This window comes from Okibacterium sp. HSC-33S16 (genome assembly GCF_024171565.1).
In the GTDB taxonomy this organism is placed as follows: domain Bacteria; phylum Actinomycetota; class Actinomycetes; order Actinomycetales; family Microbacteriaceae; genus Mycetocola_A.
The window spans coordinates 1-57,362 of sequence record NZ_JALJZZ010000002.1; the positions used below are offsets into that span (position 1 = coordinate 1).

A 57,362-nucleotide genomic window follows, 5' to 3' on the forward strand; every position below is an offset into this window, starting at 1 on the left:
TCACGTGAAACTAGCCGCGGCAGCACGTTGCCTCCGGTGTCTTCTGTGGCTTCCGCGAGCACCGCGTGCGGTACCGCCGCGATGTTTCACGTGAAACTAGCCGCGGCAGCACGTTGCCTCCGGTGTCTTCTGTGGCTTCCGCGAGCACCGCGTGCGGTACCGCCGCGATGTTTCACGTGAATCGAAAAGTGATCCGGCGCGCTTTCTTGACCGCATGGCCCTATCGAGCACGCGGATCGCGCGACAGGCGCGCATGCGTACAGGAATGGCTGACGGCGTCGGGTACGGTTGAAGAACGACAGGACGCGTCACGTTTCACGTGAAACATCCCCACAGAGAAGGAGAGTCGGTGACTCATTCGCCCGCCGCAGACGACTCATCGCCGCTCATGCGCGAGATTCTGGACCTCACCCACCGACGTAAGAATCTAGCCGATATATCGGTTCCTTTGCCCGAAAAGACGCGGATTTTCACGGTTTCCAACCAAAAAGGCGGGGTCGGCAAGACGACTACCACTGTGAACATCGCGGCATCGCTCGCGAAGCTAGGAGCCCGGGTTCTTGTTATTGACCTGGATCCGCAGGGTAACGCGTCAACAGCGCTCGGCGTCGATCACCATGCCGAGATTCCGAGCATTTACGACGTGCTGATTGATGACTTTCCTCTCGAAGACGTCGTGCAGCAGAGCCCCGAGTTCGACACCCTCTTCTGCGCGCCCTCGACCATTCATCTGGCCGGTGCGGAGATCGAGCTCGTCTCGCAGGTCGCGCGTGAGCACCGTCTTCGTACCGCTCTCGAGCAATTCGTCGCTGAAGCGGAGGATCCCTATCACTACGTTTTCATCGACTGCCCTCCCTCTCTCGGATTGCTGACCATCAACGCGTTTGTAGCAGCACGCGAGGTTCTGATCCCGATTCAGGCGGAGTATTACGCACTCGAAGGTTTGAGCCAGTTACTCAACAGCATCCGAATGATCCAAAAGCACCTCAACCCACCACTGCGCGTGAGCACGATCCTTCTGACGATGTTCGATGGACGGACCAACCTCGCGCATCAGGTGGCGGACGACGTGCGGGCACACTTCCCCGCCGAGGTGCTGAAGGCCGTCATTCCTCGAGCCGTGCGGATCTCGGAAGCGCCCAGCTTCGGCCAAAGCGTTATCAGTCATGATCCCAGCGGCGTGGGGGCTATCTCCTACCTCGAGGCGGCCACGGAGATTGCGATGAGACAGGCGGAGCGCGACGAAGCGGCCGCTGACGACTCGGCACAGAGAACACCTGAATTGGTTACTGAAGGAGCTACACACTAATGGCTGTGAAACGCACGGGCCTCGGCCGCGGTATTGGATCTCTGATCCCTACGGCGACGCAAGAAATGACGGAGAACGGCCGGCCGGTAGACGTATTCTTCCCCCAGACCAACCCGGAGCGAACCCTCGACAACGACGCCCTCGTCGCGGTGCCGGGCGCCCGGCTGGTGGAACTCGACCCGGCGGACATCATCCCGAACGCGGTGCAGCCTCGCACTAACTTCGACGCTGCAGACCTTGCTGAGTTGGTGCACAGCATCCGCGAGGTCGGCGTGCTCCAGCCCATCGTTGTTCGGCCCCACCCCAAGAAGCGCGGCAAGTACGAACTCATCATGGGTGAGCGCCGGCTGCGGGCGACCAAAGAGGTAGGCCTCGCGACGATCCCCGCGGTCGTGAAGGATACGGCCAACGAGGACATGCTTCGGGACGCTCTCCTGGAGAACCTTCACCGGGCGGACCTCAACCCACTCGAAGAGGCATCAGCCTACCAGCAGTTGCTCGCCGATTTTGGAATCACCCAGGACGAGCTGGCGGTGAAAATTGGCCGGTCACGTCCACAAATCACGAATACGATCCGTCTCCTGAAGCTCCCGCAGGCGATTCAGGCTCGCGTGGCGGCAGGGGTGCTGACGGCAGGGCACGCTCGCGCCATCCTCTCCCTCACCGAGCCCGAGCTGATGCAGAAGCTCGCGGACAAGATCGTGAACGAAGACCTGTCGGTGCGCGCGGCGGAGGCCGCGGCAGCCCACATGCAGGGCCAAGCCCCCAAGAAAACCAAGCCGGTGTCTGGCACGCGCCATGCGCATCTCGAGGAAGTCGCCGATCGGCTCGGCGACCGCCTCAACACCCGGGTGAAGGTGGCCCTCGGAGCCAGAAAAGGCCAGGTCACGATAGAATTCGCGACTCTGGGCGACCTCAACCGGATCCTCGCCGAGATCGGCGAGCCCGCCTACGGCTCGTAAAAACCGCTGCTGCGGCTGGGTTACTCCCCGGCCGCAGCCAGGGCGAGAGCACTGTATGCGGACGCCAGTGTGAGCCCGGCGGCCTCGATAGCCTGCGGCACGAGGGACGTCTCGGTAAGACCGGGCAGCATGTTCGCTTCCAGAAACCACACAACGCCATCAGCATCCACGATCAGGTCAATGCGCGAGATGTGTCGCATCCCCAAAATCTTGTGCACCTCAACCGCGGTCGCCGCTGCACGCTCGGCGATGTCCTCCGAGACGCGTGCCGGGGCGTAAAACGTCGTCTCCCCCGCGTTGTATCGCGCTTCGAAGCTGTACACGCCCGACAGTGGTTCAATCTCAACAGCGGGCAACGCAACCGGTCCGTGACCAGAGTCCATCACTGCGATCGCGAGCTCGGTACCCTCGATCTTCTTCTCGATCAACGCGACATCTGAGTAGGTGTACGCGTCGACCATCGCGCGTGGCAGGTCAGCGACATCCGTCACAATCGTCACACCTTGCGCAGAGCCGCCCTGTGCGGGCTTCACGACCGCGGCAGGACCGATGCCGTGCACGACCTCCGCGAGCACGCCATTGGCGCCCAGCTCGCGAAAGGTGCCGTTGGGCAATGACAGCCACGCGGGTGTTGCGATGCCTGCCCGGGCCACCAGCGCCTTGGCGGTCGGCTTGGACCAGGCGAGCCCTGCGCTCTCTGAATGAGAACCCACATAACGGATGCCTCTGGCACGCAGCAGCGCCTGCAGCGCTCCGTCTTCGCCGCTGGCTCCGTGAAGGGCGGGCCAGACAACGTCTGGCGCCTTCTCGGCCAGCATCGGCAGCAGCCGAGCGTCAGGATCACGAAGAGTGACGGTGTGCCCTGCGGCCTGAAGTTCTTCGGCGACGCGACGCCCTGACCGCAGCGACACGTCACGCTCGTGCGAGATCCCCCCGGAGAGCACCACGATGTCGAGCTTCTTAAATTCGGTCATGATCAGGCCTTTTCTGTGGGTCTGCGTGGGCGGTCAGCGAGTTCAGGACATGTTGGGTGGCGGGCCCGCGAAGTTGCCGCGGCCCTTCGCCCCCGTGAGGCGTCCGGTCCCCGCGAACGTGTCGAGCAGATCGAGTTCGCCGTTGATCACTGTAGCCAGCCGCCGAATGCCCACCCGAATATTTTCAGGCGTCGGGTAGCAGAATGAGAGCCGGATGTTGCGGCGCCCGTCTCCGTCGGCGTAGAACGCCGTTCCGGGCGTATAAGCGACGAGCTCCTTCACCGCCCGTGGCAACATGGCCTTCGAATCGAGCTGCTCGGGCAGGGTGAGCCACACGTAGAAGCCACCGTTGGGATTCGTCCAGCTGAGTTCGGGCAAGTACTCCCCGAGCGCCGTCAGCATGGTCTCTTTTCGCTCCCGATAGACCCCGCGGAAAGTGTTGATCTGGCCTTTCCAATCCGCCTGGTCCAGATACTGCGAGATGACGAGCTGGCTAAACGAGGACGGGCAGAGGATGGCCGCCTCGTTGGCGAGGATGAGCTTCTCGCGGATGGCGTGCGGAGCGAGTGCCCACCCTACCCGGAAGCCCGGTGCGAGTGTCTTGGAGAACGTGCCCAGGTAGACGACGCCGTCCGACTCAAGCGAACGCAGCGCCTCGGGCGGCTTTTGCTCGAAATACAGGAGGCCGTACGGGTTGTCCTCGAGCACCAGGATGTCGTTCTCACGCGCGATCTCAAGGATCTCGCTGCGACGCGCCTCCGACAGGGTGACACCAGCCGGATTGTGGAACGTCGGGATTGTGTAGAGGAACTTGATGGTTTTGCCGGCCGCCTTGAGGCGTGCAATGTGCTCACGAAGTGCTTCAGGAATGAGCCCGTTCTCGTCCATCGGAACGTGGTCGACCTCGGCCTGATAGCTCTTGAAGATCACCATGGCCGTGACGTAGCTCGGGCCCTCGGCCAGCACCACGTCGCCCGGGTCAATGAAGAGTTTGCTGAACAGTTCGAGCGCGTGCTGGCTGCCCGTGGTAATCACCACGTCAGAGGCACTCCCCTGGATTCCCTCGAGCGCCATCACCTCGAGCGTTTGTTCGCGCAGCTTCTCCACGCCCTGCCCGGAACCGTACTGAAGCGCAACCGCACCCTGTTCGCGCATGACGCGGCCCATGGCGTCCGTGACCAGATCTTCGGGGAGAGCGGAGACAAAGGGCATTCCACCGGCCAGCGAGACAACCTCGGGGCGGCTCGCCACGGCGAACAGGGCTCGGACCTCGCTGGCGGCCAACCCGGCCGTGCGGGCGGCGTAAGCGCCGTACCACGGGTCGAGGTTGTTTCCGGATGAGTGGCGAGAGCCGAGTTCTGACACTGTTCTTTCCGTTCCTGGTCTTGAATCGATGTTAGCCGCACGGCGGGGATGCCAATGAACGGCGAGTGGACTGCTGCCTGCGCGACCATTAACGACAACGACCCGCCCGGCGGGTGCCGGACGGGTCGAAAAGATCGTCTGGCTACTTGATGAAGGCGGCCAGGTCGTTCTCGAGTGCTGCTTTGGGCTTCGCGCCGATGATGGTCTGTGCCACCTCGCCACCCTTGAACACCTTGAGGGCAGGGATCGACGTGATCTGGTAGTCCATCGCGAGCTGCGGGTTCTCGTCGACGTTCACCTTGACGATGTCAAGCTTGTCGGCGTGCTCGGTGGCGATCTGGTCGAGGATCGGCGAAACCATGCGGCAGGGGCCACACCATTCAGCCCAGAAGTCAACGAGAACGGGCTTCTCGCTCTTCAGAACCTCGGCGTCGAAAGTGCTCTCGGATACTGCACGTGCTGACATGTTTACTCCTTGTGGATAGATGAAAATTTAAACGGATGCCGCGACTGCGGACGCAATTTCAGGGTTGTGGTCCGCTTCCTGCTCGAGGCTCGCCAGGTAGTGCTCAGCGTCCAGGGCAGCGACGGTTCCGGATGCGGCGGCGGTGACCGCCTGGCGGTAGCTCGGGTCGATGACGTCACCGGCAGCGAAGACACCGGGGAGGTTCGTGCGGGATGAACGGCCGTCGACCGCAATGGTTCCGTCGGCGGTGAGTTCGAGCTGCCCGTGGAACAGGTGGGTGCGCGGATCGTTTCCGATGGCCACGAACAGTCCGCCGAGCTCGAGCGAGCTCTCGGAGCCGTCGACCGTGTTGCGCAGAGTCACTCCGTTGACGGCGTTCTCACCGGAGATGCCGACGACCTCGGAGTTCCAGATGAACTCGATCTTCTCGTTGGCGAAGGCTCGCTCCTGCATGATCTTCGACGCCCGCAGGGTGTCCTTGCGGTGAATGACGTACACCTTCGATGCGAAGCGCGTGAGGAAGGTAGCCTCTTCCATCGCGGAGTCGCCGCCGCCGACGACCGCGATCGTCTTCTCCTTGAAGAAGAAGCCGTCGCAGGTGGCGCACCACGAGATGCCGCGGCCGGAGAGGCGCTCCTCGTCCGCGAGGCCGAGTTTGCGGTACGCGCTTCCGGTCGCCACGATGACGGTCGACGCCTCAAAGTCACCGGAGTAACCGGTCTTGACGGTTTTCACCTCGCCATCAAGCGAAACCTCGGTGACGTCATCAAGGATGATCTCGGTGCCGAAGCGCTCAGCCTGCTCCTGAAACTTGGTCATGAGCTCAGGGCCCTGGATTCCTTCGGGGAAGCCCGGGTAGTTCTCCACCTCGGTGGTGTTCATCAGTTCGCCACCGGCCTCAACGCTCGAGGCGAGGAGCAACGGATTCAGGTTGGCACGAGCCGCGTAGATCGCCGCGGTGTAACCGGCCGGCCCAGACCCGATGATGATGACATTGCGCACGGTAGTTGCTCCTCAAAACTTGACTCGACCAGTCCAACACATCTTAGTGAGCACCTATTCCGGCGGCCGAGCTGCGCTGGGAGGAGGCTGTGAGCGCCCGCGGAAGCGGGGTAGGCGCCTAGCGACGACGCAGCCGCCGTGTGATCGGTGCCAGTGCGGAGCGCAGCTCTTCTGACCGCATCAGCGCGAGCACACCGAGGTACAGCACGAGCATGACGACACCGATGAGTGCCATGGTCAGGATGGCTGTGACCGGTGAGGCCAGTGCCCAGCCGTCGGTGTATCCGCCGAGCCAGAAGATCAGCAGCACGCCGGCGATCACCGCGGGGATCGCGGCCACCGTGAAGACGGTGAGGCTCCGGATGATGCGGGCCATGTCGAGGCCGTTGATGCGACCTCGAAGAAGGATGCCCGCGGTCACCATCTGAACCACGATTGAGATCGACATCGCAACCGCAAGCCCGATTCCGATGAACTGCTTGGGCAGCTGGGAGCAGGCGAGGGCCAAGGCGACGTAAACGACCGTCTGCACGAGAGTGAAAAGGAAGGGCGTGCGGGTGTCGCCCAAGGCGTAGAACGTGCGCTGGAAGACGAACAGCACGGCGAACGGAACGAGGCTGATGAGGTAGCCCATCAGGACGAAGCCCATGGCGGCGGTGTCGGGGAATTGGCCGGTGAACAGGCTCGCGAAAGGAAAGGCCACGACCAGGAGAACGGCGGTGGCAATGACGATCAGGAGGGTGATTTGACGAACCGCAGCCGAAACATCCGTTTTCAGATCGTCAAGACGGTTCTCGCGGACGTGCTCCGACAACCGGGTGAAGTAGGCGGTGGCGACCGAGAGGGTGATGACGGAGTGCGGCAGCATGTAGATGAGCCAGGCGTTCTGGAGCGTCGCCGTCGAAGGGCCGTGACCGGAGGCGATGAGGGCAACGTTCGTCTGGATGAGTCCGCCGGCGGTAGTCAGTCCGAGCATCGCGAACGACCAGCCGGCGAGCTTTCCTGTCGCGCGCAGGCCCACACCGCGCCAGGCGAAGTCGGGACGGTAGCTGAGGCCGATTCGGCGCCAGAAGAAGAAGAGGATGACGGCTTGTGCGGCCACGCCGAGCGTCGCGGTGCCGCCAAGCAGGGTGACCATGCCTGGCGTCCACTCGGTGACGAGTCTGGCGCCGTTGGGGTCAGCACCAAAGAGCACGATGAAGACAACGAGGCCGAGCATTGAGACGACGTTATTGATGACCGGTGACCAGGTGAACGGCCCAAACAGCTTGTGGGCGTTGAGGATCTCACCGAGCACCGAATACAGCCCATAGAAGAAGATCTGAGGCAGGCACCAGTAGGCGAAGGCGATGGCAAGTGCGCGTGAGTCGGAGTCGAGGCTCACCGAGTACAGGTGAACCAGGATGGGCGCGAGGAAGACGGCCAGGATGGTGGCTGCGATGAGCACCACGAAGGTGATGGTGAGGAGCTTGTTGATGTACGCCTTGCCGCCGTCGGCGTGGACGATGCTCCTCACGATCGACGGCACGAGAACGGCGCTCAGCACACCGCCCGCGATGATGACGTAGAGGGTGTTGGGCAGCTGGTTGGCCACACCGAACGCGTCGGCGCTGCGCGAACCGACGAGACCGATGGTGGTCGCGAGCAGCATCGCCTTCACGAAGCCGAGGAGGCGGGACACCATGGTGCCCGAGGCCAGGAAGAAACTGGCGCGGCCGATGCCAGCGCCGTCTGTTGTCTTAGTCATTCACGCTCTCGGCGGGTGACGGGTCGGCTTTCGGCCGGCGCTTGCGGATAGTACGGATGAGGCCACCGAGGAACAGGCCACCGATGAGCACACCGATGAGCGTTGCTCCGATGCCCTCCCAGTCGGCTCGGACGCTGACGGGGACGTGCACGCTGCCGCCGACCAGGGCGTTTTGTGGCGAGTAGAGCTGCACCCGAACGGATACGTCGCCGTTGCCGAGGCGCGCCTGCACGGGAACCCTCACGGTCTCACGGGAGTTCGCGGGGATGGTCTGGGTGACCGCCGAGTCGACGCTGAGCTTGAGGCTCGACGTCGACGCCTGGAGCACGACGGTGACCGGCAGGTTGAAGTCGTTGCGCACGGAGAACGGGAGCGAGGTCTGATTGCTCACCATGTTGATCTGCGTCGTCGCTGTGATCGATACCGATGCGAGGGTCGCCGTGGTTTGCTCATCGTGCGCGGTGACAGCGTCCGTCCACTCGGTGAGGTTGTCCCGCCATGAGATCGAAAGGAGGGCGAGGACCTCCGCGCGTTCCCGGCCGGTCAGCAGGGTGGGGTCATCGAGCACTGTCGCGAAGCTCGCGATTTCTGCCTCACGCGCACTCAGCCGGGTGGCGGCAGAAGTCCGTGCGGCGTCCTGTGCCATGTCGGTTACCGTGACGGCGCTGGGAGCTGACGTTGAGGCCAAGTTAAGCGATGTCGTCACGACGCCCGGCAGGGTCGCGAGCGCGGAGAGTGCTTCGCTGAGTCTCGCTGAGGTCGGCGGCCAGCCCCGGTCGAGCGTGAGGACAAGATTGCGCTGTGGTGCGCCGCGCTCTGAGCCGACCACCATGAGTTGCGCGGCCAGATCGGCGAGAGCGTCCTGCTGCGCGTCCGTGCTGATGGCGGTGGCGGCGTTTCGCAGGGCTAGGGATGCTGCGGAGTCGGACACGATGACGGCTGCATCGCCGATGGTCGCGGCTGCACCCGGTGTGTACGACTCCGACGAGACGACGTTGCTGGACGAGACGATTGTTGAGGTCGCGCCGGAGGCTGCGAATACCGGAAGGTCCGTTGCCATCACCGTATTGTCTGCGGGCCAGACCACACCACTGGTGGTGTAATTCCACTCGGTCAGTTCGGCAAGGCTGGGGAGTGGTCGTTCGTCGGGCGTCGGTGTAGGCGATGGGGTTTCGGTGCCCTCGGGTGGGGCATCGCCGTCGGTGGTTCCGTCATCTTCGGGCACGTCGCCCGCGAAGTTCTCGGAATTCAGGCCGTAGAGCAACGAGGTGGGACTCAGCAGCGCTGGGATGCCGGCTTGCGACTGAACCGACGGGTCAGCGTCGGCATACTGCAGAGGGAATGTCTCGTTGGTTGCTCGTGACAACCGGTCGAGCCAGCCCACCGCCGACGCTGGGGCCTGGTTTCCCAACGCTCGAATGGATGCAATGAGCATCGGGTCGATTCCGAGGGCGACCGGCCGGTCGATGACGCCATCGAGTTGCTTCGTCAGAACACCGGTGGGGGAGGTGTAAAACGCGAGCGCGTCGGCGGTCAGCAGCCCCGCCGTCGTGGCGGGTGCCGTGAGGGGCATCACGACAGCAACGCCGAGGGGCGTCGCTGCGGGATCCGGGCTGTACACGATCGTGTCACGTGCTTCCACAACCGTTTCGGCGCTGGAAAAGACGGCGTCGAGCGGGTACGTCCCGCGTGTTGCCGGCAGCGCGAGAGATTCCGGGCTGACCTCGATCGGCGTTGCCGTGTAGCTGCCGCCGGGCTCGAGCGCCGGAATGGGCACAGCGGCGACCGTGTGCTCTGTCTTTGAGGTGCTGGAGAGGTCGAGCCATTCACTGAGCGCCGTCCGGGAGGTCAGGGGGCGGTCATTCGATTCGAGGGACAGTGTGCCGTCGGGGACCATCGCGTCTGTGCCATTTTCGATGGTCACCGTAATGGCCATCGTTGCGCCGGCGCCGAGAAAGCTGGCGGATTGCCGGATCGAGACGGACACATCCTCGACCGGCTCGGCTGCGGTGGTGATAGCGGCGGTGGCAACACCTGAAGTGTTGAGAGCGGATGCCGCCGGCACAGTCCCAAGGGACAGCAAACCGACCGCGGTGGCGAGAAGCGCACGGAGGGTCAGTGGCAGTCGATTCTGGGTCATAAGCGTTGCGCCGGAGCAGGAGAAATCACCCGCCAGCATTGAACCGATTCTATGGGTGGACGCTGAGGGGATGCTCCCAGCGCGCGGCGAACCGCCGATCCTCGCCCGTCACAGCGCACAGCTCACGCTGAAATTCGCACAGCCACTCGGCTAACCGGTTCAACTGGTTGCGATGCGCGCACGCTGGATGGATGCCGTACATGTACATCCTTCGTTGCTCGGACGGGTCGCTGGTGACCGGAACGACGTGGAATCTGTCCTACCATCTCGGGCAGTCGCAGTGGGAGGTCGGCCGCACCCATACAGCGTGGCGCTGGCCCGCCGACCTGGTTTACGTCGAGGAGTTCGAACGAATCGACGCCGCCTTCTATCGCGAGCGAGAAGTTCACGGCTGGAAGCGTGAACGCAAAGAACGGCTGATTGTCGAAGGCAGTGGCTGGAAACCCCTGCAATATCTGGGTTAGCGGCTACTCGGCTACTGTTCCGAGCAAGGTCCACACCGTCCGCGTCAGGTCGGGGTGCTCGAGCGCTATGTCTCGCAAAAGGTCATATTCCAGTTTCGCGATGTTTGCCCGATGCAGCGCTGCATCGGGCAGTGCGCTCCGTGCGGCGTGTTTGGCCATGGCGTACTGCGCGGTCATCCCGCGCGCATCCAGGGCGTCGGCGCGAAGTTCGAAGACAACGAGCTCATCGACGGTGGGCAAGTCATGAATGAAGTCGTAGGGATCCTCGCCCGCTCGGCAGCGGTGCTCGATCAAGACGTCGAGCTCATACCGGGCATACTTGCGCAGTTCGGCGAGGTCCATCTTGGCCATGGTCATCTCGCCTCCTTCCGTTCTGCGGCGGGTGCCGGGTTAAGCGTACGCGAGGTTTTCCGGGAGTGACATGAGCGAAGCTACGAGCGAAATTCGGCTGCAGCCCGCGGTTCTCGTGCAACTATGGGCCATGGAACAGAAACCGCTCGCCAGCAGCACACTGCGGCATTTCCGCGGGATACTCGACGCCCAACGGGCGGAGATCCTCGCACAGCAGGCGCATGTCGCCGCGTCGCTCGTCGAGGTTCGAGGTGCTCGCGATGGTGAGCAAGACGATGAGCATGACCCGGAGGGCCCGACGCTCACCAGCGAGTGGTCTCGACTGACCGGGCTGCAGGGTGATGCCGTACGCCAGCTCACGGAACTCGACAAGGCGATCGGTCGCATCGACGATCACAGCTACGGGATCTGCACCCGTTGCGGCCAGCCGATCGCCCGGGAACGCCTTGAAGCCCGCCCGGTCGCCGAACTCTGCATCGATTGTGCACGCCTCGCTGAAACCGGTCGGTGAGGTTACCGGCCGCCCAATGGTTTCAACCGATGCCTCCGCGTACTCTCGAGGCATGAGTGAGACGGACGCCGCCCTGCCGGAGGTGTGCGTTTGTTACATCCTGAGCGACACCCCCGAAGCCGGTTACCGGGTCCTCCTCGGTCGGAAGAAGAAGGGTCTCGGCCTAGGAAAACTGGTGGGGCCAGGCGGCAAACTCGAGCCCGGTGAGTCACCCCAGCAGGCCGTGGTCCGCGAGGTGCTGGAAGAATCGGGGCTCCGCGTACGCAAATCGGACCTCATCCTCCTGGGTCGCATCCGTTACGAATTTCCCCAGCGAAAGGCATGGAGCCAGGTGTCTTGGGTGTTCGCCACGCGCGCGTGGGAGGGGTCGATCATCGAGTCCGACGAGTTACTCCTCGAGTGGGTCCCCGTCGCCGGGATCCCGTTTGCGGAGATGTGGGACGACGCGAAGTTCTGGCTTCCCAATGTTCTGAAGGATGTCGGCACCGGCCCTCTCATCGAACGTCGATTCGTCTTCGGACCCGATCTGGACACCGTCGTCGATTCCGACAATGACGGCGCCTCCATACCGATCAGGCCTGCAGCGCAAGCGTAAAAGGAAGAACAGCGGATGCCCCGCTGCGGCGGAGCAGGCGGCCCGCGACGGTGATCGTCCATCGGCTGTCAGCCAGATCGTCAACCAGCAACACGGGTCGGTTGGCGTAACCCCTCAAAGCGGTTGCCAGTTCCTGTCCGGTGTCGAACCGACCCCACACACTCGACAACCGGTATGCGCTGTTCCCGCCCGGCTCACCGGAGGGGCCGCCGTTCGCGAGATCGAGCGCACCGAGGTAGGGCAGCCGCCCCACGTCGGACAGTGCTCGAGCCACCGAATCGACGAGCAGGGGCCGGCGCCGAGACGGCATCGCCACCACGGCCGCCGGGCGCTCGTCCCAGCCCCATTGAGCGAGCACGCGGATGCACGCGTCGATGAGCGCCGGGCTCGCGGGTGCGTCGGCGGTGCCAGGGGCGAAGAGAGACCGCAGTGTTCCGCCCCAGCCGAGGTCGGTGAGTCGAGCCAACGCCCGGCCGGGTTCGACTCGGTCGTCGGGAGCGATCTTGCCCTTCACCGGAACCCCGAGCTGGTCGGCGCCGGTGGGCCACTGCGCGCGCGGCTCGATCACCACGCCGACCCGGCTGAGCGACTGCGACGCCTGTCCCGTCGCCTCGTCGCGAATGTCTGTCGGGTACCAGGCCGGCCGCCCGGCCGCTGCCGCACAGGTGTCGCACCGACCGCAGGGCACGGCCGTTGCGTCGTCGAGGGCACGCTGCAGAAACTCCATCCGGCACGCGGTCGTGCGCTCGTATTCGAGCATGGAGTTCTGCTCAGCCACCCGAGCGGCCGAAATTCGCGCGTAGCGCTCGGCGTCGTAGACCCAGGGCCGCCCGGTTGCGACCCACCCACCGGTGACGCGTTGCACCGCACCGTCAACATCGAGCACTTTCAGCAGCAATTCGAGCGGACTCCGCTTGAGATTCACTCGCGCTTCAAGCGCCGGCGTCGACAGCGGCGCACCGGTGAATGCCAATTCGTCGATGACGGCCGTTGCGCGCGCCTCGTCGGGCATCGAGGCCGTTGCAAAGTACTGCCAGATCGCCTCGTCCTCGTCGCCGGGCAACAACAACACGTCGGCGCTCGCACGTTTTCCGTCGATCATGGCCGCTCGACCGGCACGGCCGACCTGCTGGTAATACGCCACCGGTGACGACGGAGCGCCGAGGTGAATGACGAATCCGAGGTCAGGTTTATCGAACCCCATGCCGAGAGCGCTGGTCGCGACGAGCGCCTTGACCTGGTTATTCTTCAGCGCTTGCTCCAGGCCTTCGCGATCCGTGGCATCCGTTCGGCCGGTGTATGCCTGCACTTCATGCCCGGCTTCACGCAGCAGGCGTGCGGTGTCTTCGGCGGCCGAGACGGTGAGGGCGTAGATGATGCCCGAGCCGCGGAGGTCATCGAGGTGCGTGAGCAGCCAGGCCAGCCGTGACCCGGCATCGGGCAAGCGGAGGACACCGAGGCGCAGGGACGCTCGGGCGAGGGGGCCTCGAATGGTCACAACCTCGGTGGACCCCGCGGTCTCGAGTTGCTCGGCGACGTCGGTGACGACTCGGGAATTCGCGGTTGCCGTGGTTGCCAGAACCGGAACGCCGGTCGGCATTTCGGCGATGAGGTCACGCAGCCGCCGGTAGTCGGGACGGAAGTCGTGGCCCCAGTCCGAGATGCAGTGTGCCTCATCGACCACGAGGAGTCCGGTGCGCTGCACAAGGCTGGGCAGCTGTTCCTCCCGGAACCGGGGGTTGTTGAGTCGCTCGGGTGACACGAGCAGCACGTCGACTTCGTCTCGCTCGAGCTTGCCGAGCACATCACCCCACTCGTGCGGATTCGCCGAGTTGATGGCGACCGCGCGCACCCCGGCCCGGGCAGCCGCCTCAACCTGGTCGCGCATGAGCGCGAGCAGGGGCGACACCAGCAAAGTTGGGCCGGCGCCCTGGCGACGCAACAGCAGGGTGGCCACAAAGTACACGGCCGATTTGCCCCACCCGGTGCGCTGCACAACGAGGGCGCGACGTCGTTCATCGACGAGCGTGGCGATCGCCTCGAACTGGCCCTCGTGAAAATCAGCGTCGGGCGCGCCGACGAGTGTTCGCAGAATCTCGAGGGCGTCGGCCCGGGTATTCGTCATGCTCCCAGCTTCGCAGGTACACCTGACAACACCGCTCCCTCGATCCCCACCCTCCGGGTGCCACACTGGTAACCGTGACTTCAGCGCTCGTGCACTCCCTTCGAATCGATCTCGACTCCGCCGCATATTCGGTGACAACGCTCACCGAACTGTGGGGTGTCAACGCCGAAGCCGCACTTCACCGCAACGAACGGGTGCCAGCGTTGCGCGCGCTTGCCGCACGCCGACGGGATCACGGGCCAGAGGCATCCGCTACCCTCGCCACACTGTTTGTGCTGGGCCTCGCGGTGTCGCGCGATGATCTGGCAACTGCTCTTCCCACGCTGGGCGTCGATGGCGCAATTGATCTCGGGCTCGTCGAGCTCACCGGCGACGAGGCCCGCCCGCTGCTCGACCTGCGCCCATACAGTTTCGTCGACGCGCATGGCGCCGGCAGCTGGTGGATTGCCTCCGATCTCGGCGAGCTCGCCCTCGGTCGACCGCTCAGCGAAGAGCACGTTCTCGGTGTCGGAGGGGCATCTGTGACGCTCAGCGGGCTCATGATGCAGGACCCGGTCGGCAGTGTGCTCGACCTGGGCACCGGTTGCGGCATCCAGGCGCTGCACGCGGCGCGGCACGCCACCCGCGTGGTTGCCACCGACATCTCGACGCGCGCGCTCGAGCTCGCCGCCCTTAACGCCCAGCTGAACTCCATCTCCAACATCGAGTTTCGGCACGGCAGCCTGTTCGAGCCAGTTCGCGGCGAGCGATTCGACCAGATCGTCTCCAATCCCCCCTTTGTCATCACCCCACGCGCCGAGGGCGTTCCCGCTTACGAGTATCGCGACGGCGGCATGGAGGGTGACGCGCTCGTTGAGGCCGTGCTGCGCGGGGTTGCCGCGCACCTGAACCCCGGCGGTGTGGCGCAAATGCTCGGCAACTGGGAGTATCGCGTCGGGAACGATGCGTTCCGGCGGGTCGGCGGCTGGCTCGACGGGACCGGCCTTGACGCGTGGGTCATCGAACGCGACACGCAGGACGCCGCCCAGTATGCCGAAACCTGGATTCGCGACGGTGGCACACAGTCGGGCACTCCCGAATTCGATCGGCTCTACGCCGCCTGGCTCGATGATTTTGAGGCACGTCGCGTCACCGAGGTCGGTTTCGGATATGTCACGGTGCGGATGCCGTTGGCCGGCTCTCCGACATTGCGTCGCCTTGAGCGGTTGCACGGTTCCCTCGGTGCGAACGAGTCCGGGCTTGGCCTTCACCTCAGTGCGGTCCTGCGGGCGCACGATTGGCAGTCGTCTCGATCCGACGCCGAAATCGCCGCGGCGCACCTCACCGTTGCGCAGGATGTGACCGAGGAGCGGCACTATTGGCCCGGGGCCGAAGACCCGACGGCCATGATGCTGCGGCAGGGCGGTGGGTTCGGACGCTCCGTACGCATGGACACTGCTCTGTCGGGCCTGGTCGGCGCGAGTGACGGCGATCTTTCGGTGGGTGCCATTGTGGCGGCGATCGCCGAGTTGATGGAGGTCGACTTCGCTGAGCTTCTCGCCGAACTGATGCCGCGTATCCGTGGACTGATCGACGACGGGTTCCTCACGGCCGCCGACTAAGGGAGCCCGCTTACCCGCTTACCCGGCGGACTAAGGTAGCCCGCCGCCGTCTCAGCCCTCGACGTGCCGCAAAGATAGGACATTCGCCCGATCCGGCGCCCTGCCCTCAGAGAACACGATGGGTCCATCGAACATCGACGGAGGCATCATGAACATCTCAGGCGACTACGGAACCGAACTGCTCCTGCGTTACACCGAGGAACGACTCGTGCGGGACCTGGAACGCCAGCGCTCGGCAGACGAGCGTGCCAGCGAGGCGCATCCCGAGGCGCATCCCGAGGCGCGACACGAGCCGCATCACGAGGCGCGTGGCGAAGCTCGTCATCGTGCTCGTCATGGAGCGCGCACCCGGCTTTCGCGCATCGTGCGGTTCTTCGTCCGCGAGGACGTCACAGCAGGCGGCCCCGAGTGGATGCGCCCTGTTTCTCCTCCATCCGCCACCTCGGTCGAACCGGCGCCGTCCCCACGTCCGGTCTCCTCACTCGCTGCCCGGGGTGAAGAGACCGCAACAGGCAACGATGAAAAGCGGATGGCACGCCGCGAGCTGGCCAGCAGCCGCCGGTGATGCAGGCGGTAACGTCGGTAGCGCGGGAGCGAGCGGCGATTGTCCCCGCTTCGCGGGAGGGGGCGCCCTCGACGGGTGTCACAGCGGCGTGGCACGATGAGTCAGTGAGATCCCCGGCGTCGAGTCCTGCCATGATCGGGCGTGAGTCCGAACTGGCTCGGCTGCGTTCGGTCTTCGCCGCCACCCGCGACGGGCGACCGCAGGGCGTCGTGGTGTCGGGTGAAGCCGGCATCGGCAAGACTCGCCTACTCGAAGAGTTTCGTGCGTTTGCCTCGACCGAGGCACTCGTGCTGACCGGGCAGTGCGTCGACCTCGGGGCCGTTGCGGCACCGTACTCCCCGATCCAGGCCGTACTGCGCTCGCTCGTTGCGGCGGTCGGCGCAGACACCGTGCTCGACGCCGGCGGCCCGGGCGGCGAGGCGCTCGCGGCGCTCGTGCCCGAGCTCGCCGCGCGCACCCCCGACGCTGCCACCGGTCGGCTCAACCGGGTACACGATGCGGTGGCCACGGTGCTCGAAACCGTGTCGCGGCAGACCCCGCTGGTTGTGCTGATCGAAGACCTGCACTGGGCCGACGAAGGAACCCTCGACCTGCTCCGGTTCCTGCTCCGGGTGCTCGGATCGGGCCGGATCCTCGTTGTGCTGAGCTTTCGCACCGAGGACGTGTCGCGTGGCCACCCGCTTCGCGCGCTGTTGTCTGAACTCGACCGCAGCCGCAGCGTAACGCGGGTCGAGCTGGCGCGGCTGACCCGTGACGATGTCCGTCGACAGGTGACTCAGATCCTCGGCGCTGAACCCGATGAGGAGGCGTTCGACCGTGTGCACGCCCGCAGCGAGGGTGTCCCCTTTTTCGTGGAGGAGCTCGTCGGCTTTGACGCCTCCGGCGAAGGCGAGCTGCCGTGGACACTTCGTGAGTTACTGCTCGCCCGGTATGAGCGGTTGAGCGACGAGGCCCAGCACCTGCTGCGACTGATCTCGGCTGGCGGTGTTCGCGTCGACCATACGCTGCTCTCGTCCGTGTTTCCGGGTGACGCCGATCAGCTGGATTCCGCAGCGCGCGAGGCCGTTCTCGCGCACATTCTCGTGGCGGACGAGCGGAGCTACGCGTTCCGGCACGCGCTGGTTCGCGAGGCGATCCACAGTGACCTGCTTCCCGGTGAGCGAGCCAGGTTCCACACCCGATTCGCCGAAGCACTAGAGGCCATCTCGGCCGAACACCGGGTCGCCGCCGAGGTGTCGTATCACTGGATGGCGGCCCACGACGCGGCTCGCGCCTTCCCCGCGTCGCTCGCTGCGATGAGCGAAGCACGGGCCAGCTACGCCTATGGAACGGCCGCCCAAATGGGTGAACGGGCGCTGGAGTTGTGGGACTCGGTGCCGAACGCGGAAACGGTTGCGGAACGCAAGAAAATCGACTTGCTGGCGCAAACAGCATCCGCTCTCCGCAATGCCGGTGAGGGCGAACGTTCCCTCGCCATGATCAATCTGGCGCTCGACGAATGCCCACGCGATGAGGCGTTGCGTTACGCCCGACTTCTGCGTGACAAGGCGCTCTACCTCGGCAATGTCGGAAAACCCGGGTCGATTCCACTGCTGCGCCAGGCGCTGGAACTGGTCCCGCCCGGTGCCGAGGGATACGCCGGCACCTCCGGCCTCGCCGGCACGACGATGAGCGCAGGCGAACTACGATCGGGGCTGCTCACGGCGCTCGCCAGTCGGCTGATGCTCAACGCTCACTTCGATGAAGCCATCATCACCGGAAAACAGGCGCTCGCCGAGGCGCACAGGGCTGGCTCCGACCGTCACGCGTCGATCGCCTCGAACGTGCTCGGCTCAAGCGAGATCAGCTCGGGTCTCATCGCCGAAGGACGCGCGCACCTCAACGACGCCCTGGTCCTCTCCGAAACCGACACGAGCGCGCGACTGCGATACCGGGTCAACGCTTCAGACGCCGAGTTCCTGCTCGGCCACTCGGGCGAGGCGCTCTGTATCGCCGAGCTGGGCATTGAGCGTGCTCGCGAACTGGGCGTCGAGCGCAGTTCGGGCATCATCCTGAAGTCCAACGCCGTGGATCCGCTCATCGCCCTGGGCCAGTGGGACCGCGCCGACGCGTTCATCGACAGCGCGATCCGACTGCTCCCATCGCCCACCTTCAACGCCTATCTCAATCGGGCCCGAATCTTCCTGCTGACCTGGCGAGGAGAAACGGATGCCGCTTTCCGCCTCTATCGCAGCGTGCGGACGTCTTTGCGCGAACTCGGTGAGGTCGAAATGCAGGTCAAGCTCGGCGCGCCGCGCGTGGCAGCCGAGTTGCTTCTCGCGCAAAACGCTCCGGACGAGGCGTGGGACGAGGTGTCGATACTCTTTGAGTCCGACCACCGTGCGGTCCCCGGGTACGAGCTCCCGTTACTCGCCGTCGCCGCACGGACGCTCGCCGCGCTTCGACGCGCGGCCACGCCGCCGACCGCCGACAATGCGGAGGCCAGGATTCGGGCACTGCTCCAATCGGTCAGCTGGTGGCCGACCGCCGACCTGTGGACGGCGATCGTCGACGCTGAGTTGTCGGGCGGAACAGGAACCGGAAACGACCCAGACGCGTGGCAGCGCGTCGTCGACCGTGTGGCGACCGACCCGGCCAGCCAGGCACACCTGCCCGCATACGCGGCGCTTCGGCAGGCGCAGGCGCTCGTCGAAACGGGCGACAGGACGGCTGCCGCGCCGCCTCTTCGCGATGCCTGGCACCGGGCCGAGGCTCTCGGCGCCGGTCTCGTGTCGAGGCAGGCGCGCGAAGTCGCAGATCGTGCCGGACTCTCCCTGACCCCCGGACGGCGATCAGCGGATGCCACGGACCTCACGGCGCGAGAGCGGCAGGTCCTTGACCTCCTCGGGCAAGGGCTCAGCAATCGGCAAATCGGCGAACGGCTCTTCATCAGCGCCAAGACAGCGAGCGTGCACGTGTCGGCGATCCTGCGCAAGCTCGGGGCCTCCAGCCGCACCGAGGCCGTGTTCCTCGCCCGAGAACCGGTCTGACCCAGTAATTATCGGCATGATAGTCCGATTCTTCTCCTTCTAGAAGCGGTTGCCGACTTCTCTTAGCGCTTCTAGAGTCCGGTTGTGGCAATGGTGCCACGCTCTTCAGCACTGTGCTGAACCTGACAAAGGGGACACGCATGGAACACAGAACATCTCGGGCTTCCCGGGTCGAGGAGGCACCGTGACCAGTGTGCTCGGCCGCACCGACGGCAGCGCAACACCATCCAACACGCGACGGACATTGAATCGCCGTCGCGCACCCAAGCGCACCTACAACCGCCGAGAGGCAATTGCCGGGTACCTCTTCATCGGGCCCTGGGTAATCGGGTTCCTCATCTTCACCCTCGGCGCGATGATCTACAGCCTCGTCATCTCTTTCAGCGACTACAACCTCGCCACGAACTCGGCAACGCCGGTCGGTTTCGCGAACTATGCCCAATTGTTCGAGGATCCGAAGGTGGGCCTTGCCCTCGGAAACACGCTCGTGTACGCGCTCATGGCCGTGCCGCTCGAGATTGCGTTTGCCCTGTTCCTCGCCTTGCTGCTCGCTCGGGTCGGAAAGGGCGCTGGCGTTTTTCGCACCATCTATTACCTGCCAAAAATGACGCCGACGGTGGCGACAGCATCCGTTTTCCTGCTTCTGCTTAATGGAAATTCGGGTGCCATCAATAAGGGCCTTGCCGTGATTGGCATCGAGGGGCCGCAGTGGCTCGTCGACCCGGCCTGGGTGAAGCCGTCGATCGTGTTGATGACCCTGTGGACGGTCAGCGGCACGATGGTCATTTTTCTCGCGGCGCTCAAGAACGTGCCGCGTGACCTCTACGAAGTGGCGTCACTCGACGGCGCCGGCCCGGTGCGGCAGTTCTTCTCCATCACGGTCCCGATGATTTCGGGCGCGATCTTCTTCAACGTGATCGTGCTCACCATCGCAGCGTTCCAGGTGTTCGACCAGGCCTATCTCCTGTTCTGGCGGGACCAATCCAATGCGTCGCCCGAATCATCACTGTTCTACGCGGTGTACCTGTTCCAGCAGGCGTTCCGTCAGTTCGATTTCGGGTTTGCGGCAGCGATGGCGTGGCTCCTCTTCATGATCATCATGATCATCACCTTCATCCAGATGAAGTTCGGGAACCGATTTGTGTACTACGAGGGAGATGACAACCGATGAGCGTCACCCAGTCATCACCGGATGCCGTAAGACTGGCCGGCCAGGCCATCGGCGAGAACACCGTCGCGTCCGGGAAGAAGATTCCGAAGGTGGACCGGTGGCACAAACCGAAGACCATCCTGGGCAAGGTCGTCCTCTGGATTGCGCTCATCGGATTCTCCCTGTTGTTCCTCTACCCGTTCGTCTGGTTGCTTGCGGCAAGCCTGAAGCCGCGCGGGCAGGTTTTCGACAACGCGCTCATTCCGAAGACCTGGGTGCCCGAGAACTACGTCGAGGTGTGGAATCAGCTTCCGCTGATCAGCTGGATGTTCAACAGCGTCTCGATCGCGCTTCTCGCCGCACTCGCCGTCGCTCTCTCCAGCTCGGTCGTCGCGTTCGGTTTCGCCTACTTCAAGTTCCCGGCCCGCAACCTGCTGTTTGGATTGGTTCTTGCGACCATGATGCTGCCGGGCGCTGTGACAATGATTCCGCAGTACCTCATTTGGAAGGAATTGGGGCTGATCGGAACGTGGGTGCCGCTGTGGGGTGCGAACCTCTTCGGTTCGGCGTTCTACATCTTCCTGCAGCGACAGTTCTTCCTGGGTCTCCCGCGGGAGCTGTTCGAGGCCGCCCGAATCGACGGCTGCAGTTACTGGGGTCTCTTCCGGCGCATCGCCATGCCGCTGTCGATCCCCTCGTTCATCATCGTGTTCGTCTTCGAGTTCCAGGCGAGCTGGAACAACCTGCAGGCGTCGTTGATCTATCTCAACGCCGGTTCGGTCGAGGGTTTCACTGCGCCGCTCGGTATTGCCTATGCCATGACCAAATACAGCCCGACCGCAGGTGGGCAGGGTGACTATCAGTACGTCATGGTCGCGTCGCTCATCGTCACCATTCCCATGCTGCTGATCTTCGCCTTCGGACAGCGGTACTTCATTGAAGGTGTCGCCACCCAGGGTCGGAAAGGCTAGGGCGCGGTCGATCCACAACGCGAAGAACGGGCAGCTCCGGAAAGGAGTTGCCCGTTCTTCTCTGGTGCCGGGTGGGGTGAGGGTTACTTCACGACCTTGTCGTAGGCCCGCATCGCGGCTTTCTGGGCGTCTGCCAGTGCCTCCTCGGAGGTCTTGTCACCGAGGAGCGCGGAGGTCACTGCGTTCTTGAGTTCGGTCTGGATCTCCTGGCCAGCAGCGGAGGCACCGTAGGACTCGCCTTCACCGACGACGTCGTAGAACGTCGCGATCGTCTGGTCGAATCCGGCGTTTCCGCTTTCCGTCACGAACTTGTCGCGAATTGCCTGATCAGCCTTCGGCGAGCCGGTGAAGAGTCCGGTGTTGATGGCTCCCGGCTTCTCGGCAATGGTCTTCGCGCGAGCCTCTCCAGCAGCCATCCAGGCGTCTTGAGAGGTCAGTTCGAGTGCCCACGCACAAGCGGCATCCGCATTCTTCGCTCCGGCAGGAATGACGAATGACTGTCCGCTCGCGACAGTGAATGGTTCACCGTCGACGTTCCGGAACGGAACCGCTTCGATCTGGATCTGGTCGACGTATGGGCTCAGCACGTTGACGTACCACTGAGCGTTGACCTGGGCTCCAACCTGGTCTGCCACGTACGGGTTAGCGTCACCGAAGACATCGAATGAATCGGTGAAGCTCTTGTACTTGGCGTATCCGCCCTGCGCGTCGAACAGTTGCTTGAGGAAGTCGAGCGCCTTCGCGTTCTCTGGTGAGTCGAGCGCCGGAACACCGTCGTCGTCCATGAGCTCGCCGTCAAACCCGAGCATCCACAGCCCGGCTTGGTTCACACCGACCGAGTCGAAGCCGATGACGCTGGGGTTTCCCCCGGATTCCTTGTACATCTTGCCAATGGCGTCGAGGAGGACATCAGGTTTCGAGGTGTCAATCTGATCGGATGTCACTCCGGCCGCATCCATCACGCGCTTGTTGAGGATGATGGCGGGCGGCTGGTAGAACTGCGGCACTCCCCACACTTTGTCGTCCCACTCGACGTCATCGATGACCGACTCGTAATACTGGTCGTCGGGTTCGACGCTGTGGGCCGCGAAGCATTCGTCGAGAGGCTGGATGAGGCCCTGTGCCGCGTACGTGCCGACGAACTGGCGATCCATCTGGACAATGTCGGGAACGTTGCCACTGGCGACGCGCGTCGTGAACTTCTGTGCGTCAAACGCTGTTTGGTCAATTTTGATGTCGACATCGCTGAGTTGTTTCTCGGCGTAGTCGAGCCGCGACGTACCGACGTCATCTGCGTTGTCGAAGCCCCAGGCGGACAGAGCGCCCGATGGGCTGTCCGTGAACGATGTCTTGGCGGTGTTGCCTCCGCCTCCGCCGCCACACCCCGTCAGAATGAGTACGGATGCCGTCACGGTTACGGCGATCATCCCCTTGTGCCCCTGAACCATGTGTTGTCCCTTTCCTGAACCACGAGACTGGCGTCGTCGCCGGCCTCCGCGCACACAAACGTCGCTGTGAAGCCGAAGCTATCGATCCTGCGGAACACCGGCAAGGGGTTGCGGATCCGCACGATACCGGGTTCGTTTCTCCCTCACGGGGCGTCGGAGGTACATCAGAAACCGGTCAGAGGCAGCACGCGCAGACCGAGACGACACCGATCAGTTGGCGGTCGCACCGCCCTCGACGAGGTAAGCCAGGCGCTGAAGCGTCTCAACATTGCGAGCGTGCAGCATCACCCGCCGCAGGGGCTCGGGAATGAATCGCCCGGGCCCGCTGACCGCGTCTTCGCCGATGCGAACCACACAGCTGTCGCCGCGAGGCTTGACGTCGAGGGTCACATGCGCCTCACCGACAGGCCAACCGCGCGCCTTCACCTTCATGTGTCGAGGCGGGTCCCACTCGAGCACCGAGGTGGAGTCGTTGATGAGGAAGGGCCACACTCCGAAAGAGTGAAACAGTCGAGCACCCGGTTCGGGCCACGCCTCATCGACATCGCGCATTCGCGAGGCTCCCACCACCCAGCTCGGGTAAAGCCAGCCGTTCGCCAGCACCTCAAAGACCCGCTCGGGGCTCGAGTGGATGAGTCGGTAGTTGACGCTCATGACGACCTTCCAGTGAATTGTTCGGGGGACGGTGACAGGGAGGGTGGTGTGGTGACACCGAAGTGGTCGCGCAGTGCGAGCAGCGCGGCGTTCCAACCGGGCATCCCGTGCACGCCCGGACCTGGCGGTGTCGACGAGGAGCACAGGTACAGCCCATCCAGCGGCGTGCGCCACGGGTTGAGTGACAGCGTCGGGCGCGCGGCGAGTTGCCAGGTATTAACGTCTCCCGCCGAGATGTCACCGCCGATGTAGTTCGGGTTGTACTCCTCGTACTCAACCGCCGACCGATGGGAGGAAGCGAGGATGAGGTCGCGGAAACCCGGGGCGAATCGCTCGATCTGCCGGGTGATTGCCTCGGTACGATCCTCGGTCGACCCCCTCGGCACGTGGGTGTACGCCCACAGCGTGTGCTTTCCTTCGGGCGCGCGGGTTGGGTCGAACATGCTCGGCTGCGACACCAGAACGTAGGGGTTTGACGGATGCTGTCCGCGCGCGACATCGTGTTCCGCACGTGCGATCTCAGCGCGGGTTCCGCCCAGGTGCAGTGTTCCGGCCTCGTGCAGCGCCTCATTCGTCCAGGGCACCGGGCCCGACAACGCGAAGTCCACTTTGGCCACGGCATTGCCGTATCGGAACCGTCCCAGCCGTCGGGCATAGCCCGCCGGGAGCCGGTTTCCGGCGATCTTCACCAGCCCGCGGGCGCTCGTGTCGAGCAAAACCGCTCTCGTTGGCGGGAGTTCGCGCAAGTGAGTGATTTCGGTACCGGTGATGATCTCGCCGCCGTTGGCGATGACATCCGCTGCCATCGCATTGACGATCGACTGGCTGCCGCCGATCGGAACCGGCCAGCCGCCGGCGTGGGCGAGAGTGGCGAGAACCAGGCCAGCCGCGGCCGGGCCGAAACCGGGAAGCGGGCGAATGGCGTGTGCCAGCACCCCGGTGAGCAGCGCCGGGGCAACATCGTCGTGCCACCGGGCGTTCCAGAACGGGCTGCCCTGTTCGAGGGCGCGTAACCCGAAGCGCGCCATGGTGATCGGATGCTCCGGCACGCGGAGCAGGCTGGTCGCGACGAATCCGGCGACCGAGTGGGCGTGAGAGACGAGCGGCTCAAACAGTTGTCGCCAGGCCGCTCCATCCCGGCCAAGTTCGTCGACCGTTCGATCCAGCGAATGCCAGGCGAGCCCCGCACGACCACTGTCGAGCGGCTGGGCGTATGAGATCTCGGGGAAGGCAAATGGGATGCGATCGGTCAAGCCAAACCGGGAGAAGAAATCGGAGGCAAGAGCCATCGGGTGAACGGCCGAACAGATGTCGTGCCGAAAGCCGGGCAGAGTCACCTCGGAGGTGCGGGAGCCGCCGCCGATGGTGTCGCCGCGTTCGTAGACCCGAACGGCCACCCCGGCTCGAGCCAGCGTGACGGCGGCAGCGAGCCCGTTCGGACCGGCTCCGACGACGATTGCTTCAGGCTCTGGCATTCTCCGCAGTATGCCAGTGGGGAGTATTCGGTGCGACCCCTTGACGAGCGTTTTTGATGGATTGTCAGATGGACAGATGTCGTGCGGCGTTCACCTCGCATTCAAGATCGTCTGGTGAAATGGCCGTACACGTACGGTGGTACGGACTCGCACCACTGCCCAACCGATTGGACGGAACGTGACAGAGCGCACGGCTGAGTACCCGAGGCCGGACCACTTTCTCCTGCACATTAGTGACACCCACCTTCTGGCCGGAGGCAACAAGCTGTACGGCTCCGTCGACAGTGAGCAGCACCTGCGCCAGGTCTTCACCGAACTGGAGGCATCGGGTTCTCGCCCGGAGGCCATCGTCTTCACCGGTGACCTCGCCGATAAGGGCGAATCGGACGCATATGAGCGCATCCGGCGCATCGTCGACCCGGCAGCGAGCCGGCTCGGCGCACAGGTGATTTGGGTGATGGGAAACCACGACAAGCGCGAGGCATTTCGGGCCGGGCTGTTCAACGAGGTGCCGACCGGTCGCCCGGTCGACCGGGTCTACGACGTGAACGGACTTCGTGTTATCACCCTCGACACGACGGTGCCAGGGCACCACCACGGTGAAGTGACCGGTGACCAGCTCGACTGGCTGGCCGAAGAGTTGTCGGTGCCGGCACCAGACGGCACGATCCTCGCACTACACCACCCGCCGGTGCCGAGTGTGCTCGACCTCGCGGTGAGCGTTGAGCTCCGCGACCAGGGTGGGCTCGAGGAAGTGCTCGAAGGGTCCGATGTGCGCAGCATCCTCGGCGGACACCTGCACTACTCGTCGATGGCTACCTTCGCGGGGATCCCCGTATCGGTGGCCTCGGCCACCTGTTACACCCAGGACCTCACGGTTCCGGTGGGCGGGACACGCGGGCGAGACGGCGCCCGCGCTTTCAACCTCGTGCATGTGTATCCGACAACGGTGCTGCACTCGGTGGTGCCGCTCGGGGCGTTCCCGACCCTCGATTACATCGACGCAGGCGAGAGCGCCCGGCGCCTCGAACTGCTTGGGGTCCACATCGCCGAACCGGTGACAGCGGCCGATGTGCGCCCGGTACACAGCGTCCCAGCCATCAGGCACGCTCCGCCGACCGAGTCGATTCCGGTCCTCGTCTGACCGGTGCCGGTCAACGCCAGCGCAGGGGGGTACTACGCCGCCACGTTCTCCTCCGGACGCCGCAGGCGAAACCGGCTAACCGGCATCCGTTCCTGACGCTGCTTCGGCATTGTGCACGGCCACTTCGGTCTCCCACGGGGCCGCGAACGGGAAGTAGTGCTCGAGGAACCCGGTCACCGCCTCGGTGCGTTCCTCAACCGAGATCTCGGGTTTCGATCCGTCGTTGAGGCAGAACATGTCCTGATCGCGGCGTTTGAGCAGTCGTTCCATCGAGGGGATCGCCGACTTCAATGTGGTCTCGATGTACTTCACCCGGGCGTTGGTCTGCACAACAGCGCGCCCGGTCATCAGCGCGTAGTAGTGGTAGAGCGAGTTGGTCACCGAGATGTCGGTGGCCGAGCGGAAGCGGCTCGCGGCGGTTCGACGGAAGTCCTCGGGAAACTCCGCTTCCAGCTCGTGCAGCACGCTCTTCCGCATGGGAGCAGCGGAGTGCTCGAGGTGCCGGGTGGTGACCTTGCCGAACCGCTCGCGCAGCAATCGTCGGTTCACCCGGGCCGCGTTTTCGAACCCGCTGCGCGACGGGTCACTGTCGCCGAGCCCGATTCGAGTGGATGCCTCGACGAACTTGGTGATCCCACCGGGCGAGAAGAAGATGTCGGGGCTGATGGCTCGACCGAAGAACATGTCGTCGTTGGAATAGAGAAAGTGCTCGGCCAGGCCGTCGATGTGGTGCAGCTGCGCTTCGACCGCGTGTGAGTTGTGGGTGGGCAAAACGCTCAGGTCTTCGAAGTGGTCTTCGCTGCGCACCAGGGTGACCGCCGGGTGCTCGGCCAGCCATTCGGGGCGCGGTGAGTCGGTGACGATGAAGATACGGCGCACCCACGGCGCGAACATGTAGACGCTCCGGAGGGCGTACTTGAGTTCGTTGATCTGCCGGAATCGTGCCTCAGAGTCGTCGCCCTCACCGACCACGTAGTTCTGCATCCGCTTCGCGCGCGCCCGCTGAAACTCAATGCTTGAGCCGTCGACCCAGGAGAACACCATGTCGATGTCGAAGGTCACATCGCTCGCCAGGTCGGCGAACATGTTCTGCAGGGTGGGCCAGGTCTGCCCAAACATTTCGACGGTGTCTTCGAGCGCCTCCGACCGCGGAAGCCAACGGCGCATCAGGGCGTTTTCAACCGGTGCGACGATCTCGTCCTCGCCAAACCGCCAGAGCTCGAGCTGAACGGCGGTGTCAGGACCGTATCGCAAGCGACCGAGAGGTTCGATGCGCGGTCGATACAGCCGAAAAACGGATGCCTTCTTCGAGCGAGCGAAGGTGCCGTCGGCTAGCAATTGCGCCGCGGCATCCGCTTTCTTGCGAGGTTTTCCGTCCTCACGGAGCGTGGCGGGGTCGATCGGTTTCGCGTAGAACGGCTCATTGGCGAACGCTTTGGCAAAGGCGGATGCCAGTTGCTTGCGGCACTTCCGGTCGACGGCGAGCAGGGGATTGCCGTTGCTGCCGCGCACCAGAAGATACGGGATGTCGTTGGCCTCAAGCACGCGACGGATCTCGAGCAGGTCGGTGATCCGCGACTCGCGCGGGGTCAAATGGCCGTTGAGCAGGGTGAATTCGCCCTTGCGCAACACCACGTCATCGCGCGAGAACCGAGTGTCACGCGTGCCGTTGGAGAGCACGACGAGTTCGGGCGTTTCGCTCAGGATCGGCAGGGAGGCCGTAATGGGGTCGTCTCGGCGGAACGCGTCTGCGGCGCTCTCCGTCGCCGTCTGGTGCTTGCTGCCCGGGGTGTTAAACGTCGTCATAATCGCCGCCCTTCTGAATGGGGTCGCCTTGTGGGCGTTGTGGTGCGCTCCGCATCTGCGGTGGCGGCGCTGCCTGCGCTCAGACGTTGCGGTCGAGTGACCGGTGTCAGTGTGCTCATTCTAAGCACACTGCTCGCCAGGGACCCCCGGCTTGCGGCTGCCCTCTTCTCCGGTGTGCCGGTTCCGGGCCGCATTCAGCCCGGGTACAACAGGAAACGGCCGGTGTGCAGAAACACACCGGCCGTTGTCACCGGCAGAACCCTACTTCGTGAGGGCGAATCCTCCGGCCCAGGAGATCTTCTCACCGGCTGCGAGGGTGAGCTGCAGGAACCCCAGCGCTTCGAGTTCGCGAGCCCGGCGCAGTGAGCCGGCGTCGACGGCTGCGAGACCACCAGCCTCGACGAGCGCGATGAGGGTGGCCTTGGCGTCGGCGTCGTCTCCCGCAACCAGCACGGTGGTCGGCGCGTCGCCGACAGTGCCGCTCGCGAGCGTGGCCGCAAAGTTGGTGTTGAACGCCTTCAGAACAACGGATGCCGGTGCCTGCGTCGCGATTTCGGCTGCGGCTGAACTGTCGGCAGGCACCACGAGGCTGTCGAAGGTGGCGAAGTCCAGCGGGTTGGTGAGGTCGACGAGAATCTTGCCGTCCAGCTGGCCGGCGTAGGTGGACAGGACATCGGCGACAGCCGGGTACGGCAGGGCGAGGATGACGATGTCACCGGTTACGGCGTCTCCGACGACACCGGTCGCGGCCGACGGGTGAACCTGGGCCTTTTCTTCATCCCGCGCGAGGACCTGCACGGGATTTCCGCCGGTGATGGCGAGGCTGGCGAGAGCGGCACCCATGTTGCCTGCTCCGATGATGGTGACCGTGATCATGAGTACTCCCCTACGTGTGAGCTCGCGCCCATTGGTTGTTGTTACAACTAACCTTACTCCCAATTACTTGTAGCGTCAAGTATTGGTAGACTGGGACTATGACCGAGACACGCTGGCTCACGAACGACCAACTGGACGCCTGGAAAAAGTTCGTGGCCGTGGTGGAATTACTGCCGGGCGTGCTCGACTCGCAACTCCAGCGCGATGCCGAGCTCAGTCACTTCGAATACTTCGTTCTGGCCATGCTTTCTGAGGCGCCCGGGAACGTCATGCGGATGACGGCCCTGGCGTCGTCGACCAACGCAACACTCCCTCGGCTCTCGCACGTGGCATCCCGTCTCGAAAAAAAGGGGTTCATCGAGCGCACGCCGTGCCTCGAGGACAAGCGCGCCACCAACGCTCACCTCACCGAGGAGGGGTACGCGAAAGTCGTTGCCACCGCGCCGGGGCATGTGGCTACTGTGCGGGAGAACGTCATCGATCCGCTGAGCGCCGAGGACATCGCTGATCTCGACCGGATCATGAGCCGGATCCTCGACACCCTCGACCCCGAACACCGATTCAACCCGGACGCGCGGGCCTAACCCGCCGACGCGCTCGGTCAGAGGGGAAGCATGAGCGAGGCCGCCGAATTCATCGACGCGGCTCTTCGGGCGGAAACCGCGTGGACGCTCCCCGCGGATGACCGCGCGTCGAGTGGGCTGGATTCATACGGCGCATCGGTGGGCGCTGTGCGCGGCACCGTGCGCAACGCGCTGCGCAAGTTCCGCGGGCTCTCCCGTGACGAAGTGACCGCGCTCGCCTCCGAGTTGTGGAGTGCACCGGTGTATGAACGCCGACTCGCGGCCGTTGTGCTCCTGCAGTCGAGCGTGGCGCTGCTCGACAACTCCGACCTCACCCGCATCGAGGGGTTCCTCCGGGACAGCCGGGTGCGTTCGCTCGTGGACGCGCTGGCCGTCGACGTCGTTGGCCCGATGCTTGAGCGGCTCGATGACACGGGTCGGCTCCGCGCCTCTGCAGCCCTCGACCGCTGGCTCACCGAGAACAACGTCTGGCTGCGTCGTGCCGCGATTCTCGCACCGCTGCGCGCGCTGCGCTCGGGCAACGGTGACCCCGATCGGTTCGCACGCCAGGCCAGGGCGCTCCTGGCTGAGCCGTACGTCAGCGATGTGGTCAATGAAGCCATCGACACCGTGCTCGCGGCGCTCGAGAGGTAGCGCTTCGGGGTAAACGGGGGCGGGGTCGACGCGCGTGGTTGGCCACAGGCATCCGTTATCTGCCGTGGTTAGGCGTGCCGGGCACCATCCGTCAAGGCCCTGCTGATCGGGGAGTGCCCCGCGTAACGTGGCTGGTGGAAAGGAGCACAATGACTGAGGATATTTCTGGCAAGAAAGTCGCATTTCTGCTGACCGATGGATTCGAGGACTCCGAGCTGACCAGCCCCTGGCAGGCGGTGACGGATGCCGGCGCTGAGGCCGTTCTGGTGTCGCCCGAAATCGGAACGATCACCGGGAAGAACGGGCACGAGCAGCAGGTGGACGTGCGCTCCGCCGATGCATCGTCGACAAAGTTTGACGCGCTCATGCTGCCCGGCGGGGTTGTGAACGCTGATCACTTGCGGATGGACGACGACTCCATCGCCTTCGCACGCACCTTCTTCGAGGAGCACAAGCCGGTGGGCGTCATTTGCCACGGTGCGTGGATTCTCATCGAGGCCGGCGTTGTGAACGGCCGTGAGCTCACCAGCTACCCGAGTCTCAAGACCGACCTCACGAACGCGGGCGCGAACTGGGTCGATGAGGAAGTTGTCGTCGACAGTGGCCTCGTCTCGAGCCGCACCCCCGACGACCTGCCGGCGTTCAACGCCAAGCTCGTCGAGGAGATCGCGGAGGGCGAGCACGCCGGACAAACGGCGTAAGTACTTCTCGCTGGCACCGCTGGGCTAGCGGCCGATCACCTTCGAGATTCTCATTACGAGGATCACCCGGTCGGCGCTGTCCGGCGGTGCCTCTTGCGTCGCGTTGCCGTAACGCTTGCCGAGGTGCACGTAGAAAGCCCCGGTCGGGTCAGGGCGCACTTCGTCGAGAACGCCACGCAACTCGATGTAGCTCTCGGGGTCCTCCGGGTCGAAGATCGAGAACGCCATCGACGGGTTGTGTTGCAGGTTGCGAAACTTCGCCCTCTTGGTCGTGTGTGTGAAGAGCACATTCGTGCCATCGAACTCGAACCACATCGGGTTCACCTGCGCGGTGCCATCGGGCCGCACAGTGGCCAGGCTGCCAAAGTTTGGGTTGGTCACAAGGTGCTCGAGGTGGGCCGGAATCTCGGTGCTCATGAGTTCACCCTAGAACTCTCGGGTCTCCCGGTCCAGAATCGCCGCAAGGGGAGGTTTTCCACATGGCGACCTCTATCCACAGATAACGGATGTCTCGGGCTGGCCTGTCGAGGTCGGCGAAGTATCGAGGCATGACCTCAATTCCCGCATCCGAGACCCACCTGTATCCGCTCGTCACCGACGACCTCATTGAGCAACGGGTGACCGACCTCATCGGTCGCGCCTGTCGGCGGCAGCTGTGGCTTCTGTTCCTCGACGAGAACGACGTGCAGTTGCCGCTTCTCATGCCGACAGACGACTACCCGGCCCGGCCAGAGCCGAAGAAGACCGCAGAGCTCGCAGACGGCATCGCGCGGGTAATGGCTGCTGCACACGCAACCCAGCTCATTCTCGTCTGGGAGCGCTACGCCGGGGCAGACCTGACTGCGCTCGACCGGGCATGGGCCCAGCAGGTGCACCTGGAGTGCACCCGGGTGGGGGTGCGGGTGAGAGCACAACTGCTGAGCCACAAACGGGGCGTCCGGTGGCTCTCACCCGACGACTTCCTGGCCTGATGGGCCCGGTCACCGCCTCCGAGAAGTCCGGGTCGAGTGACCTACAGGTCCACTGACTTGTTCTCGCCCACGTCGGGCTGGCCACCGGTGAGCGCCGCCTTGGCGATCTTGAAGACACTGACAACACCCGGCTCGTCTGACGCCCAGTACTCGGCCGATTGCGCGCTGATCTTGATGAGCGCGACCGTGGGGTCATCCTTTCCGTCCGGGAACCAGGCCGACACCGCAGGGCTCCACAGCTCGTCGATCTTGGAGCGATCATGCACCAGCGTTGCCGAGCCGGACACCGAGAGGTATCCCTTGCCCGACTCGAACGCCGCATTGACCTGGTCATTCGATCGGATGTCATCGACCTTCGAGCTGGGGTCTTGAGTGAAGAACCAGAGGTCACCGTCGAAGTCGGCTTCCTGTGTCGCCAGTGGACGGCTGTGCAGCTGACCGCTCGGCGTCACCGTGGTGAGGAGCGCAATTTTAGACGCCTTGACGAGTTTGGCGATGGTGACCATGTCGTCATCGTCCGCGGCGTGGAACTCGCTCGATGACGGGTCGGTGGTCTCGGCGTCGGTACTCGGAGCGGTGGTTGCGTCGCTGATGCCCGCGTCGATGAGTCCGCCGTCGGTCGTCGTGGTGACCTCGGGCGCAGCACCGGGGTCTGGAATCGTGGCCTGATCATGAGCGGCGTCGACACGACCGTACGCCGTGTTTGTGGTGTCTGGGCTGGTGCCAACGGGTTCGCCAGACGCCCCAGTAGTTCCGGGGGATCCCGGGTTTCCTTCTCGTCCCGCACGGGTTGCATCGAATGGATCGTTCAACGTCATCGGTTTGTCTCCCTCGGTCGTCATGCCTCCCGGCCATAGCCGGGCCGGGCGTTTCTCGGAACGCTACGCTGTGACATCCGCTGGTCTCTACCGGGTTGACAAGGCCCCGAGGCCGCACAGGGAGCCTCTCGTCTAGCGGTTGACAACACCGGGGAGAGCGGGACTACCGTCGGCATCACCATGGAGTGGTTTGCAGCGGGAGACTATGAACTGGCGCGCCAGGTGCTTCAGCGCGGGATTGCAGCGCTCTATCTCATCGCGTTCATTTCGGCGGCGAATCAGTTCCCGGCGCTCCTCGGCGAGCGTGGCCTGTTGCCGGCGCCATGGTTCCTCAACCGGATTACGTTTCGACAGTCGCCAAGCCTGTTCCACTGGAAGTACAGCGATTCACTCCTCCTCGGGGTCGCTTCGGTCGGCGCGGGAATCGCTGCAACGCTGGTTGCCGGTCTGCCGCAGCAGGGCCCTCCATGGCTACCCATGGTCGCCTTTCTCCTGCTCTGGGCCGGCTATCTGTCGATCGTGAACATCGGGCAGACCTTCTACGGGTTCGGTTGGGAGAGCCTGCTCTGTGAGGCGGGATTCATCGTGGCGTTCCTCGGCTCGGATGAGGTGGCGCCGCCGCTGGTCATCATCCTGTTCCTGCGCTGGCTCGTCTTTCGACTGGAGTTCGGTGCCGGCATGATCAAGATGCGTGGCGGCTCGGAATGGCGTGACCTGACGGCGCTGACTTACCACCACGAGACCCAGCCGATGCCAAATCCGCTGAGCTGGTACGCACACCGACTGCCCCGCTGGTTCCACAAGTGTGAAGTGCTCGGCAGCCACTTTTCGCAGCTGATCGTGCCGTTCTTTCTCTTCGCACCCCAGCCCGTGGCATCCGTTGCTGCACTGATCATCATCCTGACCCAGCTGTGGCTGGTGCTCACGGGAAACTTCGCGTGGCTGAACTGGATCACCATTGTGCTGGCGTTCTCGGCCGTGAGCGATGAGGTGATTCGGGCGGTCGTGCCCGGATTCGGCTTCGCGCGCACCGCTGCGCCCACTCCGCTGTGGTTCATGGTCATCGTGCTGGCTGTGACGGCGTTTCTGCTCGTACTCAGTTGGCGCCCGCTCGCAAACCTCTTTGCGCGGCACCAGCTGATGAACGCGAGCTTCAATCGGTACCACCTCGTGAACGCGTATGGAGCTTTCGGAACCGTGACCAAGGTGCGACTCGAAGTGATCGTCGAAGGGTGTGACGACGAACATCCGACCGCAGAATCGGAGTGGAAGCCCTACGAGTTCAAGGGAAAGCCCGGGGACGTGAGGCGGGTGCCCGGCCAATTCGCCCCGTACCATTTGCGGCTCGACTGGCTGATGTGGTTCCTGGCGCTGGGCTCACCCGATACCCGTTGGTTCCAGATGCTTCTCGTGCGGTTGCTTGCCGGGGATCGGCGCACGCTCCGTTTGATGGCAGCAAATCCATTTCCGGATGCTCCGCCGCGCTGGATTCGAGCGCGAGCGTTTCGATACCGGTTCACGACTCGCGCCGAGAAACGTGAGACCGGCGAGTGGTGGTCACGCACGCTCGTGGGCACGCTCGTTGATCCGATGACGCTGCGTCCGTAGCGGCAGTCGTCAGCGGTCGTCGTCTCCGAGACCTGATGCATAGAGGGTGGCGGGTACCTGCGCCGCGAAGATTCGGGCGGTCACCGGACCGATTCCCGACAAGCCGGTCAGGCGAGCAGTGAGCTGAGCTTCGTCGGCCGAGGTCTGAACGAGCCCATGAACGGAACCGTACTCGGTCGCTATCGCGCGCATGACTGAGCGAAGCGTGTCTGACATCCGAAAGTCGAATTGCACATAGCCGCCACGATCGAGCAAGCGTCGAAGTTGTTCGCGGCTGACTCGGTCGAAGGACGTCGGGCTCGTGAGCCCTGCACCGATCAGCGTCCGGTAGGTTGCGGCGGCGACGCTCTGTTGAATCGGCCGACCGAGCAGCACGCTCGCCAGTAACCAGCGGTACAGGTGCTCGGCGGATCCGCTCCCCGGGTCGAGGCCAAGATCCGCGGGTATGAGTTTCTTCGTCACCCGTGCCCCGATGGGTGCCTGGCGGCTGTCACTCGGCGGGTGTGTCCTCCGACGACTGCCCCGCGTTACCGTTGCCTTCGCCGAGCCCAGTTCCGTCACCGATTCCGTCGTCCGCGCCGAAAGCGGCATCGTCGGTTGCCTCGGACGCCTGCTGCGAAACGTCGTTTGACGGAGTGGAATCGAGAGGTGTTTCTTCGTTGTTCGTCATGGCCCGAGCGTACGCTCGGGCGCTTCGACGGGACGAGGGGTTGACGACGTCCGTAGCCACGTGGCATCCGTAGCCACGTGGCATCCGCCGCCAGGTTCGCATCGGGGTTCGGGTGCCGCGCGTGTCGGGGTTTGCGGCGAAATCATGCGTCGAGCCCACGAGGTTTGCCGTGTCAACAGATGGAACCACGCGCAGGGAGAGGGTAGACAGGAGGTATGAGTGAATCTGCAGCACCGGGTCGAGCGCAGACCGAGATTGAGCGCAAGTACGACGTCGACCGCAACGCGGTGGTGCCCGAGTTGATCGGAATCGCCGGCATCGCCTCCGTCGAGGTGCATGATCCCGTGTCGCTCGAGGCCGTCTACTACGACACAGCGAACAACGACCTCGCCCGACGCCGCATCATCATTCGCCGTCGGGAGGGCGGCGGCGATGCCGGCTGGCACATCAAGAAGCCGGCGGCTGAGGGACGCACAGAGTTGCATTGGCCGGTCGGTGAGGACACCGGGGTTGTGCCCGACGCTGTCCTCGAACCGGTGCGGGCGTGCATACGCGACCGAGAACTTACTCCCATTGCCCGGATTGCCACCCGGCGCACCGCGATCCACCTCCTCGACGCGGCCGGTGTCGGCGTTGTCGAGCTGGCTGATGACGAGGTTGAGGGCACCGACATCCGCAACGGTGCCCTGCGCACCTGGCGTGAGTGGGAGGTTGAACTGCTCAGCGGCGCCCCTGACACCGAAGAGGGGCGCACCGTCCTGCTGGACCAGATTGAACGGATGCTTGGCGCCGCCGGTGTGCAGCCGTCCCCCAGCGTCTCCAAGATGGCTCGCACCCTCGGAGTCGATTCGCTGACCGACGTACCGCTTGCCCTTGATGTGGCGTCCGACGAGACGTTGAACCCCACCGATGTGAGTGGAACGCGCGCCGATCTCGAGCCGGGCCGTGTGGCATCCGTCGTCGTACCGGCCATCGCGGACCTCGTACGCGCCCTTGAAGACGCGGACCCCGCCGCTCGCGCCGATGAACCGGACGCCGTGCACCAGATGCGAACGACCGTGCGGCGCTTGCGCAGCGTTCTGGCCGCGTTCCGGAGAATCTTCGATCGGTCAGCTACCGATGACCTTCGCTCCCACCTCAAACGACTCGGCTTCGCACTCGGTGAGGCGCGCGACGCTGAAGTGCGAGGCCTGCGCGCTGCCGCATACCTCGACGATTTGCCTGCACAGCAGGACGACGAGGATGCGCGGGCGCGACTGGTCGATGGCGCACAGTCGGAGTATCGCCAGGCCCACGACCGGCTGCGCCGGGTGCTGACGTCGTCGGAGTACTTTCGGTTGCTCGACGCACTCGATGAGTTCGTGGCTCGTCCGCCGCTGACCGAGGCAGCCGCGCAAGCCCCGCGGAAGGCGGTTCGCAAAACCATCGCGCGTGAGATTCGGCGGGTGCGCAAGCGAGCGGATGCGCTGCATGCGGATGGCGGTGACCTCGAGGTCCAGCTCCACGCCGTGCGGCGGGCCGCTCGACGGTTGCGTTACACGGCTGAGGCTGTGGTGGCAAGCGCCGATGTGGGGTCGAAGTACGCCCGGGTGGCCGAGGCGGGGGAACTCGTGCAGGACACCCTCGGTGAGCACCGGGACTGCGTGTTGTTCGCTCAGCACCTCATACTCACGTCGAACCGGGCCGATGCGGAGGGCGAGAAGACGTTCGTCTACGGTGTTCTGGCTGAAGTCAACGCACGAAAGGGCGAGGAGGCGCTCGCCGAATCTTCACGAGCTATCGAGGCGGTCACCGGGATGGCCGACCGGTTCTGAACCGCGGAGACTGCCGGGCGCGAGTGATGCCGCACCGGATTGTCGCGGTGCAACGTCGGCCAGTTGGCGGGCACGGGCACGTTTTCTTGCTCGCATGAGCCCCGACTTGCTCTCGAGGAGAACCTCTCTCTGTTCGGGGTCGATCGCGGCGGGAGGGCTGAGAAAATAGTCGGCACCCCGCCGGTAAATGGTCCATCCGTTGTTGTGCACGAGCATGTGATGGTGCCGACAGAGCAGAACTCCGTCGCTCACTTCGGTTCTCGGGATGACGCTCCACGGGGTGATGTGGTGAGCTTCCGTCCATGACACCGGTCGGTCGCAGCCCGGGAAGAGACATCCGCCGTCGCGCACGGCGAGGGCCTGGCGCTGTCGGCGGGTGAACAGCCGATGACTGATGCTTGACTCGAACGGAACATTGTCGGGGGTGAGGAGCACGGCCACGAGTTCGGCCGAGCACAGGGTTCGCTGGACGGTGGCGTCTGAGACGGCCTCATGTGAGTCTTCCAGGAGAGCCGGCCCCGGCGGTGAGTGGTCGGGACGCGAGATCCCGGAGGCGCCCAAGGTGGTGGAGGTGCCTGAGGTGGTGGAGGCGCCGGGGCCGCCGGACACGGCCCCGTCGAGACTCTCGACGGGCACGACGATACGGAGCGCCGCCTGGTGCGGGAAGAGCACGTCGGGGTCGGCGCCAGCGCCCAATTCCATGAGCCGGACCAGCGTGTCGAGAGCGATCTGCTCGGTGCTGCGCGGATCGCGAATCACTGCCTCAGCCGCCTCGACGGCGACCGGGTCCACGAACCGCGGGCCACCCCGCCGTGGGCCGGTGGAGGCATCGATGAGTGTGGTGAAAATCGATTCTGTCTCGGGGTCGAGCCGGAGGACCACGCCGCGCATTCCTGTTGAATCGCGCCGAAGCATCCGCAAACCTCGCATTTCGCGCAAGGCGTTCTCGCGCGTTGCAACGGCCGCGACATCGAGGAGGTTGCGCTCCTCGCGAGCGAGTCGGCCGAGTTCATCGGCGTCAGTAGTGTCGGCGAAGGGCAGCAGTCGTTCGGCGGCAGCCCGCAGCGCCTCGGGCGAGGTGTTCTCGTCGGGCTCACCGAGTCCGCGGATGATCGCTTCGGCTGCCGTGGTCGAGATCTCTCCGGCCGACGCCGCGAGGGTCAGTGGCGAGTGCCAGGGCGCCTCGGGCGGAGGCGTCGGCTCGGGCTCATTCCCGTCGACGCGCTCGCGGTCGGCAGTCACCCGGGCACGTTCGGCGAATCGGGCCTCGCGAATGCCTCCGCCGACGCGCACCTGCTTGGCGGCATCGCGGTAACTCGTGCCGGTGAGCGACTGCACGAGGTGCTCCGGAGTACGCATGCCGCGACTCTGCGCCAGCCCGGCGTAGCCGAGTTCGTGGCCAGACAGTGTGGCGATGTGCCCGGCTCCGATTGCGACGAGAGCCTCGGCGAGCTTCATCACTTCGGCGGCCGTTCGGGTGAACCACTCGATCCGGTCGGCGCCCAGCTGCTCGACAAGGTCCGTGACGCTGGGTTCACTATCCGGCCCCGTGCCGGGCAGCTCGGGCAGGCCCAAGCCGGTGCGCAGCTGTGCGACGACCTGAGGGAGCCGATCCAGAATCTCGGACATGCCCCCTACCGTGCCGCACCAGGTCGACACGTTGAAGGCGAGCCGCAGGCTCGTGGACAACGGCCACCAGTCACCCCCCTGTGGAGAACGCGCGGCCCTTGCACTGGGGGCGGGCGGGCACTGCTCGTTGAGCCTCACCGTCCCTATGCTCGAATCCGGGCACTCGCACCGGCTAGGGGGAGCAGAACGATGACAGTCGCTGCTGCCTGGTACCCGGACCCCGTGCATCCATCCCGCCTGCGCTGGTGGGATGGTCGTGCCTGGACCGACTTCGTCTCCGACGCACCGCCCGCCGTTCGCGAGCACTCCCCGCGCACCACACACTCCGCCGGGTTCGTCGTCCGAGCCGATGCCGTTCGGCAGGCGCAGGGAATCCGGCTCACCGGAGGAACCATTCGAGAAGCGGATGCTCCGCCTCGCGACGCGCCGGACCCGTCACGTCACGAAACGGCTGGGGAGAAGACCGGTGCGCCGCTGACGCGCCGCGCCCTGCGCGGGCGTCGCGGTGTGGGAGCGGGTGCTGCCCTTTCGGGTGCTCGGGCTGAGGCCGCAGCGCGCGCCGAAGCCGAGGCGTTGGCTGTCGCCCAGGCCGAGGCGATCACGGCGGCGGAGAAGCAGTTTCACCGGGAAGCCAGCGAGGTGCCGCCGAACCCGTGGGCTGGACCGACGCGAGGAGTTGGGCGGGAACGGACGGCCGGGCGGGCATCGGCACCGAGCGCGGCCCCGCGCGACTGGGTGCCGTCATCGCCGCTGCCCGGTATCGACGGGCCTGGCCGCCCCGTGGCATCCGCTTCGCCTTTTCAGTGGGTTTCCACACCCAACCAGCGGGACGCGACCAACGGCTGGACCTGGCTGATCGCACTGTCGCCGGTCTGGTTTACGGTGGCGTTCGCGGCTCCGGACTGGATCGACGCCGCGGTCGGCGCTGGCACCATGACCGAGTCGACCCGGGTGGTGCTCAGCGTGCTGACCTGGGCCGTGCTGATTGCCGCGGTCGTGTTCGACTGGAGTCGGTTGAGGCGGGCGTCGTTTCCGCAGCCGGTCAGCTGGGTGCTCGGTGTTCTGCTGCTGCCGATGTACATGATCCTGCGGGCGGTGCGCGTGCACGCGACTGTTCGCCGCGGCATGGCCGTGATGTGGATTTATCTTGTGCTGCAGTTCGCGGCGATCACCTGGGCGCTGCTGCCCGTCATGTCGTTTGCCCCCGCGGTTCCGATGCTCGATGGGCCGGGCATGGAGCAGCACCTGGAAGACAGTTATGCGACCGACCACGGCATTGCGGTGACGGCGACCTGCCCCGCGGACGTGTCGCTCGATGCCGGCCGAGAGTTCTCCTGCGAGGTGGTGCTGCCCGATGGCAGGGTCGAGGTGATTCTCGCGACGGTGACGGATGCCGATGGTACGGTCAGCTGGATTCCCGCTTCGGAGATGCTGCCGGACAACACCGCTTAGGACAGACCGGCGTGTCCGCTCAGGTCGATCTCGTCCGGGTCAACCTCGATGTCGCCGACGTCATCGGGTCCACCGGTGCCCGGAAGAAGATTGACGTCGTCTTCATTGATCGCGGGATCGTCGAGGGCGAGCGAGTCTGACCCCTCCTGCTGGAGTTCTTCAGTTTCGAGTCCGCTCGATGGGCTGTACGAGCGGTCCTTGGTCGTCTGCTCTTTATCATTGAGGTCGCCCGACTCGGTGCGCTGCACCGGGTCGCCGCTCTCGATGGTTCCGCCGGGGTTCAGTGTCTCGTCACTCATGGTTCGAGGCTACGGTCCGGCTGAAATCGCGAGAAGCCCCTTGCATTTCGTCCGGTTCTCGCGCACAGTGCGGTTCGATCTGTCGACGGTGGCGACGCAGAACGGACCGAGCGCATCGCGCCCGGCCCGGTTGCTCGCTCAATCGAGAACGATGGGTTACTTCTGCACGCTGTCGTCGACGCCGTCTTCGTCGATCCGCACGACGGCGAAATCGGCGCTCAGCTCGATGTCGGCCTCGGTGCCGTCCGCGCGAGTGACCTCAACCTCGAAGGCGTGGTCGGCATCGTCACTACGGTCGATGTCGGTCACGGTGCCAGCGACCGCCGCGAGGGCGGCTGCCTCGGCGCTGGAGCGCTCCGGCTCGGTGAGCGGTGCGTCGTCGGACCCGCCTGAGCCCGAGCTGTTCGTGCCGTCGTCGTCAGTGCCCTCGTGAGTGGCGCCGGTGTCGTCATCCCGCTCGACGCTCAGGACCGTGAACGCGTCATCCAGCGTGACGTCAGCCTCGCGGCCGTCGTCGAGGGTCACCTCAATCTCGTACGTCCCGTCATCGTCCGCCTCCGAATCGGTGACTTTTCCTTCACCGACCTCATCGAGCGCAACCTTCGAGGCCCGCTCCAGCGTCGAGCCGGTCAGCGTGTCGTCATTGTCGAACGGTTCGGTCACAGCGACGGCGACCCCGGCTCCTCCGAGCACGAGCACCGCGGCGAGTGCGGATCCGATCAGTACTGTCTTCTTCTTCACGAGAGCCTCCTTGTGGCGTTTGTTCCACTGTGCCCACCGGGTGCTGAACCGCACCTGAAGCAACCTGAAGGAAATTTCAGGACGGAGATTCGGATGCTGTCGGTACGCGAACCTCGAAGCGCGCACCACCCTGCGCGGGTGCGCTGGCACGCACCGAGCCGCCGTGCGCGGTGACGATCTCGCGCACGATCGACAAGCCAAGGCCGCTGCCCCCTGAATCACGGGCGCGGGCCTCGTCGAGCCGCACGAATCGGTCGAAGATGCGCTCGCGGTCGGCCTCGGGAATGCCCGTGCCGTCGTCGGTCACGGCAAGCAGCACGCCGTCGGCACGCTCGGCCAACTCAAACCGCACCTCGGTCGTGGCGTGGCGTGCGGCGTTGTCTGCGAGGTTCCGTAGTGCCTGGCCGATCAGGCCTCTATCGCCACGAATCCGAGCCGGGCCGACGGCGGAGGTGTCGACGCGAAGCTCCGTTGTCTCCCTGAGCCGCCGGGATTCGGCGAGGACGAGGTCGTCGAGGTCGATGTCCGTTCGACTCGGCACGAGGGTGCGCTCGTCGGCTTTGGCCAGCACCAGCATGCCCTGCACGAGCCGCTCGAGCCGCGCGCCCTCGTCGAGCACCACGTCCGACAGTTCGCTCGCACTCACCCGATCCGGATGTGCCAGTGCAACCTCGGCGTATTGCCGCATCGACGCGAGCGGCGACTTCAGCTCGTGTGAGGCATCCGAGATGAATCGTCTCTGGGTCGCCTGCGCGGCATCGAGCCGGTCGAGCATGTGGTTGAGGGTGGCGGCGAGCCGCCCGATCTCGTCTCGTGAACCCGGGTCGGCGATGCGTGAGTCGAGGTTGGCCGAGGTGACCGCGTCAACCTGGCGGCGCATGCTCTCCACGGGACGCAACGCCCGCCCGACCACAATCCACGTGGTGAGGGCCACAAAAATGAGCAACGCGGGCAGGGCAATGGCCAGGAGTCGCGTCACCGTTTCGGTGGTCTCGTCGATGTTTTCGGTGCTGCGGCCGGTGACGATCGTGAACCCGTCGGCCTCCCCCGCCACTGTTAGGAATCGGTCGGAGTCACCCGGCAGCGTCACGGTGTGTGACTCTCCGTCCGCTCGCCCAAACTCCGCTCGCAGAGACAGGGCCGAAAGCTCGGCGGCGTTCTCACTCGTGGCCACAACCGTGCCCGAGTCGTCGAGCACCTGGAAAAACGCCTCGTCGTCCTCGAACCGGCCGAGAAAGTCTTCGGTGCTTTCGGCGACCACGTCATCATCGGCGCCGCCACCACCGGAGTCGCGATCGTCGTCATCATCGTCGCTGGAGTCGCTCGCGGACGGCCGCGAGGCATCCGTCACAATCGATTCCAGACCGGATGCATCGACTCGATTCTGCAGGTCAGCAAGGCTTTGTTCGGCGGTCGCCTGCACACCGTCCCGCAACGAACCCTGCAGCAGGAGCACGAAACCGACCGCACCGACACCGAGGGCGAGTGCGACGATCACCGTGGCGGCCAGCACGATGCGGGTGCGAAGCGACGCACGGCGACGCGGGCGCTGGGCGACGGGGTCAGCCACCGTGAACCGCCAGTCGATAGCCGGCGCCACGCAGGGTCTGGAGGGACTCACGACCGAACGGCCGATCGAGTTTGTTGCGGAGGTGGCGCACGTACACCTCGACGATGTTCGGGTCTCCCTCAAAGTCGAAATCCCAGACGTTGTTGAGCACGTCGCGCTTGGAGACGACGGTTCCGGCGTTACGGATGAGGTACTCGAGCACCGCGAATTCTCGGCTGGTCAGGTCAACCGGGGTGTCACCGCGCCACACCTTGCGGCCTGCAGGGTCGACGCGAATGTCGCCGGCCTCGAGCATCACCGGGCGTTCGGCCGCACCGCGGCGAAGCAGGGCGCGCACACGAGCGAGGAGGATCGCGAAGGAGAACGGCTTGGTGAGGTAGTCGTCTGCGCCGGTGTCGAGGGCCTCCACCTGGTCCCATTCACCATCCTTGGCGGTGAGCATGAGGATGGGGGTCCAGTTCTTCTCGGCGCGCAGCGTCTCGCAGATGCGGTAACCGCTCATACCGGGCAGCATGATGTCGAGCAGGATCACCGAGTAGCTGTTCTCGCGGGCCAGCCAGAGCCCATCGGTGCCGGTGAGGGCCACGTCAACCGCGAAACCTTCGGCCTCCAGCCCGCGCCGCAGCCCGTCGGCCAGGCGTTTCTCGTCGTCGACCACGAGTATGCGCATTCGGTGACCTCCTGCGCCCATTCTGCCCGAGGCGAACTGAAGCGCTGCTGAAGCCGGATCGCCGCCCGCTCCCAGATTTCCTCGGTATCGTCAGGACTGCAGATTCCTCCACCCGAAAGCGAGCGGATGCCAGACAGCCCGATTTCGGCAACGCCGTACGAAATCCTCGGCGTCAGTCCGACGGCCGACCAGAACGAGCTGCGTCGTGCCTACCGGAAACTCATGCGTGAGACCCACCCTGACACCGGCGGGAACGCGGCACGGTTCACCGCCGTCCAGCTGGCCTGGGAGCGCATCGGCACTGCAGAGGGACGCGCCGCATACGACCGTGGACGGTCGACCGGGCCGTCGACCGAGGAGCAGCACACCTGGGCCGCTTCGGCCGCGAAGCCGCAGCCGGACTCACGCCCCCGCGCTCGCTCGTACGGCCACCCCGGTGGCTGGCGACGCGAGCGCTATCTGCGGCTCATGCGCGAGTGGACCGGCCGTGGCGTTGAGGCTGACCCCTACGACCCCGCCCTCGTGCGCACGGCTCCCCGTGAACTGCGACACCTCCTTGCCGACGCGCTCGCCGAGGAGGAAACGGCCCGCAACCTAGCCGACCTGGGGCTCGGCTTCACGGTCTGGCACGACGTCGCCACGGGCGCGCCCGACGAGAAGATCGACCACATTGTGCTCGGCCCGACCGGGTTGTTCGCCCTGTTGTCCGAAGACTTCGGTGGTCCCGTGAAGGTCAAACGCGGCGAACTCATCGGAGAGGCCGTCGCTGGGGACCGCCCGATGCACGAACTGTCTGCCCGCGCCAAGGTGCTCTCCCGTGCACTGCGCGTCCGTTTCACCGCGCTCGTCCTCGTCCTGCCGGACGCTGCCCTCGACGAGTCGATGGTCGAGTTGGGATCGAGCCGCGGTGCGCTCACCCTCGCCGTGCGTTCGTCCTTCCTGCCCGGCCTCATGCGCAACGGTCTTCCTGGCATGAACCGGGCGGGCGGAAACGAGCTGTTCGACGTTCGTACCCGACTGCAGAATGGCATCCGCTTCGTCGAATAGGTCACCGCTGCGCTCACTGTGGACCTTGACGCGGGAACGGTGCGGGAGTAGCTTGAGCGCGTCCGCGCCGGCGGATCGAGCCCGGCAGTGAGGCAACCGCCTCCGCCCGACCTCCTGTGTCACCCGTTGTCACGCTTCGCCAGCGTCTGTGCGCGCTTGTGTGCGCTCTAAGGGGCAGAATGCCCGAGCTTTCTCCGCACGTTTCCCGTGCGCTCGACCGGGTGTTCGCACCGGTCGACTCCGTTGTCCGCGCCGACCATGTCTTTGAGCCGGCCGTGCCCGTGGGCACGTCGGGCGAATCGCTCCCGCCGGTTGCTCTGATCCGGTCGGGCGATCTGCTGTCGCTGACCTTCCGATTCGTGAACCTGACGGTGAGCGAAACGGATGCCGGTGGCGTGCTCGCGAGGTCGCGAACGTCGGCGTCGGCGTATCTGGTCGCCCAATTTCCGGCGCAGCATCTTCTCGAGCGGGCATATTTCGAGTCGGCAGGAACGCTGCCGAAGGTGGGCGGCCCGCCGCTGCCAGCTGGGTCGGATCCGGTCACCCTGCCCGCAGAAGCAATTCTCTCGGCCTCCAGCCGACTGGTTTTTCGAGTCACTGACCAGCGCATCCCGTTCACCGAAGCCGGGCTCCTTGACGCGATGCGCACCCTGCCGCTCAGTGTCGCCCCACACGCCGACAGTTATCTCCTCCATCTGCCGTGGCTCGACCTCGCGGCCGATCTGAGGGCGCTAATGCCGACTGCGCGGGTCTCCGGTTCGGCGTCGCGGGGCGGCTCGCGGCGAGCGTCGGGTCGGGTTGTAGCGGAGCTCACCCGTGAGCCGGTCTTTGCCCGACGCACACTGACCGATCTCGCTGGGCAGGGACGACTGCGTCGCACGGCCAGCGAGATCGAGCTGCAGTTTGGCGCATTCAGTGCGGTCGCCGCCGTGGCCGATCGCCTGAGCGACATCGATGTGCTCACTCCGCTTCCGCGGATCCCGCGCACGCCGCCCGTGCCGCGTGAGCCAACGAGTACCGAGACGGCGATCGAGTTGCCGTGGCGGTTGCAACTCAGTCCGCACTCGCGCGGAGCGTTTGCCCACAGCACCGCTGAGGTCAGCCATGGCGGTCGCACCGAGCTGTGGCACACGCGCCTCGGCACCCGCACCGATGGCGCTACCCCGGGAATTGACGAGGTCGACCCGGCGACGAAGACCGTGCGCGCGGTGTGGACCCGTGACTTTGACCGGACCGGCGAGGCTTTTCCTGTGAAGGCCGCCGAGATCAGGCGCGACGACCCTGAGCTCAGCCCGTTTCGTGCGTCACTGTCGATTCGCGATCGCAAGTTCATCGTGCACCAGACGTCGAACTTCGCCCTGACCGGAATGCCCGCCGGCTGGATGCCGATTCCCGCGACCGTGCACAACCTCATGCTCACCGCTGTGGGCGGTTGGCTCGACAGTGAAGCGAAGTTTCCGATCACCGGAACCGCCATTTCACTGCAGGAGTGGAAGCACCGGGCCACCCTGGGGAGGGACCAGTACATCAAGGTTGTCTACAGTGGCGTGCTGTACCCGTTCGGACACCGCGCATCGCTGGTGAAGGTCACCGAGCGGCGAGTGGCGTCAGCGTCCCGTGCTGCGGTGCTGTTCCAGCGACTGTTCGTCGTGGTGCGGCAACCCGAACGGGTCTTCCGCACGTCGGGGAAACCGAAGCTCGACAACCGCATGCCGTTCAGCTGGGTGCGGATACTCACCGATTCGACACCTCCGCTCATGTCGCCTGGTGCACAAACGAACGGTGCACTGTTCGTGCCCCGGGTGGCGACCGGCGCGTCGGGGCCCACAGCGGGAGAAGCGTTCCGATTCCGGATGCGCGCGAGTGACGTTGACAACCACCTGATCGAGTTCGAGGGGCCACTCGTCTTTATTGAGGAGACCCGTCTCGATCCGTCTGTGCTCGACCAGAGCCTTCTGACGGCAGCCGCTGAGAACATCAGCTATCCGATGCGCGGCCAACGAATCGCGTTCGCGAAACCGAACGAGCCCGACGACACGACGCTCGCGACGAACTCGCTGGTCTTCGTCGCGGAGAAGGACCCGCAGAAGCCGCGGGAACCGAACTACATTCTCCCGGTGCTGAAGTCGGCGACCGCTGTCGTCCCGGCCATGAGCGCGTTCACCGGCCAGACGGCACCCGTCGTGCTGTCATACCCAAACGCCTTCGTCGCGAACGGGTTCACCGCTGCCGCGAACTGGTCTGAGCTGTTTCTTCAGGTGGCGAATCCCGACGGTTCTCCGGTCACAGCGCCCGAGGTGATGGGGTTCGGCGCAAAGTCCGATCGTTCGGGAGGATTCCTGAGCCCCAGTGTCGGAATCACCGCCCTGGCACGACAGGTCGGCCCGGTCGGCGGTGCCCTGTCCGCACTCACCACGGGCAGCCGGGCATCCTTCCCCGTCGGTACGATGTTTCCTCTCGATGCGGCGAAGCTGTTCGGCATCCTGCCACTCGCTGAGCTGCTGCCGATTGGTGGGGCGCTGCCCCGCTTCGTCACCCAGTCGATCACCGAGGTGGTCGCGCTGCAGGAGAACATCGCCCGCCTCCAGGCGTTCGCGCTGCAGCAGGCCGCGGTTTTCTCGGGCCACTCTGTGGCACTGGGCCAGGCGGCGGCCGAGCTCGTCACCGACGCGGGCCAGTTACCCGCAGCGCTCGTCGCGCTCTCGAAGCCGCCACACGACGATGCGGACGTTCAGGCACTCCTCACGAAGATCCACGGACATGTGGCCACACTGCTCGGCGGGTTCAGCGACCCAGCGAAGCCCCTGCCGTTCGCCCGCCCCACGATCGAGCAGATGGTGTCGGTGCTCGGAAGCGTCGAACAGGCCACCGCCGCAGCTGCCGCGACGGTTGGACTGTTTGTGCAGTTTTACCAGGGCTTTGCGCTTCCCGAGAAAATCAGCGCCCGGCTCGACTGGGAGATCGACCTGGTGCGCTGGCCGCCCCCGCCGGCGAGCGAGTCGGCTGCCATCTTTCTGCCGCGGGGCAGTGTGCGACTGGTTGCCGAGATCGAGGCACCGACCAACGGTGGCGAGCCCCGGGCCCTGGTGTCGTGTTCGCTGCCGCCCTTCGAGATCAGGCTGATGGGTGACGATCTGCACTTCGTCAGCATCAACGTCGCCGTGATGGAGTTCTCGGTGCGTCCCGGCACCAAACCGGACGTCAACGTTGAACTGGAGAAGGACAAAGGAATCGTCTTCGCGGGGCCGCTCGCGTTTATCGAGACGCTCAAGGAGATCATTCCGGCCGATGGATTCAGCGATCCTCCGTTTCTCGACGTCAGTACCGAAGGCATCCGTGCGGGATATGACCTTGCACTGCCCGACGTTCCGATGGGCATCTTCGCGCTGTCGAACGTGCACCTGGGTGCGGAGCTGCTCGTGCCGTTCATCGGCGAGTCACTGGAGTTTCGGTTCTTCTTCGCTACCCGGGAGAACCCGTTCCGACTGCAGGTGGCATTCTTCGCCGGAGGGGGATTCTTCGGCATCACGATCTCGCCCCGGGGCATCAAGGTCATCGAGGCGTCGTTCGAGTTCGGCGCGGCGGTGGCCATGAGTTTCGTGGTTGCGTCTGGGTCGCTGTCGGTCATGGCCGGCATCTACTTCAAGCTCGAACTGCAGGGTTCGACCCAGGCCGTTCAGCTCACCGGATACTTCCGCGCTCGAGGCGAGGTCGATGTGCTTGGCCTCATCTCCGCCTGCATCGAGTTGTACCTCGAGCTCAGTTACTTCAACGATGGTGGGAACTCCAAGGCCATCGGTAAGGCATCGATCAGCATCGAGGTGTCGGTGTGCTTCCTCTCCTTCTCCGTCTCGGTGTCGTGTGAAAAGAAATTCGCGGGAACGGCGGGAGACCCAACGTTCGTCCAGATGATGGGGCCGTATGTGGACGATCGCGATCGGCCGCGTGAGCCGTGGGATGACTATTGCGGTGCGTTTGCACCCGAGGTGGTGTGACGTGAACGAGGAAGCGATTTTTACGGTTATCCCGGCCGGCCGGGTGGCCGATGGGCTCAAGGTGACCGTGTTTGTCACCCCGCGGCTCGACGCGGCCGGCGGTCCGGTCGATGGCACTCCGCTTCGAGACTTTGAGGCCTTCGCGAACTGGCCGCGAACCACTGAACTCGCGAATTTTCGCTTCGAGATCAGCAACGTTGGTGTGGTGGAGGGCTTCGGACTGCCGAACCCCGTCGCGCCGGACCCTCAGCTCTGGGACCTGCTGTTCGGAGAGACCGTGGTGGGCGCCGCGGAGTTTCAGGACTTCTCGACCGCCGTCGTGAACTCTTTTCCGGTGAACGAGGTGGCGAACGCCCTGACCGATCTCTACACTGCGGTTGCCGTGGCATCGCCCACCGAGTTCCCGCCGATGACCCGTGGGCCGCTCGCCCAAGCGGTGGCCGAACTCAGCGTCGGTGACCACACCGAGGAACCCGGTCGCGCCCCCTCCCGCCGCGAGATCGTCAGGGGGCTGCTTCGCGGGTTTCGGGCCAGGTCGGACCCGGCCGGCCGATTCGTCGACTTCGAGAACCCCACCGTTGTTCCGCTCAGCGAGCGGCGCAGGATTGCGCTCGCCGCGGCATCCGCTTTCTATGATCGATCGGCAGATCCCCTCGACCCGACCGAGGCGGCGACCGGTGCGCCGCCCCCCGTGCCGCCGGAGTTTCACAGTTTCGTTGCGCGGTGCGCGGACTACCCGGAACTGCTGCGTCACCTTGGGCTCGCCTTCGATGTGTTCGTGAAGGATGACCCGGGGTACCCCGAGGTGTCGCGGATTCGGCTGCTGCCTGATGACAACGAAGGGCCGCTCCGTAGGTTGCTGGACCCTGAGGCGGCGCGGCCGGAAACACTGTTTCACTACACCGAGCGGTTGTGGGTGCCGTACAGCCGTGAGCGGCGAGGGGATGTCCGTGACGGAAGCCTGTCGATTGACAGTGACGACGTGTTCGATGTGCTCCAGATCGACCCGGACGGTTCGGCGCTGAAGCTGTCGAACCTGCTCGACACTGTGCGGCGGACAACGGCGGAACTCGCCACAGTCGACAGGTCGATGACCGTCGATGCTGCGTCGCTTCCCGCGCTGCGCTCGGCGGGGATCGTGGTCGCGCGTCGCAACCGGGCCGAGCAGCTCGTGAACCAGTTCGATGCAGCCCGTGCCCACGAGGACGATCGGCTGGGTGCCACCGAGGCGCTACTCGAGGCGTCGGATGTGACCCGAGGGTTTCGCGTGGACATCCAGGACCAGACCGTCGGTCGGGAGTGGATGTCGCTGCACCGGCGTGAAGGAACGTATGAGGTGCGGGCGGATGGTGGGGTAGAGCCGCTTCCGGTGCAACCGCTGCCGGATGAGGGTTACCTCAAGGCGGCGAGCACGTCGAGCGCCGCACCCGGTACCACCGCCGACCAGTATCTCCACGAAGCGGTCGTCGGCTGGGACGGGTGGTCGCTCGCCGTGAAGCGCCCGGGCCGGCTGCAGACCGAGGTCGGGACGGTGGAACCGGAGGTGGCACCCGAGGTGGCAGCGACCGGGTTCGGGCTGGCCGCCGAGTTCCGGCCGCAACGCGGTTCGCTTCCCCGGTTGCGCTACGGGCGCTCCTACCGGGTGCGGGTGCGGGCCGTCGACCTGGCGGGTGGCTCGATTCCGGAGGACCAGCTGCTCGAGGAACATGAGCGGGACCTGCCGGACACGTACCAGCGCTGGGAACCGGTCCCCGCGCCAGCGACGGTGCCGCTCACGGAATACACCGAGGGCGAATCCCTGATGAGGATGGTCATCCGCTCGACCGATGGGGTGAGCGCCAGCGACTATGTGTCGCTGGATCGGGTAACCGGTCTGGCCAATCACGCCCCGAACGGCATCTGGTATCGCGCCGACAACGCCAGGCACCTGGCCGCCCCGGCGACGAGTGTGCAACTCGCGGAGACCCATGGCGCCTTTGACGCGGCACTGTCGGGGAACGCGGCGGCGGTGGCTGACCAGTTCGCCGTGGCCGCGCGAGAGTCGGGAAGCTACCTCCTGTTGGCCGGTGGTCGATTGGTCAGTCGGAGGGATGAGCCGACGACCCTGACCGGCCAGAAGAGCGACGTGCTCAAAAACGGCGAGTACATCGTCCATGACACTCCGCAACTCGACCTGCCGTACCTGCCCGATCCGCTCTCGCGCGGAATTTCGTTCGCGACGCTGCCCGGCGACACCGACCTGCGGATACTCCGGTGGCCCGGCGATGAGGCCATCTGGTACGACCGCCTGCCGGTGCGGGTGCTGGCCGTCGAAGGAACGGGGCCGCCGAGCTTCGACGAAGCGACGCGAACCTTGACCGTCTCACTGGCGAAGGCCGAATTTCGGACGGTGCGCGTGGCATCCGCTCTGGATTCGGGTGATGAAAACCTGATGCGGATCTGGACGCTCATTGACCGTGACCAGAACCCGGCAACGACGGCCCAGCGAGCGGCTGTGCTGTCAGGGCGGCATTGGATGATCACGCCGTTCTCCGAACTGACCTTTGTGCACGCCGTGGAGAAGCCGCTCGAAAAGCCGGTGATTCTGGTCGGACCGGGTGGGCCCGCGAACAGTCGGGTGCACCGGCTGCCCGGTGACACCTTTGCGGCGCTGTTCGGGGCGGTCCGCACTCACGCGGCCAGCACCGGACGACTCGACATCGACGCCGAGTGGACCGACAGGATCGACGACATTGCCCAGCCGACACCCGGGACGGAAGCTGTGTTTGCGCACGTCACCGGGTTCTCGCTCGAGCGCGATGAGGTGGACTGCCTGATCGCTGCAACGGAGGGTCCGGCCGGTGGGCCGTTCGGGCCACGACACGAGGTGCGGCAGGAATTCGGCGACACCAAGCACCGGTACGTGTCGTATCGGGCGACGGCGACGACGCGTTTTCGGGAGTACTTTCCGCCAGAGATCACCAACGATCCCGACCTCGTCACGACGGAGGGCGAGCCGCTGAGGCTGAACATTCCGTCGAGCCGGCGCCCCGATCCGCCGGACGTGAAGTACATCATTCCGACATGGGAATGGACAACCGATGACCTCGGCGGCGAGGGATTCGGTGTGCGCCGGGTGCGCACGGGCGGTGGACTTCGCGTCTACCTCGGCCGGCCCTGGTACTCGAGTGGTGAGGAGGAGATCCTCGGGGTGGTGCTGCGGATCCAGCCGTGGCTGACCTGGCACGCTGACGTGGAGCGCGGTGTCGTTGGCAGCATCGATGCCCAGGCGCTGAGCGATACCTGGGCAGCGGGCGTGCTCGAGCGCGATGGTGTGTCGGTGTCAGGGCGGAGCTCGGCGTCTGCTCAATTGCTCGAGTCGCTGACCGAACGGGTTCGGGCTGACGAGGCCCCGGTGCGGGCGCGCACCGACGAGGAACGTGCGCTTCTGGGTACACGCTCAGCGCTTGCCGCACTTCGGTCGTCCGACCCGGTGGTGAACCTCGAAACAGTCGTCGACCACTTCCCGCTGTTCGGGGAAACCGGTGCCGACGGCTTGCCGTTCACCAGCGTCTGGGGAACGGACCCCGTCTACATTTCTGAGCCCGTGGCATCCGGACCGTTAATTTCTCAGTTCCCGTTGCGAACGAGTGTGGGGCACGGGGTGTTGCTTTCTGAGGTGGGGGAACGGGTGACCGTCGTGGGGCACGCGCCCGAGTACGACCCGGACCGGCAGTTATGGTTCTGCGACGTGCAGGTCGATGCGGGTGATGCGTACACTCCGCTGGTTCAGCTGATGCTGGGGCGGTATCAACCTCATTCCGTGGGTGACGAGCACCTGTCGAAGGTGGTGAAGGCGGACTTCGTGCAGGTGTTGCCGCGTCGGGAGGCGACGTTTGTCGAGTCGGTCGATCGGACCGCGATCGTCGTGACGCTGAGCGGAGCCGTCGGCATTCCTCACCACGCACAAACCCTGCCGAACCTCGCCAGCAAGGTCGAGGCGTCGCGGCGGGTCGAGGCGTGGGTCGAGAAGTTGCCCGCGGATGCGACGAGCGACCTGGCGTGGGAAGAGGTGGGACGGCGGGTTACCCTGCCCGTCGTTTCCGGTCTCCGGTTCCTGCGCCGAGGCACCTACGACGAGGTTGACTGGGCTGGCGCGGTGCCCGTGCCGAGTCGACAGGACGCGCCGGTGGGCGAACGGTGGCGGGTGCGCATCGCCGAGTATGAGCTGCACGTTTCGGATCGAGAGCCGACCGGGCACATCGCTCCATTCCGGATGCGGGACGCCCGGCTTATCTACAGCGACACGGTCGACCTGCCCTGAGCTTGTTCCTCAGCAGCAGGTGCCCGATTGCGCCGGTGTGCTCGTTGAACAGACGCCGGTTTCGGGCAGGATGAGCTCAACCCGCCGTGCCGCGGAGAAGTTGCCGGCAAGCTCGTCGGCAATGGACCTGACCTGTTCGTAGCCGGTGAGCAGCAGGAAGGTCGGTGCGCGCCCGTAGCTCTTCATTCCGGCGACGTAGAAATTCGGCTCCGGGTGACTGAGTTCAACCACGCCGTGCGGCGGCACGCTGCCGCAGCTGTGCAGGTTGGGGTCGATGAGCGGCGCCAGCGCCCGCGGCGCCTCGACGACCTCGTCGAGCGCCAGGCGGATCTCCCGCAACATGTCGAGATCCGGGCGGAACCCGGTGGCATTCACAACCCGGTCGACCGTGATTGTGGTCGGCTTCCCGCCCCGGCGCCCGCGCACCTCAACACGCCCAGCGGGGTGGGGAACCAGGTCGTCAATCTCACAGGCGTCGATGAGTGACACCTCGCCGGAGCGCACCAGATCATGCGTCGAGGTGCCCAGGGCGCCGCGAGCGTCGAGCTCGTCGTCGCCTGAGCCGAAGACACGCACCGGACTGGAGTTGCGAATAGCCCAGCTGATCGTCGTGCCCGGTTCCTCGCGGGCCAGAGCCGCGAGAGCGAGAAGTGTGTGTGCGGCGGAGTGTCCGGCGCCAACGACGAGCGTGTGCTGCCCGGCGAAGCGTGCGCGGTCGTGCCCTTGCACGTCGGGCAGCGCGGGGCAGATCGTGTCGCCAAGCACGTCCGCGTGCTGCGGAGCGAGCCCGTTCGCGATCACGCTGTTCGGGGTCGAGTAGGTGCCCGAGGTGTCGATAACAGCGCGCGCGAGCTGTTCCTGTGGACCAGCGTCGGTATCAGTCCGTACGATGAACGGTGTCGATGCGCGCCCGGTCGACCGCGTGCGGTCCATTCCTTGTCGACTGACCGCGGTAACGATCGATCGGTAACGGATGCGACCGGCCAGCGGTTCGGTCGCCGCGAGTGGAGCCAGGTAACGGTCGACGAACTCGAGTCCGGTTGGCAAACCTCGAGCGGGTGGTGCGTCCCATCCTGTCGGATCGAGCAAGCGGGCAGCTGCATCGTCGACAACGAACTCCCACGGCGAGAACAGCCGAATGTGGCCCCACTGTCGAATGGCACTGCCGGCACGATCGCCTGACTCGAAAACGAGAACATCAATGCCGCGCTCGAGGAGGTGGGCTGCAGCGGCGAGTCCAACCGGACCCGCGCCAATCACGACAACGGGCAGGTGCTCGAGGTTCTTAGAGCGCGGAGCGGCACGCAGTGGAAGCTCGGCGAGGGGCACGGGGTTACCTCCCGGCCATGGTCAGGTCGGCCACCAACGCCTCGACCCGGCGCTTGATCTCGTCCCGGATCGGTCGCACATCCTCAATGCCTTTGCCAGCCGGGTCCGGGAGATCCCAATCCTCGTAACGCTTGCCCGGAAAGACCGGGCAGACGTCACCGCAGCCCATTGTGATGACGACATCGGACTGCTGAACCTGCTCAGTCGTCATCAGTTGGGGAACGGCCCGGGAGATGTCAATGCCCTCCTCGGCCATGGCCGCAACGGCCGTCGGGTTGACAGCGTTGCCCGGTTCAGAGCCACCGGAACGCACCGTGACAGTTTCGCCGGAGAGCGCCGTCAGGTAGCCGGCTGCCATTTGGGATCGGCCCGCGTTGTGCACACAGACGAACAGCACTGTCGGGTTGTCGGTCATGGTCGTTCCTTTGGCTGAGTGAGTGCCTCGCCGGCGTCACATCGATGAGTGTCGATATCTACTGTGGGGTACTATATCGATGAATGTCAATATAAGCAGAGGATGGTTCGCATGGCACTCGTCACAACACTCCCGCTGACGGACGTGACCGAGTGCTGCGCGCCCTTGACGCGCGAAACCCTGTCCGCGCACAACGCGGAGAAGCTCGCCAAAACGCTCAAGGCCCTCGCTGATCCGGCACGATTGCGCCTGGTGTCGATGGTCGCGGCCCACGACGACGCTGAGGCGTGCGTGTGTGATCTCACCGAACCACTCGGACTCGGCCAGCCCACCGTCTCGCACCACCTCAAGGTTCTCGTCGACGCCGGCATCCTCACCCGGGAGAAGCGCGGAACCTGGGCCTACTACCGCCTCGTCCCCGGGGCGCTGGATTCGCTCGCGAGCCTCCTCGTCACCGCGTAGTTCTCGCAGCCCGTACTGGGGCTGTCCGTTGGGCACTCACAATCCCTACTCTCAGGTCCGTGCCCGAAACCGCTGCCCTCACCTCCATGCGCACCCGCATTGCCGGTCAGGAGGCCATCGCCGAACTGCTGCGCGAACAGGCATCGGTGCCCCGGCGTAGCGCTCCCGCCCGGCTGTTCGGTCGCTCACCGCTCAGCATCGTCAGTCGCCCGTGGTACATCGGAGCCGAAGGCGAGATCGCGGTTGGCCGCGAACTGACTGACCTGCCGTCCGGCTGGACCGTGCTGCACGCTCTCCCCGTCGGCACCCGCGGCTCCGACATTGACCACATCGTGATCGGCCCTGGCGGAGTGTTTACTCTCAACACCAAGCATCACGCCAACAAAAACATCTGGGTGGCCGGGCGAACGCTCATGGTGAACGGGCGCAAGGTTCCGTATCTCCGCAACGCGGAGCATGAGGCATCCCGGGTCGAAAAAATGATGTCCGAACGGATGCCGTCGGTCACGTCAGTGCAGCCGCTCCTGATCCTCGTGGCACCGAAGCACGTCACCATTCGAGAGGAACCCGAACGGGTGGTGGTGCTCACGTCGCGTCAGCTCCGCAGGTGGCTGGAAAAGCAACCCGTCGTGCTGCCGGAGCCGCAGCTCTCGGCCGTCACTGCCCTGCTCGATGAGCCGGGCTTTTGGTCCACGCCGTCACGTGATCGCGGTGACCTCTCTGCGGGCTTTGCCGAGCTCGACCATGAGGTGCGATCAGCCCGGTCGCGCCGCAGGCTGTGGTCCGGGGCAGGCCTGGTCGGCATCGGTGCGGCGGCGATGGGTCTGTTGCCGTTGGCCGTGCAGCTCTATTCCGGACTGGTTCTGTCGGTCATGCCTTAGCGTGGAGAACGGCCGTTCTGTGCCGCTTTCGCTTTCTCAGCCGAGGAGAACCATGTCCCCATCGAACGTTCTCACCTCATGAGCTGCATCCTCGTCACCGGTGCTTCCGGCGGCATCGGCGCCGCTGTTGCCCGACGGTTCGCTGCCGCCGGCAACCGGGTAGCCGTGCACTACGGCTCGAATCGCGCGGGCGCCCAGGAAACACTTGCCTCACTCGACGGGACAGGACACGCACTCGTGAGCGGTGATCTGGCCGACCCGGACGGTGCCGCGAGCATCGTGGCATCCGCTCTCCAGCAGCTGGGATCCCTTGACGTTCTGGTCGCGAATGCAGCCGTTGCGCCGTCGCCCGAGAATCGCCACGTGATTGGCGAGTCAACCTACGCCGAGTGGAGCACCGTGTTCCGACAGATGGTCGACGTCAACCTGCTCGGCACCGCAAACCTGGCCTGGGCTGTTGCCTCACACCTCATCGAGCGGAGTGCACCAGGGGCGATCGTGAACGTTGGGTCGCGCGGAGCCTTCCGCGGCGAACCCGAGTTTCCTGCCTACGCGGCGAGTAAGGCCGGCCTTCACGCCCTCGGCCAGTCCCTCGCGGTCGCCCTCGCTCCGCATTCGATCTCCGTCACTTCGGTCGCGCCCGGGTTCGTGGCGACGCCCCGGCAGCTCGAGAAGCTCGAATCCGACCAGGGTGATGCGCTTCGTGCCCAGAGCCCGTTCGGCCGGGTCGGGACACCGGAAGAGATTGCCGAGGCCGTGTTCTGGCTGGCGTCACCGGAAGCCGCCTGGTCATCAGGCTCGATTCTCGACGCCAACGGCGCTTCGTACCTTCGCAGCTGAGGCGTGTGGGGGTAGAGGGGCACCTACCCCCAGTAGGTGCCCGCTCGTCCAGCATGGTGCGCGCACAGAAGGCGCAGCACCTCTCTTTCCCCCCGAAAGAGACCTGGAACCACCGAAGAGGAGGACGCTGTACTGCACATCCCCCCGGGTGCGGTCCGGATTCACGATAACTCGATGCGCGCAGCGACTGCAAACCTCGCACGGGGGGTCACCCGTGTCCATCCCCTTACGCTCCCTGCTGTGTGGGTACTACGGTGACCGAAAGAGCGAAGGAGCAACGATGCCCAGCACCCTGCCCGAGCCGGTGGCTCGACTGATCGCCGCCGCGAACGCCGGCGATACCGACGCGTTTCTCGCGACGTTCGCGGCTGACGGCACCGTCAACGACTGGGGCCGGGTGTTCACCGGCCATGACTCCATCCGCGAGTGGTCAAACTCGGAGTTCATCGGCGTCGGAGTGACTCTCGAGGTGACCGCGGAGATCACCACCCGTGAGCACACGACGGTCACCGCGACGGTGGGTGGTCGTGGTTTCACCGGGCAGAGCCACTTCAGCTTCACAGTCGCCGACGGCCTCGTCTCGGACATGGCCATCACCGGCTGACAATTGCGACAAAGGTCGTAGGTCGATTGCCGACCTGCGCCCGATGTACCGAAACCCCGCGCTCGGCACTCTGGAAGAGCAGCATCGGGGAACTGATCCGGGCACCGCCCGAACACCCGATGCGCCCCAGAGTAAAGGAGCGCACTCGTGTCTTCCCACGCACATGCCTACCCGGGCGAGAGCCAGCCGATTGGCGGTCTCACCGCGGCGTCGCTGCCGAACCGGCGCCGACGCATCCGTTCACGTATTCCGGCACTGAGTGCGATCGCCGCGGTGGCCGCACTGCTGTCTGGCGGTGTTGTCTCGGGCTCCGCCCACGCTGTCGTTCCGGCCACGCCGGCGGTCGCGGCGCCCACCACGCCAGAGCCCGTCGCACTGACCGGAACCGACGTCACCGCCTGGCTCGACGGACTCGTCCCGGCCGCCCTCACCAATGCCGGTATCGCCGGAGCGACGGTGAGCGTCGTCTCGAACGGCGAGGTCCTCACCAGCCGCGGCTATGGTCTCGCCGATCGTGGGACGAAGGGATCGGTCGAGGCTGTTCCCGACGAGGACGCCCGCCCCGAGCAGCCGGTTGACCCCGATGAGACCCTGTT

Annotated in this window: 50 protein-coding genes (1 of these 50 running past the window's edge); 26 read left to right on the forward strand and 24 right to left on the reverse strand. The window is 65.2% G+C overall.

Going from position 1 to position 57,362, the window contains the following annotated elements:
- Positions 1 to 388 precede the first annotated feature (388 nt).
- Complete coding sequence (locus L1277_RS05140; RefSeq protein ID WP_253375906.1) at positions 389 to 1,309, forward strand: ParA family protein; 921 nt, start codon at positions 389 to 391, stop codon at positions 1,307 to 1,309.
- Positions 1,309 to 2,271: a ParB/RepB/Spo0J family partition protein gene (locus tag L1277_RS05145; protein ID WP_253375292.1), complete on the forward strand. Its 963-nt coding sequence runs from the start codon at positions 1,309 to 1,311 to the stop codon at positions 2,269 to 2,271. Before L1277_RS05140 ends, L1277_RS05145 begins: the two co-directional genes overlap by 1 nt.
- Positions 2,272 to 2,291: 20 nt before the next feature.
- Here L1277_RS05145 and L1277_RS05150 read toward each other — a convergent pair whose 3' ends face one another.
- From L1277_RS05150 to L1277_RS05175, 6 genes are all read right to left on the reverse strand, one after another.
- Positions 2,292 to 3,245: a D-alanine--D-alanine ligase gene (locus L1277_RS05150; protein WP_253375293.1), complete on the reverse strand. Its 954-nt coding sequence runs from the start codon at positions 3,243 to 3,245 to the stop codon at positions 2,292 to 2,294.
- A 42-nt stretch (positions 3,246 to 3,287) separates the two neighbouring features.
- Entirely contained in the window at positions 3,288 to 4,610 is a 1,323-nt protein-coding gene (locus L1277_RS05155; RefSeq protein WP_253375294.1) for a PLP-dependent aminotransferase family protein, read from the reverse strand.
- A 142-nt stretch (positions 4,611 to 4,752) separates the two neighbouring features.
- A complete protein-coding gene (trxA, locus tag L1277_RS05160) occupies positions 4,753 to 5,076 on the reverse strand; it encodes a thioredoxin (RefSeq protein WP_253375295.1) in 324 nt (107 codons plus the stop codon).
- Between the two features lie 27 nt (positions 5,077 to 5,103).
- Positions 5,104 to 6,078: a thioredoxin-disulfide reductase gene (trxB, locus tag L1277_RS05165; RefSeq protein WP_253375296.1), complete on the reverse strand. Its 975-nt coding sequence runs from the start codon at positions 6,076 to 6,078 to the stop codon at positions 5,104 to 5,106.
- 118 nt (positions 6,079 to 6,196) lie between these two features.
- On the reverse strand, positions 6,197 to 7,825 hold the full coding sequence (murJ, locus tag L1277_RS05170) for a murein biosynthesis integral membrane protein MurJ (RefSeq protein WP_253375297.1): 1,629 nt from the start codon (positions 7,823 to 7,825) through the stop codon (positions 6,197 to 6,199).
- Positions 7,818 to 10,004, reverse strand: a complete 2,187-nt coding sequence (locus tag L1277_RS05175) for a DUF6049 family protein (RefSeq protein WP_253375298.1) — start codon at positions 10,002 to 10,004, stop codon at positions 7,818 to 7,820. Before L1277_RS05175 ends, murJ begins: the two co-directional genes overlap by 8 nt.
- Before the next feature lie 161 nt (positions 10,005 to 10,165).
- On the opposite strand from L1277_RS05175, the gene L1277_RS05180 reads away from it, so the two are divergent.
- A complete protein-coding gene (locus L1277_RS05180) occupies positions 10,166 to 10,429 on the forward strand; it encodes a GIY-YIG nuclease family protein (protein WP_253375299.1) in 264 nt (87 codons plus the stop codon).
- Between the two features lie 3 nt (positions 10,430 to 10,432).
- Here the strand turns inward: L1277_RS05180 and L1277_RS05185 are convergent, their stop codons facing one another.
- Positions 10,433 to 10,786, reverse strand: coding sequence for a hypothetical protein (locus L1277_RS05185; protein WP_253375300.1), 354 nt, complete (start codon positions 10,784 to 10,786; stop codon positions 10,433 to 10,435).
- 64 nt (positions 10,787 to 10,850) lie between these two features.
- Here L1277_RS05185 and L1277_RS05190 point away from each other — a divergent pair, with 64 nt between their 5' ends.
- Positions 10,851 to 11,291: a TraR/DksA C4-type zinc finger protein gene (locus L1277_RS05190; protein WP_253375301.1), complete on the forward strand. Its 441-nt coding sequence runs from the start codon at positions 10,851 to 10,853 to the stop codon at positions 11,289 to 11,291.
- Between the two features lie 52 nt (positions 11,292 to 11,343).
- The gene (locus L1277_RS05195) at positions 11,344 to 11,886 is read left to right on the forward strand and encodes an NUDIX domain-containing protein (RefSeq protein ID WP_253375302.1); all 543 of its coding nucleotides are present in this window, start codon (positions 11,344 to 11,346) and stop codon (positions 11,884 to 11,886) included.
- Here L1277_RS05195 and L1277_RS05200 read toward each other — a convergent pair.
- Positions 11,864 to 14,011, reverse strand: a complete 2,148-nt coding sequence (locus tag L1277_RS05200) for an ATP-dependent DNA helicase RecQ (protein WP_253375303.1) — start codon at positions 14,009 to 14,011, stop codon at positions 11,864 to 11,866. The two genes, L1277_RS05195 and L1277_RS05200, sit on opposite strands and share 23 nt — an antisense overlap.
- Before the next feature lie 74 nt (positions 14,012 to 14,085).
- Between L1277_RS05200 and L1277_RS05205 the strand changes: the two genes are divergently transcribed.
- The 5 genes from L1277_RS05205 (at position 14,086) to L1277_RS05225 (ending at position 21,327) form a co-directional block, all read left to right on the forward strand.
- Positions 14,086 to 15,612: a methyltransferase gene (locus L1277_RS05205; RefSeq protein ID WP_253375304.1), complete on the forward strand. Its 1,527-nt coding sequence runs from the start codon at positions 14,086 to 14,088 to the stop codon at positions 15,610 to 15,612.
- Between the two features lie 148 nt (positions 15,613 to 15,760).
- Entirely contained in the window at positions 15,761 to 16,177 is a 417-nt protein-coding gene (locus L1277_RS05210) for a hypothetical protein (protein WP_253375305.1), read from the forward strand.
- Between the two features lie 131 nt (positions 16,178 to 16,308).
- Positions 16,309 to 19,206 (forward strand): helix-turn-helix transcriptional regulator, encoded by a 2,898-nt coding sequence (locus tag L1277_RS05215; RefSeq protein WP_253375306.1) that lies wholly within the window; start codon positions 16,309 to 16,311, stop codon positions 19,204 to 19,206.
- A gap of 244 nt (positions 19,207 to 19,450) precedes the next feature.
- The gene (locus L1277_RS05220; protein ID WP_253375907.1) at positions 19,451 to 20,377 is read left to right on the forward strand and encodes a carbohydrate ABC transporter permease; all 927 of its coding nucleotides are present in this window, start codon (positions 19,451 to 19,453) and stop codon (positions 20,375 to 20,377) included.
- Positions 20,374 to 21,327 carry a carbohydrate ABC transporter permease gene (locus L1277_RS05225; protein WP_253375307.1) on the forward strand — a complete coding sequence of 318 codons (954 nt, stop codon included), beginning with the start codon at positions 20,374 to 20,376 and terminating at the stop codon, positions 21,325 to 21,327. The genes L1277_RS05220 and L1277_RS05225 overlap by 4 nt, the downstream gene beginning before the upstream one ends.
- Before the next feature lie 83 nt (positions 21,328 to 21,410).
- Here the strand turns inward: L1277_RS05225 and L1277_RS05230 are convergent, their stop codons facing one another.
- From L1277_RS05230 to L1277_RS05240, 3 genes are all read right to left on the reverse strand, one after another.
- A complete protein-coding gene (locus L1277_RS05230) occupies positions 21,411 to 22,775 on the reverse strand; it encodes an extracellular solute-binding protein (protein ID WP_253375308.1) in 1,365 nt (454 codons plus the stop codon).
- A 210-nt stretch (positions 22,776 to 22,985) separates the two neighbouring features.
- Complete coding sequence (locus L1277_RS05235; protein ID WP_253375309.1) at positions 22,986 to 23,429, reverse strand: SRPBCC family protein; 444 nt, start codon at positions 23,427 to 23,429, stop codon at positions 22,986 to 22,988.
- Positions 23,426 to 24,904 (reverse strand): NAD(P)/FAD-dependent oxidoreductase, encoded by a 1,479-nt coding sequence (locus L1277_RS05240; protein WP_253375310.1) that lies wholly within the window; start codon positions 24,902 to 24,904, stop codon positions 23,426 to 23,428. Before L1277_RS05240 ends, L1277_RS05235 begins: the two co-directional genes overlap by 4 nt.
- Positions 24,905 to 25,082: 178 nt before the next feature.
- On the opposite strand from L1277_RS05240, the gene L1277_RS05245 reads away from it, so the two are divergent.
- Positions 25,083 to 26,048: a phosphodiesterase gene (locus L1277_RS05245; protein ID WP_253375311.1), complete on the forward strand. Its 966-nt coding sequence runs from the start codon at positions 25,083 to 25,085 to the stop codon at positions 26,046 to 26,048.
- Positions 26,049 to 26,123: 75 nt separating this feature from the next.
- Here L1277_RS05245 and L1277_RS05250 read toward each other — a convergent pair whose 3' ends face one another.
- Positions 26,124 to 27,854, reverse strand: coding sequence for a stealth family protein (locus tag L1277_RS05250; RefSeq protein ID WP_253375312.1), 1,731 nt, complete (start codon positions 27,852 to 27,854; stop codon positions 26,124 to 26,126).
- Positions 27,855 to 28,115: 261 nt separating this feature from the next.
- The gene (locus L1277_RS05255) at positions 28,116 to 28,730 is read right to left on the reverse strand and encodes an NADPH-dependent F420 reductase (RefSeq protein WP_253375313.1); all 615 of its coding nucleotides are present in this window, start codon (positions 28,728 to 28,730) and stop codon (positions 28,116 to 28,118) included.
- A 98-nt stretch (positions 28,731 to 28,828) separates the two neighbouring features.
- Here L1277_RS05255 and L1277_RS05260 point away from each other — a divergent pair, with 98 nt between their 5' ends.
- The 3 genes from L1277_RS05260 to L1277_RS05270 all read left to right on the forward strand — a co-directional run bounded on the left by L1277_RS05260 (position 28,829) and on the right by L1277_RS05270 (position 30,648).
- Positions 28,829 to 29,314, forward strand: a complete 486-nt coding sequence (locus tag L1277_RS05260) for a MarR family winged helix-turn-helix transcriptional regulator (protein ID WP_253375314.1) — start codon at positions 28,829 to 28,831, stop codon at positions 29,312 to 29,314.
- 30 nt (positions 29,315 to 29,344) lie between these two features.
- Positions 29,345 to 29,947, forward strand: a complete 603-nt coding sequence (locus L1277_RS05265) for a DNA alkylation repair protein (protein WP_253375315.1) — start codon at positions 29,345 to 29,347, stop codon at positions 29,945 to 29,947.
- A gap of 149 nt (positions 29,948 to 30,096) precedes the next feature.
- Positions 30,097 to 30,648 carry a type 1 glutamine amidotransferase domain-containing protein gene (locus tag L1277_RS05270; protein ID WP_253375316.1) on the forward strand — a complete coding sequence of 184 codons (552 nt, stop codon included), beginning with the start codon at positions 30,097 to 30,099 and terminating at the stop codon, positions 30,646 to 30,648.
- Between the two features lie 24 nt (positions 30,649 to 30,672).
- Here the strand turns inward: L1277_RS05270 and L1277_RS05275 are convergent, their stop codons facing one another.
- Positions 30,673 to 31,065 (reverse strand): PPOX class F420-dependent oxidoreductase, encoded by a 393-nt coding sequence (locus L1277_RS05275; protein ID WP_253375317.1) that lies wholly within the window; start codon positions 31,063 to 31,065, stop codon positions 30,673 to 30,675.
- Positions 31,066 to 31,196: 131 nt separating this feature from the next.
- Between L1277_RS05275 and L1277_RS05280 the strand changes: the two genes are divergently transcribed.
- Positions 31,197 to 31,619, forward strand: coding sequence for a hypothetical protein (locus tag L1277_RS05280; protein ID WP_253375318.1), 423 nt, complete (start codon positions 31,197 to 31,199; stop codon positions 31,617 to 31,619).
- Between the two features lie 41 nt (positions 31,620 to 31,660).
- Here the strand turns inward: L1277_RS05280 and L1277_RS05285 are convergent, their stop codons facing one another.
- The gene (locus L1277_RS05285; protein WP_253375319.1) at positions 31,661 to 32,437 is read right to left on the reverse strand and encodes a pyridoxamine 5'-phosphate oxidase family protein; all 777 of its coding nucleotides are present in this window, start codon (positions 32,435 to 32,437) and stop codon (positions 31,661 to 31,663) included.
- A 180-nt stretch (positions 32,438 to 32,617) separates the two neighbouring features.
- On the opposite strand from L1277_RS05285, the gene L1277_RS05290 reads away from it, so the two are divergent.
- Positions 32,618 to 34,045 (forward strand): lipase maturation factor family protein, encoded by a 1,428-nt coding sequence (locus L1277_RS05290; RefSeq protein ID WP_253375320.1) that lies wholly within the window; start codon positions 32,618 to 32,620, stop codon positions 34,043 to 34,045.
- Between the two features lie 9 nt (positions 34,046 to 34,054).
- On the opposite strand, the gene L1277_RS05295 is transcribed toward L1277_RS05290, so the two are convergent.
- Positions 34,055 to 34,507, reverse strand: coding sequence for a hypothetical protein (locus L1277_RS05295; protein ID WP_253375321.1), 453 nt, complete (start codon positions 34,505 to 34,507; stop codon positions 34,055 to 34,057).
- 28 nt (positions 34,508 to 34,535) lie between these two features.
- Positions 34,536 to 34,715, reverse strand: a complete 180-nt coding sequence (locus L1277_RS05300) for a hypothetical protein (protein ID WP_253375322.1) — start codon at positions 34,713 to 34,715, stop codon at positions 34,536 to 34,538.
- 215 nt (positions 34,716 to 34,930) lie between these two features.
- Here L1277_RS05300 and L1277_RS05305 point away from each other — a divergent pair, with 215 nt between their 5' ends.
- Positions 34,931 to 36,529, forward strand: coding sequence for a CYTH and CHAD domain-containing protein (locus L1277_RS05305; RefSeq protein ID WP_253375323.1), 1,599 nt, complete (start codon positions 34,931 to 34,933; stop codon positions 36,527 to 36,529).
- Here the strand turns inward: L1277_RS05305 and L1277_RS05310 are convergent.
- Entirely contained in the window at positions 36,485 to 38,158 is a 1,674-nt protein-coding gene (locus tag L1277_RS05310; protein ID WP_253375324.1) for an HNH endonuclease signature motif containing protein, read from the reverse strand. The genes L1277_RS05305 and L1277_RS05310 overlap by 45 nt on opposite strands.
- A gap of 189 nt (positions 38,159 to 38,347) precedes the next feature.
- Between L1277_RS05310 and L1277_RS05315 the strand changes: the two genes are divergently transcribed.
- The gene (locus tag L1277_RS05315; protein ID WP_253375325.1) at positions 38,348 to 39,610 is read left to right on the forward strand and encodes a DUF2510 domain-containing protein; all 1,263 of its coding nucleotides are present in this window, start codon (positions 38,348 to 38,350) and stop codon (positions 39,608 to 39,610) included.
- Here the strand turns inward: L1277_RS05315 and L1277_RS05320 are convergent.
- The 4 genes from L1277_RS05320 to L1277_RS05335 all read right to left on the reverse strand — a co-directional run bounded on the left by L1277_RS05320 (position 39,607) and on the right by L1277_RS05335 (position 42,890).
- Positions 39,607 to 39,909, reverse strand: a complete 303-nt coding sequence (locus tag L1277_RS05320) for a hypothetical protein (protein WP_253375326.1) — start codon at positions 39,907 to 39,909, stop codon at positions 39,607 to 39,609. The genes L1277_RS05315 and L1277_RS05320 overlap by 4 nt on opposite strands.
- Positions 39,910 to 40,065: 156 nt before the next feature.
- Positions 40,066 to 40,650: a PepSY domain-containing protein gene (locus tag L1277_RS05325; RefSeq protein ID WP_253375327.1), complete on the reverse strand. Its 585-nt coding sequence runs from the start codon at positions 40,648 to 40,650 to the stop codon at positions 40,066 to 40,068.
- A 76-nt stretch (positions 40,651 to 40,726) separates the two neighbouring features.
- Positions 40,727 to 42,250, reverse strand: a complete 1,524-nt coding sequence (locus L1277_RS15760) for an ATP-binding protein (protein WP_253375328.1) — start codon at positions 42,248 to 42,250, stop codon at positions 40,727 to 40,729.
- Positions 42,213 to 42,890, reverse strand: coding sequence for a response regulator transcription factor (locus L1277_RS05335; RefSeq protein WP_253375329.1), 678 nt, complete (start codon positions 42,888 to 42,890; stop codon positions 42,213 to 42,215). The genes L1277_RS15760 and L1277_RS05335 overlap by 38 nt, the downstream gene beginning before the upstream one ends.
- Positions 42,891 to 43,016: 126 nt before the next feature.
- Between L1277_RS05335 and L1277_RS05340 the strand changes: the two genes are divergently transcribed.
- The 3 genes from L1277_RS05340 to L1277_RS05350 all read left to right on the forward strand — a co-directional run bounded on the left by L1277_RS05340 (position 43,017) and on the right by L1277_RS05350 (position 52,235).
- Complete coding sequence (locus L1277_RS05340) at positions 43,017 to 43,937, forward strand: DnaJ domain-containing protein (RefSeq protein ID WP_253375330.1); 921 nt, start codon at positions 43,017 to 43,019, stop codon at positions 43,935 to 43,937.
- A gap of 179 nt (positions 43,938 to 44,116) precedes the next feature.
- Positions 44,117 to 47,932, forward strand: coding sequence for a hypothetical protein (locus L1277_RS05345; RefSeq protein ID WP_253375331.1), 3,816 nt, complete (start codon positions 44,117 to 44,119; stop codon positions 47,930 to 47,932).
- A 1-nt stretch (position 47,933) separates the two neighbouring features.
- Positions 47,934 to 52,235 carry a hypothetical protein gene (locus tag L1277_RS05350; RefSeq protein WP_253375332.1) on the forward strand — a complete coding sequence of 1,434 codons (4,302 nt, stop codon included), beginning with the start codon at positions 47,934 to 47,936 and terminating at the stop codon, positions 52,233 to 52,235.
- Between the two features lie 9 nt (positions 52,236 to 52,244).
- On the opposite strand, the gene L1277_RS05355 is transcribed toward L1277_RS05350, so the two are convergent.
- Entirely contained in the window at positions 52,245 to 53,564 is a 1,320-nt protein-coding gene (locus L1277_RS05355) for an FAD-dependent oxidoreductase (protein ID WP_253375333.1), read from the reverse strand.
- Between the two features lie 4 nt (positions 53,565 to 53,568).
- Complete coding sequence (locus tag L1277_RS05360; RefSeq protein ID WP_253375334.1) at positions 53,569 to 53,979, reverse strand: arsenate reductase ArsC; 411 nt, start codon at positions 53,977 to 53,979, stop codon at positions 53,569 to 53,571.
- Positions 53,980 to 54,090: 111 nt separating this feature from the next.
- Here L1277_RS05360 and L1277_RS05365 point away from each other — a divergent pair, with 111 nt between their 5' ends.
- The 5 genes from L1277_RS05365 to L1277_RS05385 all read left to right on the forward strand — a co-directional run.
- On the forward strand, positions 54,091 to 54,441 hold the full coding sequence (locus L1277_RS05365; protein WP_253375335.1) for a metalloregulator ArsR/SmtB family transcription factor: 351 nt from the start codon (positions 54,091 to 54,093) through the stop codon (positions 54,439 to 54,441).
- A gap of 59 nt (positions 54,442 to 54,500) precedes the next feature.
- Positions 54,501 to 55,322 carry a nuclease-related domain-containing protein gene (locus tag L1277_RS05370; RefSeq protein ID WP_253375336.1) on the forward strand — a complete coding sequence of 274 codons (822 nt, stop codon included), beginning with the start codon at positions 54,501 to 54,503 and terminating at the stop codon, positions 55,320 to 55,322.
- 78 nt (positions 55,323 to 55,400) lie between these two features.
- On the forward strand, positions 55,401 to 56,162 hold the full coding sequence (locus L1277_RS05375) for an SDR family NAD(P)-dependent oxidoreductase (protein WP_253375337.1): 762 nt from the start codon (positions 55,401 to 55,403) through the stop codon (positions 56,160 to 56,162).
- A 280-nt stretch (positions 56,163 to 56,442) separates the two neighbouring features.
- A complete protein-coding gene (locus L1277_RS05380; protein ID WP_253375338.1) occupies positions 56,443 to 56,766 on the forward strand; it encodes a nuclear transport factor 2 family protein in 324 nt (107 codons plus the stop codon).
- Between the two features lie 147 nt (positions 56,767 to 56,913).
- Positions 56,914 to 57,362, forward strand: the beginning of a protein-coding gene (locus L1277_RS05385) for a serine hydrolase (RefSeq protein ID WP_253375339.1). It continues 1,642 nt past the right edge of the window; the window shows 449 of its 2,091 coding nt (coding positions 1-449); its start codon is at positions 56,914 to 56,916; its stop codon lies off the right edge, out of view.

Coding starts and splice junctions, on each gene's coding strand:
- L1277_RS05275 (WP_253375317.1), bottom strand. CDS start 31,065: ATGAGCACCGAGATTCCGGCCCACCTCGAGCACCTTGTGACCAACCCA.
- L1277_RS05260 (WP_253375314.1), top strand. CDS start 28,829: ATGACCGAGACACGCTGGCTCACGAACGACCAACTGGACGCCTGGAAA.
- L1277_RS05190 (WP_253375301.1), top strand. CDS start 10,851: ATGAGCGAAGCTACGAGCGAAATTCGGCTGCAGCCCGCGGTTCTCGTG.
- L1277_RS05185 (WP_253375300.1), bottom strand. CDS start 10,786: ATGACCATGGCCAAGATGGACCTCGCCGAACTGCGCAAGTATGCCCGG.
- L1277_RS05225 (WP_253375307.1), top strand. CDS start 20,374: ATGAGCGTCACCCAGTCATCACCGGATGCCGTAAGACTGGCCGGCCAG.
- L1277_RS05300 (WP_253375322.1), bottom strand. CDS start 34,715: ATGACGAACAACGAAGAAACACCTCTCGATTCCACTCCGTCAAACGAC.
- trxA (WP_253375295.1), bottom strand. CDS start 5,076: ATGTCAGCACGTGCAGTATCCGAGAGCACTTTCGACGCCGAGGTTCTG.
- L1277_RS05285 (WP_253375319.1), bottom strand. CDS start 32,437: ATGACGTTGAACGATCCATTCGATGCAACCCGTGCGGGACGAGAAGGA.
- L1277_RS05145 (WP_253375292.1), top strand. CDS start 1,309: ATGGCTGTGAAACGCACGGGCCTCGGCCGCGGTATTGGATCTCTGATC.
- L1277_RS05255 (WP_253375313.1), bottom strand. CDS start 28,730: ATGATCACGGTCACCATCATCGGAGCAGGCAACATGGGTGCCGCTCTC.
- L1277_RS05380 (WP_253375338.1), top strand. CDS start 56,443: ATGCCCAGCACCCTGCCCGAGCCGGTGGCTCGACTGATCGCCGCCGCG.
- L1277_RS05140 (WP_253375906.1), top strand. CDS start 389: ATGCGCGAGATTCTGGACCTCACCCACCGACGTAAGAATCTAGCCGAT.
- L1277_RS05290 (WP_253375320.1), top strand. CDS start 32,618: ATGGAGTGGTTTGCAGCGGGAGACTATGAACTGGCGCGCCAGGTGCTT.
- L1277_RS05360 (WP_253375334.1), bottom strand. CDS start 53,979: ATGACCGACAACCCGACAGTGCTGTTCGTCTGTGTGCACAACGCGGGC.
- L1277_RS05250 (WP_253375312.1), bottom strand. CDS start 27,854: ATGACGACGTTTAACACCCCGGGCAGCAAGCACCAGACGGCGACGGAG.
- L1277_RS05315 (WP_253375325.1), top strand. CDS start 38,348: ATGACAGTCGCTGCTGCCTGGTACCCGGACCCCGTGCATCCATCCCGC.
- L1277_RS05210 (WP_253375305.1), top strand. CDS start 15,761: ATGAACATCTCAGGCGACTACGGAACCGAACTGCTCCTGCGTTACACC.
- L1277_RS05280 (WP_253375318.1), top strand. CDS start 31,197: ATGACCTCAATTCCCGCATCCGAGACCCACCTGTATCCGCTCGTCACC.
- L1277_RS05340 (WP_253375330.1), top strand. CDS start 43,017: ATGCCAGACAGCCCGATTTCGGCAACGCCGTACGAAATCCTCGGCGTC.
- L1277_RS05240 (WP_253375310.1), bottom strand. CDS start 24,904: ATGCCAGAGCCTGAAGCAATCGTCGTCGGAGCCGGTCCGAACGGGCTC.
- L1277_RS05230 (WP_253375308.1), bottom strand. CDS start 22,775: ATGGTTCAGGGGCACAAGGGGATGATCGCCGTAACCGTGACGGCATCC.
- murJ (WP_253375297.1), bottom strand. CDS start 7,825: ATGACTAAGACAACAGACGGCGCTGGCATCGGCCGCGCCAGTTTCTTC.
- L1277_RS05215 (WP_253375306.1), top strand. CDS start 16,309: ATGATCGGGCGTGAGTCCGAACTGGCTCGGCTGCGTTCGGTCTTCGCC.
- L1277_RS05200 (WP_253375303.1), bottom strand. CDS start 14,011: ATGACGAATACCCGGGCCGACGCCCTCGAGATTCTGCGAACACTCGTC.
- L1277_RS05345 (WP_253375331.1), top strand. CDS start 44,117: ATGCCCGAGCTTTCTCCGCACGTTTCCCGTGCGCTCGACCGGGTGTTC.
- L1277_RS05305 (WP_253375323.1), top strand. CDS start 34,931: ATGAGTGAATCTGCAGCACCGGGTCGAGCGCAGACCGAGATTGAGCGC.
- L1277_RS05180 (WP_253375299.1), top strand. CDS start 10,166: ATGTACATCCTTCGTTGCTCGGACGGGTCGCTGGTGACCGGAACGACG.
- L1277_RS05335 (WP_253375329.1), bottom strand. CDS start 42,890: ATGCGCATACTCGTGGTCGACGACGAGAAACGCCTGGCCGACGGGCTG.
- L1277_RS05265 (WP_253375315.1), top strand. CDS start 29,345: ATGAGCGAGGCCGCCGAATTCATCGACGCGGCTCTTCGGGCGGAAACC.
- L1277_RS05175 (WP_253375298.1), bottom strand. CDS start 10,004: ATGCTGGCGGGTGATTTCTCCTGCTCCGGCGCAACGCTTATGACCCAG.
- L1277_RS05195 (WP_253375302.1), top strand. CDS start 11,344: ATGAGTGAGACGGACGCCGCCCTGCCGGAGGTGTGCGTTTGTTACATC.
- L1277_RS05365 (WP_253375335.1), top strand. CDS start 54,091: ATGGCACTCGTCACAACACTCCCGCTGACGGACGTGACCGAGTGCTGC.
- L1277_RS05375 (WP_253375337.1), top strand. CDS start 55,401: ATGAGCTGCATCCTCGTCACCGGTGCTTCCGGCGGCATCGGCGCCGCT.
- L1277_RS05150 (WP_253375293.1), bottom strand. CDS start 3,245: ATGACCGAATTTAAGAAGCTCGACATCGTGGTGCTCTCCGGGGGGATC.
- L1277_RS05270 (WP_253375316.1), top strand. CDS start 30,097: ATGACTGAGGATATTTCTGGCAAGAAAGTCGCATTTCTGCTGACCGAT.
- L1277_RS05320 (WP_253375326.1), bottom strand. CDS start 39,909: ATGAGTGACGAGACACTGAACCCCGGCGGAACCATCGAGAGCGGCGAC.
- L1277_RS05235 (WP_253375309.1), bottom strand. CDS start 23,429: ATGAGCGTCAACTACCGACTCATCCACTCGAGCCCCGAGCGGGTCTTT.
- L1277_RS05310 (WP_253375324.1), bottom strand. CDS start 38,158: ATGTCCGAGATTCTGGATCGGCTCCCTCAGGTCGTCGCACAGCTGCGC.